57 protein-coding genes and 2 tRNA genes are annotated in these 54,833 nt (G+C 38.4%); 55 read left to right on the top strand and 4 right to left on the bottom strand.

Features of this window, described 5'->3' with window-relative positions; genetic code table 11:
• Nucleotides 1-1,173 precede the first annotated feature (1,173 nt).
• The 9 genes from tmk to rsmI all read left to right on the top strand — a co-directional run bounded on the left by tmk (nt 1,174) and on the right by rsmI (nt 6,862).
• On the top strand, nt 1,174-1,800 hold the full coding sequence (tmk, locus tag JFL43_RS19195; protein ID WP_200750262.1) for a dTMP kinase: 627 nt from the start codon (nt 1,174-1,176) through the stop codon (nt 1,798-1,800).
• Between the two features lie 72 nt (nt 1,801-1,872).
• Nucleotides 1,873-2,202 (top strand): cyclic-di-AMP receptor, encoded by a 330-nt coding sequence (locus JFL43_RS19190; protein ID WP_100795413.1) that lies wholly within the window; start codon nt 1,873-1,875, stop codon nt 2,200-2,202.
• A 20-nt stretch (nt 2,203-2,222) separates the two neighbouring features.
• A complete protein-coding gene (locus JFL43_RS19185) occupies nt 2,223-2,660 on the top strand; it encodes a YaaR family protein (RefSeq protein ID WP_200750261.1) in 438 nt (145 codons plus the stop codon).
• Nucleotides 2,661-2,727: 67 nt separating this feature from the next.
• On the top strand, nt 2,728-3,732 hold the full coding sequence (gene holB, locus JFL43_RS19180) for a DNA polymerase III subunit delta' (protein ID WP_200750264.1): 1,005 nt from the start codon (nt 2,728-2,730) through the stop codon (nt 3,730-3,732).
• A complete protein-coding gene (locus tag JFL43_RS19175; protein ID WP_100795416.1) occupies nt 3,725-4,543 on the top strand; it encodes a PSP1 domain-containing protein in 819 nt (272 codons plus the stop codon). The genes holB and JFL43_RS19175 overlap by 8 nt, the downstream gene beginning before the upstream one ends.
• A gap of 22 nt (nt 4,544-4,565) precedes the next feature.
• Nucleotides 4,566-4,931, top strand: a complete 366-nt coding sequence (gene yabA, locus JFL43_RS19170; protein WP_100795417.1) for a DNA replication initiation control protein YabA — start codon at nt 4,566-4,568, stop codon at nt 4,929-4,931.
• Between the two features lie 65 nt (nt 4,932-4,996).
• Nucleotides 4,997-5,746, top strand: coding sequence for a tRNA1(Val) (adenine(37)-N6)-methyltransferase (locus JFL43_RS19165; RefSeq protein WP_100795418.1), 750 nt, complete (start codon nt 4,997-4,999; stop codon nt 5,744-5,746).
• The gene (locus JFL43_RS19160) at nt 5,730-5,993 is read left to right on the top strand and encodes a GIY-YIG nuclease family protein (protein WP_100795419.1); all 264 of its coding nucleotides are present in this window, start codon (nt 5,730-5,732) and stop codon (nt 5,991-5,993) included. Before JFL43_RS19165 ends, JFL43_RS19160 begins: the two co-directional genes overlap by 17 nt.
• A complete protein-coding gene (gene rsmI / locus JFL43_RS19155) occupies nt 5,990-6,862 on the top strand; it encodes a 16S rRNA (cytidine(1402)-2'-O)-methyltransferase (RefSeq protein WP_200750260.1) in 873 nt (290 codons plus the stop codon). The genes JFL43_RS19160 and rsmI overlap by 4 nt, the downstream gene beginning before the upstream one ends.
• 147 nt (nt 6,863-7,009) lie before the next feature.
• Here the strand turns inward: rsmI and JFL43_RS19150 are convergent, their stop codons facing one another.
• Entirely contained in the window at nt 7,010-7,288 is a 279-nt protein-coding gene (locus JFL43_RS19150) for an AbrB/MazE/SpoVT family DNA-binding domain-containing protein (RefSeq protein WP_100795421.1), read from the bottom strand.
• Nucleotides 7,289-7,638: 350 nt separating this feature from the next.
• Between JFL43_RS19150 and metG the strand changes: the two genes are divergently transcribed.
• The 23 genes from metG (at nt 7,639) to spoVT (ending at nt 30,475) form a co-directional block, all read left to right on the top strand.
• Nucleotides 7,639-9,606 (top strand): methionine--tRNA ligase, encoded by a 1,968-nt coding sequence (metG, locus tag JFL43_RS19145; protein WP_200750259.1) that lies wholly within the window; start codon nt 7,639-7,641, stop codon nt 9,604-9,606.
• 341 nt (nt 9,607-9,947) lie between these two features.
• Nucleotides 9,948-10,718: a TatD family hydrolase gene (locus JFL43_RS19140; protein WP_200750258.1), complete on the top strand. Its 771-nt coding sequence runs from the start codon at nt 9,948-9,950 to the stop codon at nt 10,716-10,718.
• Between the two features lie 190 nt (nt 10,719-10,908).
• Entirely contained in the window at nt 10,909-11,895 is a 987-nt protein-coding gene (locus tag JFL43_RS19135; RefSeq protein ID WP_234447893.1) for a 3D domain-containing protein, read from the top strand.
• A gap of 184 nt (nt 11,896-12,079) precedes the next feature.
• Nucleotides 12,080-12,646, top strand: coding sequence for a ribonuclease M5 (gene rnmV, locus JFL43_RS19130; protein WP_200750257.1), 567 nt, complete (start codon nt 12,080-12,082; stop codon nt 12,644-12,646).
• Entirely contained in the window at nt 12,639-13,520 is an 882-nt protein-coding gene (rsmA, locus tag JFL43_RS19125) for a 16S rRNA (adenine(1518)-N(6)/adenine(1519)-N(6))-dimethyltransferase RsmA (protein ID WP_200750256.1), read from the top strand. Before rnmV ends, rsmA begins: the two co-directional genes overlap by 8 nt.
• Before the next feature lie 157 nt (nt 13,521-13,677).
• Nucleotides 13,678-13,941, top strand: coding sequence for a biofilm formation stimulator Veg (gene veg / locus JFL43_RS19120; protein ID WP_100795427.1), 264 nt, complete (start codon nt 13,678-13,680; stop codon nt 13,939-13,941).
• Nucleotides 13,942-14,071: 130 nt separating this feature from the next.
• The gene (locus JFL43_RS19115) at nt 14,072-14,254 is read left to right on the top strand and encodes a small, acid-soluble spore protein, alpha/beta type (RefSeq protein WP_100795428.1); all 183 of its coding nucleotides are present in this window, start codon (nt 14,072-14,074) and stop codon (nt 14,252-14,254) included.
• A 261-nt stretch (nt 14,255-14,515) separates the two neighbouring features.
• Complete coding sequence (gene ispE, locus JFL43_RS19110) at nt 14,516-15,382, top strand: 4-(cytidine 5'-diphospho)-2-C-methyl-D-erythritol kinase (RefSeq protein ID WP_100795429.1); 867 nt, start codon at nt 14,516-14,518, stop codon at nt 15,380-15,382.
• Between the two features lie 56 nt (nt 15,383-15,438).
• Nucleotides 15,439-16,272, top strand: coding sequence for a pur operon repressor (gene purR, locus JFL43_RS19105; protein ID WP_100795430.1), 834 nt, complete (start codon nt 15,439-15,441; stop codon nt 16,270-16,272).
• Nucleotides 16,269-16,643 carry a RidA family protein gene (locus tag JFL43_RS19100; RefSeq protein WP_200750255.1) on the top strand — a complete coding sequence of 125 codons (375 nt, stop codon included), beginning with the start codon at nt 16,269-16,271 and terminating at the stop codon, nt 16,641-16,643. Before purR ends, JFL43_RS19100 begins: the two co-directional genes overlap by 4 nt.
• Before the next feature lie 267 nt (nt 16,644-16,910).
• On the top strand, nt 16,911-17,210 hold the full coding sequence (gene spoVG / locus JFL43_RS19095; RefSeq protein ID WP_100795432.1) for a septation regulator SpoVG: 300 nt from the start codon (nt 16,911-16,913) through the stop codon (nt 17,208-17,210).
• Between the two features lie 399 nt (nt 17,211-17,609).
• A complete protein-coding gene (gene glmU / locus JFL43_RS19090) occupies nt 17,610-18,980 on the top strand; it encodes a bifunctional UDP-N-acetylglucosamine diphosphorylase/glucosamine-1-phosphate N-acetyltransferase GlmU (RefSeq protein WP_200750254.1) in 1,371 nt (456 codons plus the stop codon).
• 22 nt (nt 18,981-19,002) lie between these two features.
• Nucleotides 19,003-19,962 (top strand): ribose-phosphate diphosphokinase, encoded by a 960-nt coding sequence (locus tag JFL43_RS19085; protein ID WP_100795434.1) that lies wholly within the window; start codon nt 19,003-19,005, stop codon nt 19,960-19,962.
• 84 nt (nt 19,963-20,046) lie between these two features.
• Entirely contained in the window at nt 20,047-20,658 is a 612-nt protein-coding gene (locus JFL43_RS19080) for a 50S ribosomal protein L25/general stress protein Ctc (RefSeq protein ID WP_200750253.1), read from the top strand.
• A 232-nt stretch (nt 20,659-20,890) separates the two neighbouring features.
• Nucleotides 20,891-21,037 carry a teichoic acid D-Ala incorporation-associated protein DltX gene (gene dltX / locus JFL43_RS19075; RefSeq protein WP_100795436.1) on the top strand — a complete coding sequence of 49 codons (147 nt, stop codon included), beginning with the start codon at nt 20,891-20,893 and terminating at the stop codon, nt 21,035-21,037.
• A 17-nt stretch (nt 21,038-21,054) separates the two neighbouring features.
• The gene (gene dltA / locus JFL43_RS19070) at nt 21,055-22,575 is read left to right on the top strand and encodes a D-alanine--poly(phosphoribitol) ligase subunit DltA (protein WP_200750252.1); all 1,521 of its coding nucleotides are present in this window, start codon (nt 21,055-21,057) and stop codon (nt 22,573-22,575) included.
• The gene (gene dltB / locus JFL43_RS19065) at nt 22,572-23,741 is read left to right on the top strand and encodes a D-alanyl-lipoteichoic acid biosynthesis protein DltB (protein ID WP_100795438.1); all 1,170 of its coding nucleotides are present in this window, start codon (nt 22,572-22,574) and stop codon (nt 23,739-23,741) included. The genes dltA and dltB overlap by 4 nt, the downstream gene beginning before the upstream one ends.
• A gap of 18 nt (nt 23,742-23,759) precedes the next feature.
• Complete coding sequence (gene dltC, locus JFL43_RS19060; RefSeq protein WP_038179260.1) at nt 23,760-23,993, top strand: D-alanine--poly(phosphoribitol) ligase subunit 2; 234 nt, start codon at nt 23,760-23,762, stop codon at nt 23,991-23,993.
• Complete coding sequence (gene dltD, locus JFL43_RS19055) at nt 23,990-25,168, top strand: D-alanyl-lipoteichoic acid biosynthesis protein DltD (RefSeq protein WP_200750251.1); 1,179 nt, start codon at nt 23,990-23,992, stop codon at nt 25,166-25,168. Before dltC ends, dltD begins: the two co-directional genes overlap by 4 nt.
• A gap of 153 nt (nt 25,169-25,321) precedes the next feature.
• Complete coding sequence (pth, locus tag JFL43_RS19050) at nt 25,322-25,879, top strand: aminoacyl-tRNA hydrolase (RefSeq protein ID WP_100795441.1); 558 nt, start codon at nt 25,322-25,324, stop codon at nt 25,877-25,879.
• A gap of 61 nt (nt 25,880-25,940) precedes the next feature.
• Nucleotides 25,941-26,168 (top strand): anti-sigma-F factor Fin, encoded by a 228-nt coding sequence (locus tag JFL43_RS19045; protein WP_100795442.1) that lies wholly within the window; start codon nt 25,941-25,943, stop codon nt 26,166-26,168.
• Nucleotides 26,169-26,327: 159 nt separating this feature from the next.
• Nucleotides 26,328-29,855: a transcription-repair coupling factor gene (mfd, locus tag JFL43_RS19040; protein ID WP_200750250.1), complete on the top strand. Its 3,528-nt coding sequence runs from the start codon at nt 26,328-26,330 to the stop codon at nt 29,853-29,855.
• Nucleotides 29,856-29,938: 83 nt separating this feature from the next.
• On the top strand, nt 29,939-30,475 hold the full coding sequence (gene spoVT / locus JFL43_RS19035; protein ID WP_100795444.1) for a stage V sporulation protein T: 537 nt from the start codon (nt 29,939-29,941) through the stop codon (nt 30,473-30,475).
• A 42-nt stretch (nt 30,476-30,517) separates the two neighbouring features.
• Here spoVT and JFL43_RS19030 read toward each other — a convergent pair whose 3' ends face one another.
• Nucleotides 30,518-30,835: a hypothetical protein gene (locus JFL43_RS19030; RefSeq protein WP_200750249.1), complete on the bottom strand. Its 318-nt coding sequence runs from the start codon at nt 30,833-30,835 to the stop codon at nt 30,518-30,520.
• Between the two features lie 236 nt (nt 30,836-31,071).
• On the opposite strand from JFL43_RS19030, the gene JFL43_RS19025 reads away from it, so the two are divergent.
• The 7 genes from JFL43_RS19025 (at nt 31,072) to JFL43_RS18995 (ending at nt 36,400) form a co-directional block, all read left to right on the top strand.
• Nucleotides 31,072-32,679 carry a putative polysaccharide biosynthesis protein gene (locus tag JFL43_RS19025; RefSeq protein ID WP_200750248.1) on the top strand — a complete coding sequence of 536 codons (1,608 nt, stop codon included), beginning with the start codon at nt 31,072-31,074 and terminating at the stop codon, nt 32,677-32,679.
• 16 nt (nt 32,680-32,695) lie between these two features.
• On the top strand, nt 32,696-34,162 hold the full coding sequence (gene yabN, locus JFL43_RS19020) for a bifunctional methyltransferase/pyrophosphohydrolase YabN (protein ID WP_200750247.1): 1,467 nt from the start codon (nt 32,696-32,698) through the stop codon (nt 34,160-34,162).
• Between the two features lie 3 nt (nt 34,163-34,165).
• Entirely contained in the window at nt 34,166-34,456 is a 291-nt protein-coding gene (locus JFL43_RS19015) for an RNA-binding S4 domain-containing protein (RefSeq protein ID WP_200750246.1), read from the top strand.
• 126 nt (nt 34,457-34,582) lie between these two features.
• On the top strand, nt 34,583-34,882 hold the full coding sequence (gene yabP, locus JFL43_RS19010; RefSeq protein WP_100795449.1) for a sporulation protein YabP: 300 nt from the start codon (nt 34,583-34,585) through the stop codon (nt 34,880-34,882).
• Nucleotides 34,879-35,343 carry a spore cortex biosynthesis protein YabQ gene (gene yabQ / locus JFL43_RS23570; RefSeq protein ID WP_200750245.1) on the top strand — a complete coding sequence of 155 codons (465 nt, stop codon included), beginning with the start codon at nt 34,879-34,881 and terminating at the stop codon, nt 35,341-35,343. The genes yabP and yabQ overlap by 4 nt, the downstream gene beginning before the upstream one ends.
• Nucleotides 35,344-35,421: 78 nt before the next feature.
• The gene (locus JFL43_RS19000) at nt 35,422-35,844 is read left to right on the top strand and encodes an FtsB family cell division protein (RefSeq protein ID WP_100795451.1); all 423 of its coding nucleotides are present in this window, start codon (nt 35,422-35,424) and stop codon (nt 35,842-35,844) included.
• A 124-nt stretch (nt 35,845-35,968) separates the two neighbouring features.
• Complete coding sequence (locus JFL43_RS18995) at nt 35,969-36,400, top strand: S1 domain-containing RNA-binding protein (RefSeq protein ID WP_100795452.1); 432 nt, start codon at nt 35,969-35,971, stop codon at nt 36,398-36,400.
• 139 nt (nt 36,401-36,539) lie between these two features.
• On the opposite strand, the gene JFL43_RS18990 is transcribed toward JFL43_RS18995, so the two are convergent.
• Together JFL43_RS18990 and JFL43_RS18985 are read right to left on the bottom strand one after the other, a co-directional pair.
• A tRNA-Glu gene (locus JFL43_RS18990) sits at nt 36,540-36,611 on the bottom strand.
• Between the two features lie 39 nt (nt 36,612-36,650).
• A tRNA-Met gene (locus JFL43_RS18985) sits at nt 36,651-36,724 on the bottom strand.
• 183 nt (nt 36,725-36,907) lie between these two features.
• Here JFL43_RS18985 and JFL43_RS18980 point away from each other — a divergent pair.
• From JFL43_RS18980 to lysS, 16 genes are all read left to right on the top strand, one after another.
• Nucleotides 36,908-39,322, top strand: coding sequence for a SpoIIE family protein phosphatase (locus JFL43_RS18980; protein WP_200750244.1), 2,415 nt, complete (start codon nt 36,908-36,910; stop codon nt 39,320-39,322).
• Nucleotides 39,323-39,338: 16 nt separating this feature from the next.
• On the top strand, nt 39,339-40,751 hold the full coding sequence (tilS, locus tag JFL43_RS18975) for a tRNA lysidine(34) synthetase TilS (protein WP_200750243.1): 1,413 nt from the start codon (nt 39,339-39,341) through the stop codon (nt 40,749-40,751).
• A 29-nt stretch (nt 40,752-40,780) separates the two neighbouring features.
• Nucleotides 40,781-41,323, top strand: a complete 543-nt coding sequence (gene hpt / locus JFL43_RS18970) for a hypoxanthine phosphoribosyltransferase (protein ID WP_100795455.1) — start codon at nt 40,781-40,783, stop codon at nt 41,321-41,323.
• 129 nt (nt 41,324-41,452) lie between these two features.
• The gene (gene ftsH / locus JFL43_RS18965) at nt 41,453-43,474 is read left to right on the top strand and encodes an ATP-dependent zinc metalloprotease FtsH (RefSeq protein WP_200750242.1); all 2,022 of its coding nucleotides are present in this window, start codon (nt 41,453-41,455) and stop codon (nt 43,472-43,474) included.
• Between the two features lie 120 nt (nt 43,475-43,594).
• Nucleotides 43,595-44,359: a type III pantothenate kinase gene (locus JFL43_RS18960; protein WP_100795457.1), complete on the top strand. Its 765-nt coding sequence runs from the start codon at nt 43,595-43,597 to the stop codon at nt 44,357-44,359.
• Nucleotides 44,360-44,377: 18 nt separating this feature from the next.
• Complete coding sequence (hslO, locus tag JFL43_RS18955) at nt 44,378-45,259, top strand: Hsp33 family molecular chaperone HslO (RefSeq protein WP_200750241.1); 882 nt, start codon at nt 44,378-44,380, stop codon at nt 45,257-45,259.
• A 479-nt stretch (nt 45,260-45,738) separates the two neighbouring features.
• A complete protein-coding gene (cysK, locus tag JFL43_RS18950; protein ID WP_200750240.1) occupies nt 45,739-46,668 on the top strand; it encodes a cysteine synthase A in 930 nt (309 codons plus the stop codon).
• A gap of 219 nt (nt 46,669-46,887) precedes the next feature.
• Nucleotides 46,888-48,267 (top strand): anthranilate synthase component I family protein, encoded by a 1,380-nt coding sequence (locus JFL43_RS18945; protein WP_100798079.1) that lies wholly within the window; start codon nt 46,888-46,890, stop codon nt 48,265-48,267.
• Complete coding sequence (gene pabA, locus JFL43_RS18940; protein ID WP_100795460.1) at nt 48,264-48,857, top strand: aminodeoxychorismate/anthranilate synthase component II; 594 nt, start codon at nt 48,264-48,266, stop codon at nt 48,855-48,857. The genes JFL43_RS18945 and pabA overlap by 4 nt, the downstream gene beginning before the upstream one ends.
• Nucleotides 48,857-49,693, top strand: a complete 837-nt coding sequence (gene pabC / locus JFL43_RS18935; protein WP_200750239.1) for an aminodeoxychorismate lyase — start codon at nt 48,857-48,859, stop codon at nt 49,691-49,693. The genes pabA and pabC overlap by 1 nt, the downstream gene beginning before the upstream one ends.
• On the top strand, nt 49,693-50,547 hold the full coding sequence (folP, locus tag JFL43_RS18930) for a dihydropteroate synthase (protein WP_200750238.1): 855 nt from the start codon (nt 49,693-49,695) through the stop codon (nt 50,545-50,547). The genes pabC and folP overlap by 1 nt, the downstream gene beginning before the upstream one ends.
• A 62-nt stretch (nt 50,548-50,609) precedes the next feature.
• Nucleotides 50,610-50,978: a dihydroneopterin aldolase gene (folB, locus tag JFL43_RS18925; protein WP_100795463.1), complete on the top strand. Its 369-nt coding sequence runs from the start codon at nt 50,610-50,612 to the stop codon at nt 50,976-50,978.
• Nucleotides 50,975-51,496 (top strand): 2-amino-4-hydroxy-6-hydroxymethyldihydropteridine diphosphokinase, encoded by a 522-nt coding sequence (gene folK, locus JFL43_RS18920; RefSeq protein WP_100795464.1) that lies wholly within the window; start codon nt 50,975-50,977, stop codon nt 51,494-51,496. The genes folB and folK overlap by 4 nt, the downstream gene beginning before the upstream one ends.
• On the top strand, nt 51,448-51,654 hold the full coding sequence (locus JFL43_RS18915; protein ID WP_100798080.1) for a helix-turn-helix domain-containing protein: 207 nt from the start codon (nt 51,448-51,450) through the stop codon (nt 51,652-51,654). The genes folK and JFL43_RS18915 overlap by 49 nt, the downstream gene beginning before the upstream one ends.
• 29 nt (nt 51,655-51,683) lie before the next feature.
• A complete protein-coding gene (dusB, locus tag JFL43_RS18910) occupies nt 51,684-52,712 on the top strand; it encodes a tRNA dihydrouridine synthase DusB (protein ID WP_200750237.1) in 1,029 nt (342 codons plus the stop codon).
• A 206-nt stretch (nt 52,713-52,918) separates the two neighbouring features.
• The gene (gene lysS / locus JFL43_RS18905) at nt 52,919-54,412 is read left to right on the top strand and encodes a lysine--tRNA ligase (protein ID WP_200750236.1); all 1,494 of its coding nucleotides are present in this window, start codon (nt 52,919-52,921) and stop codon (nt 54,410-54,412) included.
• Nucleotides 54,413-54,833: the final 421 nt, after the last annotated feature.

The following is a 54,833-nucleotide window of genomic DNA, read 5'->3' as shown; positions in this document are numbered from 1 at the left end:
TTAAGTACAACTGATTTTATCAGTTGTACTTTTTTTGTTTGTCTAAAATGAACCATAAATATGAAGTTCGGTAAAAAGAATGTTAGAAGTATGGGGCTTTTGCTAGAAACCATTAATGATGTTTTAGAGGGGTATTGTATTTAAGGATCAATTAAAGGTACATATATAAATATTTTTTACAGCATTAAAGATGTTATTAATTACTTATTATCACATGTCATCTAAATCGGATAAGAAATTCTACAAACATCAGGATATATTGTTGAAAGTCACTATACCTAAATTTGAAGGAAAATAAAAAAATCGCCTAGGGAATTTATGGGTGATTTTTTGTTTTAAGCAGAAGGAATGTAATCTTTCCATCAATTTACTAACAGTATTACGAGGTAATAGATTGATAAAGGCGACTTCTAGTATTGCTTTGTAGGGAACATGTTGTTATTTACTATAGTCTATAATTTCATCATCGTAATCAAGTGATGACTAGCAAGCACAACAAATTGTTTTGACACACAGATGCTCCACATCTGATATTTCGAATGGATGAAATATCGGCATTAATGGTAGGCTACACTTTAAACATAACTGATCAGATTTTAAAGCCTCTTCATGAAGAATAGGAAAGTAAGCTAAATCTTTTACTGCGAAAGCTTGTAATTTAGTTGGGTTGTTTTCCATCTCTTTAAATGCTATGGAGGTAGCGTGCTTAGCTGCCTATTATTTGTGTATAGTGCATCATAAAAGATACACTGACAAAGCCAACATCCAATCTAGAATGGGCAAGGGCGATACCAATAGCGGGAGCAATTGCTTTATATAGAGTAAGCAATTGCCCCTTCATACTAAGTTTCAGCTGCTTGCAACTCTGTAGTTCCTGTTTTTCATTTTAAACAATTGATCACAAGGCCATTGCGTTGTTTTTCTTCCATTTGGTAGGGAGTTAAGTAGTGTCTATGAAAATACCTACAGAATTTTGACCCTTTACTTTTGTTGCTACAACTGAAGATTAATTTGACGGTGATACGCAAATGGTTTTTATATCGTCAGAAAATGTATAGATAGACTTTTGTTTGTGAAATAACGCATGAGAGACAGGTTTTAGGAATAGATATTGTATAATAGAGTTAATCGAAATTAATCGGAACTAATCCGTTACCGGAGGAACATATAATAATGAAGAAAAATTTATTTATAACATTTGAAGGACCAGAGGGAGCAGGTAAAACGACGGTCTTGAAACTAATTGTTGAAAGATTACAAAAAGAAGGTAAAGAATTTATAGCCACCCGTGAACCAGGTGGTAGTGAAATTGCAGAGAAGATTCGAGACATCATTTTAAACCCTGCTCATACAGCAATGGATGCACGTACAGAGGCTCTATTATATGCGGCTGCTCGTAGTCAGCACTTTGTAGAGAAAGTTGAGCCCGCGTTAGTTTTAGGTATACCAGTTTTATGCGACCGTTTTATCGATTCATCATTAGCCTATCAAGGACATGCAAGGGGGCTTGGTATGGAAGGGGTACGTTCCATTAATGAGTTTGCTATTGGTGATAGAATGCCGGATTTAACAATATTATTTGAATTAGAGCCAGAGGTTGGTCTAGCACGTATTAATGCGCATAGTGAACGTGAAGTTAATCGTTTAGACGTAGAGAGCTTGGCTTTTCATAAGAAGGTTCATGAAGCGTACACATTGCTAGCGAAACAAAGTCCAGAGCGTTTCTGCATTGTTGATGCAAGTAAAACTTTGGAAGAAGTAGTGGAAAATGTTTGGGAAATTTTGAAAAATGAATTATAAAGTAAATGAAGACACAAGCTGCTTTGTGTTATAATTGTTGAAAGAACCTATTCAATTAAGGGGTGAGTGCCGATGAAATTAGTTGTGGCAGTTGTACAAGATCAGGATAGTAACCGTCTTTCAAACGCTTTAACGAAGAATGAATTTCGTGCAACAAAATTGGCAAGTACGGGAGGATTTCTTCGTTCCGGGAATACCACATTTCTTATAGGTACTGATAATTCATTAGTTCCAAAAGCTTTAGATATCATTCGTGATAATTGCCGTGCCCGTGAGCAAATGGTGGCACCGATATCACCAATGGGTGGGAATGCAGATTCTTATATTCCCTATCCTGTAGAAGTTGAGGTTGGGGGAGCTACAGTTTTCGTATTACCGATTGAACAGTTCCACCATTTCTAAAAAATGGAGGCGACAGGTAATTGAAAATTAATCAAGATTTACGAACTGGGTTAGATCAATCACGCCAGACACTACCAAATCATCAACCGGCAACACGATTTGGTGATGTTGTAGTGAAGCAGGGCCAACGATTACAAACAGAGCAACTAACAAGACTATTAGGTGATATATCCACGGCAGGCGATCGTATCGCTAAATCGCGTAATTTACGTGATTTAGCTAAATTTAAGATGCTCGTGAAGCGCTTCTTAAAAGAGGCGGTTGACCATGGTATGGAGCTTAAACAATCGCATACATGGAATCGTTTTGGCGAAGGCCGTCGATTGAAGGTTGTAGCGACGATTGATGAAAAGCTGATTGAGTTAACAGAGGACCTTTTAGATCAGGAGAAAGACTCTGTGGATTTATTAAGTAAAATAGGCGAGATCAAAGGGTTGCTAATCAACCTATATACGTAAAGAAACCCCGTGTCTTTCGGAATCCCGGAACACGGGATTTTTTCAAACAATGAAAAGGTGATGAATGATGGTGCAGACAGCTGAAGAACTACTTAAATTGCAACCTGTAGTGATGAAGCAGCTCCAAACAATTTTCGATAAAAAAAGACTAGGTCACGCTTACATATTTGAAGGTGGAAAAGGTTCTGGAACCGAAGCTGTAATGCGTTTCTTCGTGCAATTAATGCTATGTGAGAATCCACACCAAAATGTTCCATGTGAAACATGTCGAAACTGTCAACGTATGAAATCAGGAAATCACCCAAATTTCCATCAATTGTATCCGGACGGGCAATTCATTAAAGTAGCGGCCGTTGAAGCTTTGTTACAGGAGATGAATAAAACCGGCTTAGAAGCAGGGCGGAAAGTGTATGTTGTGCACGAAGCGGGACGCCTTAATCCGCAATCTGCTAATAAATTATTGAAGTTTCTTGAAGAACCAGAAGGTATTGTGACAGCAATTTTTGTGACAGATAATATAAATGCGATGCTACCAACAATTCGCTCGCGTTGTCAGCATATTAAATTTCAAGGTATTTCGAGAGATATAATGATTAAAGAGCTTGTAGCAAAAGGGGCTACGGCTTCTATGGCAGCTACAGTGAGCATGGTGACAAGCAACTTAGAGGAAGCTTTTTCCCTGTCAAAAGCTGATGAGTTTGCGCAGGCTCGAAAAACAGTGTTAAAATTGGTTGAAGCATCCATTAATAATGTGCATGAAGCTTTGCTTTCTGTCCATGAAGATTGGCTGCCACTATTTAAAGAGAAAGAGCAAATGGAGTTAGCATTAGATTTACTGCTATTTGCATTTCGCGATATTGTAGCGATTAAAGCAAATCCCGAAGCAGTGTGTACGTATCCAGATTGGTTATCGTACTGGAAAAAAGTTGCATTGCACATGACTTACGCTCGTTTATCGACGCAGTTGCAGGCGATATTACAAGCTCGTCAGCAATTACAGCGCAACATGAACCGAACGCTGATGATGGAGCAGCTTATGCTGAATCTGCAGGAGGGAAAATCCTTTGTATAACGTAGTTGGTGTCCGCTTTAAAAAAGCGGGTAAAATATATTATTTTGACCCTGGAGAATTTTTATTAAATAAGGGTCAATATGTTATTGTTGAAACTGCACGTGGCATTGAATACGGCAAAGTAGTCGTTCCAATGAAACAAGTGGGTGAAAGCGATGTTGTATTACCGTTAAAACAAGTGGTACGACCCGCCGATGAACATGACCGTTTCCAGGTTGAAGAGAATGCTGTTGAATCTGGACGTGCTTTTGAATTGGCAACAGCCAAAATTGTAGATCATGAATTAGAAATGAAATTAGTTGATGTCGAATATACATTTGACCGCAACAAAATTATTTTCTATTTTACAGCGGAAGGTCGAGTTGATTTCCGTGAGTTAGTAAAAGACTTAGCTGCTATTTTCCGCACTCGGATCGAACTTCGCCAAATTGGTGTTCGAGATGAAGCGAAAATGCTTGGTGGCATAGGCCCTTGTGGAAGAATGTTATGCTGTTCTACATTTTTGGGCGATTTTGAGCCAGTATCTATTAAAATGGCAAAAGATCAAAATTTATCGCTTAACCCTTCTAAAATCTCAGGGTTATGTGGTCGTCTAATGTGTTGCTTGAAATATGAAAACGATGAATATGAGGAAGCTAGAGAGCAAATGCCTGATGTTGGTGCTATGATTGCAACACCGGATGGTACTGGAAAAGTTGTTGGCATGAATATTTTAGAACGAGTGCTACAAGTAGAGCTTTCAGAGCAACAACGTATTTTGGATTATACATTGGATGAAATTCTACAACATGAAAAAAGTTCCGTCCAATAGAGGAAATAAAGAGGTGGCTTGAGTGGAGGACCGTAATTTCTTAGATACTGTTATGGAGTTCGAACAACAGCTAGAATCGATGCAAAAACAATTTGAGGCACTGAAAAAATTCGTTGCGCTCATGATGGAAGAGCATCAAACACTCCAAATGGAGAATCATCATCTTCGTACTCGTCTAGAAGAAGTACTTTCCTCTAAACCAGAAGGAAAGGTTATTATAGACGTTTCTGCGAAAAAGAAAGAAATCATAGATGTTGGTGAAGGGTATGACAACTTGGCACGTCTTTATCATGAAGGTTACCACGTATGTCATGTCCATTTTGGAAGTTCACGTAAGGGCGAGGATTGTCTATTCTGCCTGTCATTTTTAAATAAACAAAACGGCTAAACAAAGACTGATTCCACTTTTTAAAGAAGTGGAGGTCAGTCTTTTGCTATGTTGGAGGTAAGAATATGGAACAGTGGTTGAAAGAGGATGAACGACTTGATTACCTTTTAGCGGAAGATTTACGTATTATTCAAAGTCCGTCGGTGTTTTCATTTTCTCTTGATGCAGTATTACTTGCAAAGTTTGTAAATGTGCCACGTCAAAAAGGGAAACTTGTTGATTTATGTGCCGGTAACGGGGCAATTCCATTGTTTTTGAGTGCTCGTACAAAAGGTCATATTACTGGAGTTGAATTGCAAGAGCGCCTTGTTGATATGGCGCAGAGAAGCGTTCGTTATAATGAATTAGAAGAACAAATTCATATTACGCAAGGTGATGTTAAGACAATTGCATCTATACTTGGCGTTGAAAAATATGATGTCGTGACATGTAATCCGCCCTATTTTCCTGCGCACGAGGCGAGCGATAAAAATTTGAAGGAGCATGTTGCAATTGCACGCCATGAAATCTATTTGACGCTAGATCAAATGATTTTTTCTGCAAGTAAATTGTTGAAGCAGGGTGGAAAAGCTGCATTTGTACATCGTCCGGGTCGTCTGCTTGATATTGTTACAGCGATGCGTGAAAATCGAATAGAGCCAAAACGCATTCGCTTCGTTTATCCGAAAGCAGGTAAGGAAGCGAACACTTTATTAATAGAAGGAATCAAAGACGGTAAGCCAGATTTAAAAATATTACCGCCACTTTATGTATATGGAGAAGATGGTGAATATACGGCTGAAGTAAGAGAGATGCTATATGGAAAAGAGCAATAAGCATCTCATGTATGTACTAGAATGCGTAGATGAAACCTACTATACAGGCTATACAAACAACTTAGAGCATCGCCTTACGGTGCATAACTCAGGTAAAGGTGCCAAGTATACGAGAGCGCGTCTACCCGTCCATTGCATTTACTTTGAAGAATATGACACAAAGCAAGAAGCGATGCGAGCTGAATATGCATTTAAACAATTAACACGTAAACAGAAAATTAACCGTATAAGGAGCGGAGAGCAGTGAAATCACAAAAAAGTACCATGCATGAAAAGGGTAGTTGCTTATATTTAGTCGCAACACCAATTGGTAATTTAGAAGATATGACGATGAGAGCCATTCGTATTTTAAAAGAAGCTGATGTTATTGCAGCGGAGGATACGCGTAATACGAAAAAGCTATGCAACTACTTCGAAATCGACACGCCGCTCGTTAGCTACCATGACCATAACAAGGAGTACGGCGGAGAAAAGCTACTTAGCTATTTACGTGAAGGTAAGACCGTTGCATTAGTAAGTGATGCAGGTCTTCCGTGCATTTCAGACCCAGGAGCAGATATCGCCACTAAAGCGATTGAAGAGGATTTTGCGGTAGTACCAGTACCAGGTGCTAATGCTGCTATTACAGCTTTAATCGCATCAGGTTTAATACCACAGCCATTTTTCTTCTATGGATTTTTGAGTCGTCAAAAAAAGGATCGTAAAGAAGCGTTAGAGAAATTAAGTAAACGTCATGAAACGGTTTTATTTTATGAAGCACCTCATCGTTTGAAAGATACATTAAAAGATATGCAAACGATTTTAGGTAATCGCCGTATTGTTTTAGCGCGAGAATTGACAAAGAAATTTGAAGAATTTTTAAGAGGTACAATTGATGAGGCGTTAGAATGGGCAAATGAAAGCGAAATTCGCGGGGAATTCTGTATTGTTTTAGAAGGTAATGTAAATGCTGATGAAGAAGAGGAAGTAGCTTGGTGGGATGAACTTCCTGTTATCGACCATGTCAGAAGATTAATGGAAGAACAACAACTATCGTCTAAAGATGCTATTAAAGAAGTGGCAAAAGTAAGAGGGCTCGCAAAGCGAGATGTATATCAGGTATATCATGTTGAATAATGATATATAGTAAATGAAAAAAAACATCCGAAATGGCGAATATTTCGGATGTTTTCTTTATATGAAATCACATTTGAAAAACAAGGTAAATAATAATTTAATTGTTATTGTATATCTTGTTGCTCGAATATAATTAAACCCTCTAAATTATTTGATTAATTTAGATTGGATTTCTTTCACAAGAATGTCAGCGCCTTCTGGGCTTAAGATTAAGCTACCACCAGCAAGACGGAAGTTATCATCAGACACTTCGCCCGTTACTGCGCAAGTCATATTAGGTAAGTATTTTTTTAAGATGATTTTATCATCATCAACGTAAATTTCAAGAGCGTCTTTTTCAGCGATGCCTAGAGTACGGCGAAGTTCGATAGGAATAACCACACGACCTAATTCATCAACTTTGCGGACAATACCAGTAGATTTCATGACAAGAATTCCTCCTATATTATTATTATTTTTCGTCAAATTTCGACATAGATTCTTTGTCTGTTGTCTATCATACCAACTACTTACATATACGTCAATTATTTTTGTTTGTAAAATGATATTTTTTTTCAAATTTATTCCGTTCTTCAAGTAACATTATCATATGAATTTGACTATTTCCTCGAAAAAGAAGAAAATACATGGTTTATTTGATATATTTAAGTATCTCGAATTCAATAAATAACATTCGACATTTTTCGCCAAAATGGCAATTGATAAACTATGATTGAAAGGTTTTTGGTACTTCGTTAGAATAGTAAGTATACTGTAGAGCACTGGAGGAAGTTTTCGTGGACAATAAAAAGAAAACATTCTATATAACAACACCTATTTATTACCCTAGTGGTAAGTTTCATATCGGAACTGCATATACAACTGTAGCTTCTGATACAATCGCACGCTATAAGCGTCTGCGCGGCTATGACGTACGCTTGCAAACAGGTATGGACGAGCATGGTCAAAAGATTCAAGAAAAAGCAACTGAAGCGAGTAAAGACCCACAACAGTATGTGAATGAAATTGCTGAATCAGCAAAAGCATTATGGAAATTGATGGATATCTCCTATGATGATTTTATCCAAACAACAGAAAAACGTCATAAAGATGCTGTTGAAAAGATTTTCCAAAAATTCTTAGACAACGGTGACATTTATAAAGGGGAGTATGAAGGCTGGTACTGTACTCCATGTGAATCATTCTTCACGGAGTCACAATTAGAAAATGGTAACTGTCCTGACTGTGGCCGCCCTGTGCATAAAGTTAAAGAAGAATCTTATTTCTTTAATATGAAGAAATACGCTGATCGTCTTTTGAAGTATTATGAAGAAAATGTTGAATTTATCGAACCAGAGTCTCGCAAAAACGAAATGATTAATAACTTTATTAAACCAGGTTTAGAAGATCTATCTGTTTCACGTACTTCATTTGACTGGGGTATTCGTGTTCCAGAAGATGCGAAACACGTTATTTACGTATGGGTCGATGCATTAACTAACTATATTACAACGCTTGGCTATATGTCTGATGACGATACGCTATTTAAAAAATACTGGCCAGCAGATGTGCATGTTGTTGGTAAGGATATCGTACGTTTCCATACAATTTACTGGCCAATCTTCTTAATGGCCCTAGATTTACCTTTACCTAAAAAAGTGTTTGCACACGGCTTTATTATGATGAAAGACGGTAAAATGTCAAAATCTAAAGGGAATGTTGTGTATCCTGAAATGTTAATCGAACGTTTTGGTTTAGATGCAACGCGTTACTTCCTATTGCGTGAATTGCCATTCGGCTCAGATGGTGTGTTCTCACCAGAATCATTTGTTGAACGAACAAACTTTGACCTTGCCAATGACCTTGGTAATTTACTGAACCGTACAGTTTCGATGATGAATAAATATTTCGATGGCCATATCCCAACAGAAAGTTTAGAGCCAACAGAATTTGATGCAGCATTAGTTGCTCAAGCAACAGATACAAAAGCGAAATATGAAGAAAATATGGAAAGAATGCAATTTAGTGTTGTTCTTTCAGACGTTTGGGCATTAGTTTCACGTACAAATAAATATATTGATGAAACAGCGCCATGGGTATTAGCAAAAGACGAAGCATTGACAGGTCAATTAGCAACTGTTATGGCTAATCTAGCAGAAAGTTTACGTCAAATTGCAGTTATGTTACAACCATTCATGACAAATGCACCAAAGCAAATTATGGAACAACTGGGGTTAAGTGAAGAACTATTAGCTTGGGAATCACTAAATACATTCGGTGCAATTCCAGCCGGCATAAAAGTAATTGAAAAGGGTGTGCCAATTTTCCCGCGTCTAGATACAGAAGTAGAAGTTGGTTATATCCGTGAACAAATGCAAAGTTCAGTAAAACCTGTCGAAGAACCGAAAAAAGAAGTATCAGCTACAAAAGAAGAGGACGCACCTGAAATCTCAATAGATGATTTCATGAAGGTGGATCTTCGAGTGGCTACAGTAACAGCATGCGATAAAATTCCAAAAGCAGATAAATTATTAAAACTACAATTGGATCTAGGTTATGAGCAACGTCAAGTTGTTTCAGGCATCGCAGAGTATTACAAACCAGAAGAGTTAGTTGGCCGAAAAGTAATTGTTGTTGCCAATTTAAAACCTGTAAAACTACGTGGGGAGCTTTCACAAGGTATGGTTTTAGCAGGAAGTAAAGATGGTATTCTAACTTTAGCGACGGTCGATGAAAAACTAGAAAACGGCGCAAAAGTTAAATAAGTAAATAGCTACGACTAAGGAATCAATTTGATATTGGTCTCGCAAAGGTAAGTTGCGTGTAATATCACTATTTTTCCGAAGTTGAAACCCAAACCAAGAGTCTACTGAATTCAACAGTAGGCTCTTGGTTCTATTTATAGACGCAATAAATTATAGTAACATTTAATCATTATTATTAAGTTTTGATAAAAAAACATTAAAATGGAATTGGATGCCTATACAATTACCTTAATATGGATTTTGAAACATTCCACATGCCCTTTGTAATCAAATTGTAATGTGAATGACAACTCTGAAATCTATTCTTTGTCTAAAATAAAACTACTGTGAGGAGAATGACAATGTTTATCGATACACATGTGCATTTAAATGCTGAGCAATACGAAGAAGATTTACAAGAAGTAATCCAACGCGCGTTAGACGCTGATGTAAAAGAGATGGTTGTTGTAGGATTTGACCGACCAACAATCGAGAAAGCGATGAAATTGATTGATGAATATCCGTTTTTGTATGCAGCAATCGGCTGGCACCCAGTAGATGCTATTGACTGTACAGAAGCGGATTTACAATGGATTGAGGAATTAGCAGCTCATCCAAAGGTAGTAGCAATCGGTGAAACGGGACTTGATTATTATTGGGACAAATCACCAAAGGATGTACAACAGGAATTATTACGTAAACAAATCCGTTTAGCTCAAAAATTAGATTTACCAATTGTCATTCACAATCGTGATGCAACAGAAGATTGTATTCGCATTTTGAAAGAGGAACAGGCAGAAATTACTGGCGGAGTTATGCATTGTTACAGTGGCAGCGTAGAAATTGCAAAAGAATGTGTCAAAATGAATTTCATGATCAGCTTAGGTGGCCCAGTTACGTTCAAAAATGCAAAAAAACCAAAAGAGGTCGCAACAGAAATTCCTCTTGAATATTTGATGATTGAAACAGATGCTCCGTACTTGGCTCCCCACCCATACCGTGGTAAAAGAAATGAGCCATCTCTAGTGCCGTTAGTAGCTGAAGAAATTGCACGCTTAAAGGAATTATCGGTAGAAGAAGTAGCTTCGGTAACCACTACCAATGCCCACCGTTTTTTCAAAATTAACAAGTAAAATGCAAGGTCGCCTTCTATACTTCGGACAGGAAAACTTGCTTTGTTGTCAAAATTAGGTAAAAGACTTAGGTGTTGACAGCTAAAAAGAAGGTCTATATAATCCAACGAGTGATAAGGAGGCGTTTTTCATTACAAAATTTTCCATGAAAAACCTGTTCTCAAGATCATTGAGGAGTAAGCAAGCAGTGATGATGACATTGTCAATCGCACTGTTAATTGCTTTCGTAGCTTCGAATTTATTCGAAAGTACAAACAAAGCCGTGGCAAACGGTGAGCACCAAGAAGTTACAGCACACACCAATATTGTCGGAACAAAAACATCCGACAATGATAAAATACAAACCTCAGTGAATACGAATATTGAAAATAATAAACCAAATTCGTATGAACAGGCATTAAATTTAACCATCCAAGGTGATGGAAGCAACAACAAGATAGCAGGAACCACTTCGACTACGGTCGCTGACTTTTTAAAGCAACCAATAGTTGAGTCAGGAGAACTAGGACGCGTTCAACAAAATAATAAGGCGCTAGCTATAACACCTAACGCAACTGCTTTAGACGTTCGAGTACAAAAAGTCACCGATGTGGTGGAAGGCTCTAAAGGTCCCACAACTGACGTTAATAAAAGGATTACAAGAGTTGCTAATGCCAAAACTTATAAAACTAAAGGTCGTCTAAACTTACGAAAAGGAGCAAGTACGAAATACAAAGTGCTTCTGACTGTTCCGAAGGGCAAAACAGTGACGTACAAAGGTAAAAAGGGTTCTTGGTATAAAGTAAAATATAAAGGCAAAACAGGTTATGTTTCGTCAAAATATTTAACATCAATTAAAAAAGTTTCAAAATCTAAGACACCATCCCGTTCAGACGAGCCGTCTGGTGGTCGAACTATGTACGTAACAGCTACAGCTTATACTGCTTTCTGTAATGGTTGTTCGGGTAAAACGGCTACGGGTATTAACTTAAGAAAAAATCCGAATTTAAAAGTAATTGCGGTCGACCCAAGTGTTATTAAGTTAGGTTCTAAAGTTTGGGTAGAAGATTACGGTTATGCTGTTGCTGGGGATACTGGTGGCGCAATCAAAGGAAACAAGATTGATGTCTTTATTCCAAATAAGCAATCTGTTTATAATTGGGGTCGTAAAAAAATTAAAATTAAAGTATTAAACTAATGCATGTAGTTTTTTAATTTAGTAATATCAAAAGCTTTCCTTGCTCTTGTGAGGGGAGCTTTTTTCGTGTAGGTAGAGTCCGTGCTTGGCCAAAACGAGCCATCTTGCTCTAGCTACTGTACAATATAAGTAACAAAGCAGTAAAATGGTCAAAGGAAGTTTTAGAAAAGAGGATATGATATCCGTGGAAATAAAAGAATTTATTGTTGTTGAAGGAAAAGATGATACGACAGCAATCAAGCGTGCTGTCCATGCAGATACAATCGAAACGAACGGTTCTGCTATCTCAGAGGAAGTTCTACGTCGAATTCAACATGCCCAAGATAAACGTGGAGTTATTGTTTTTACGGATCCTGATTATCCAGGAAGACGTATTCGTGCAATAATTGAACAACGAGTGCCTGATGTGAAGCATGCATTTTTACCGAAGAAGAAAACAATTGCTAAAAACGGTAAAGGTCTTGGCATTGAACATGCGAAGGACGAGGATATCTGCTATGCACTATCGAATGTCTATACACCTAGAGAGGCTACGGAGGATGTTCAGATCATCACGGTAGATGATCTAATCGTGGCCCAGCTATTATCACATAAAAACGCGAAAGCCCGTAGAGACCGTCTTGGTGAGTTACTAAATATTGGTTCAACAAACGGTAAGCAATTACACAAGCGATTACAAATGTTTCAAATAACTATAGAGCAATTCGGCGAAGCGATTGCACAGATTAATCGGGAGGCACAAGATGCATAAAGATATTGCGACACCTGTACGGACGCAAGAAATTTTAAAAAAATATGGTTTTTCATTCAAAAAGAGTTTAGGGCAAAACTTTTTAATCGACCCGAATATTCTTCGTAACATTGTCAGCTATGCTGATTTAACAGAGGATAGTGTGGCGATTGAAGTTGGTCCGGGCATTGGTGCCTTAACAGAGCATTTAGCACGTTCAGCAGGTCAGGTCGTTTCGTTTGAGATCGACCAACGTTTATTACCAGTTCTAGAAGATACACTAAGCTCATATGATAATGTGAAAATTGTACATTCAGATATTTTAAAAGCAGATGTAGCTAAAGAGCTGAACGAGGAGTTTGCGAAATTTAAAGACATTATGGTTGTAGCTAATTTGCCATATTATGTAACAACTCCTATTTTACTTAAATTATTAATGGAAAAATTACCGATACGCGGTATGGTTGTGATGATGCAAAAAGAAGTAGCAGATCGCATTTCAGCACGACCTGGAACGAAAGCGTACGGCTCACTATCGATTGCTATTCAATACTACATGAAAGCTGAAGTAGTGATGACAGTACCAAAAACCGTCTTCATGCCACAACCGAATGTAGACTCAGCTGTTATTCGTTTAACGCGCCATGCTGAGCCACCAGTACATGTAATAGACGAAGAGTTTCTATTTGAAGTATCTAGGGGTTCTTTTGCTCAACGCCGTAAAACCATACTAAATAACCTGCAATCACAATTGCCAGATGGTAAAGCTAAAAAAGAACAAATTTTAGCTGCCCTTGCTACATGTTCTATTGATCCAACACGCCGAGGGGAAACTTTGTCAATTATTGAATTTGGCCAATTGGCTGATGCACTATATCCTACCTTCCGTCAATAAGAGGTCCTGTTACAATCTATGTACATTTTCTGAAAAAATATAGGTTTTTGAATAAAAAACAATTGACATCACTATGAGGGATTGATAAAATAATTTATTTGACTTGACAATTTTATCAATCCCACTTATAATGGTTTATAGTGAGGTGTAAGCGAAAATGCCAAAAACTTTAGCCGACATTAAGAAGTCGTTAGATTGTCATTTGGGTAAACGTTTGCAATTAAAAGCAAACGGTGGTCGCAAGAAAACGATTGAGCGCGCTGGAATATTACGTGAAACATATCGCGCAGTATTTGTAGTTGATCTTGATCAAGATGAAAACGCTTTTGAGCGAGTTTCTTACAGCTACACAGATATACTAACAGAAGCAGTAGAGATTACATTTGATGATGACATCAGAGAGTTAGTCATCGCCAAATAAGTAAGTGCAATTATAATCGAATGTTTTTTTCGAACACTTGTAGCGTATTCTCCGCGTGAGAATATTTTACGAGTGTTTTTGTTTTTTTTGAGCATGCTATGATGGTCAGCCATCAAAGGAGGAATTTCTTATGCCTAGAAAACGTATCATGTCGGATCGTTTGAAAGAAGAGATCGCAAAAGACCTTGGATTTTACGATGTAGTAGAACGAGAAGGATGGGGCGGGATCAAATCACGAGATGCCGGTAATATGGTCAAGAGAGCAATTGAAATGGCGCAACAAGGATTAGCTGAACAAGCAAAGTCAAAGTAAATTGATGATTGCCCAATAATGATGTACTGACAATTGGCTGCCCCACAGCTTGAGCTTTCAACTGTGGGCGGCTTTTCATTTTTATAATAAAGATGAGAAAAAAGTATATAAAAGAGCGTTTGTATTAAAAAATCCCGCAATCGGTAGAGTCGGAGTTTATCTAACAAAGGTCTTCCTGTGGTAGAATAATAATCAGTGAAAAAAGCACGAATAATAGAATCACTTTTTTGAATATTAACCTGCTAGGAAGGAGGCAGCGCTATGCTTTACGTGAAAGCACCTGCCAAAATTAATTTAACTCTTGATGTGCTCTATAAACGTCCTGATGGTTACCATGAGGTCGAGATGATTATGACAACGGTTGATCTAGCCGATAGAGTAGGCCTTAGACTTAGAAAAGACGGGCTTATTAAAATTCATTCGACAGATCGCTTTGTACCGGACGATCAAAGAAACCTAGCTTATCAAGCAGCTAAATTATTAAAAGATACATACAACATAGAAAAAGGTGTATCGATTACAATTGATAAACACATTCCGGTAGCGGCTGGACTAGCTGGGGGTAGCAGTGATGCTGCTGCAACTTTGAAGGGCTTAAATACATTATGGAACTTAAATTTAACTATGGATGAAATTGCGGAATTAGGAGCTGAAATTGGCTCTGACGTGTCTTTCTGTGTTTACGGAGGTACTGCGCTTGCAACCGGCCGTGGAGAGCAGATAGAGGCAATCTCAGCGCCGCCAAGCTGCTGGGTAGTATTAGCGAAGCCGACGATTGGCGTCTCAACAGCGGCCGTTTATGGTGGTTTAAAAATGGAAGATGTCGTTCATCCGGATACAAAACAAATGATTCAAGCAATTGAAACAGACGATTATGATCTTCTTTGTAATACAGTTGGTAATGTATTAGAAACAGTTACATTGAAGTTACATCCAGAAGTAGCAATTATTAAAGAACAAATGAAACGTTTTGGAGCGGATGCCGTATTAATGAGCGGCAGCGGTCCAACTGTGTTTGGCCTTGTGCAAAATGAGGCACGTGTTAGTCGTATTTATAATGGGTTAAGAGGTTTCTGTGATGAAGTATATGCAATCCGTATGCTTGGTGACAGGGATTCTCTTGCTTAAATACGTATGTTTGTGGTATTTTTTGTATAAATCATTCGTGTTCAGGAGAGGATTTCATGAAATGGAAGCGTAGCGAACGTCTTGTAGACATGACGCATTATTTATTGGAGCATCCACAGCAGTTAATCCCTCTTACATTTTTCGCAGAATTGTATCAATCTGCTAAATCGTCTATCAGTGAGGATTTATCGATTGTTAAAGATACATTTGAGGAAAGAGGGATTGGCCTACTAGTTACCGTTCCAGGAGCTGCAGGAGGCGTCAAGTATATTCCTAAAATGCCAGAAGCGGCTGTTAGAGAAGTTATGCAAGAACTGTTGAAGGATTTAAGTCATTCGGATAGACTTTTGCCAGGTGGCTACTTGTTCATGACCGATTTACTTGGTAATCCCGAGTTGATGAATCGAGTTGGAAAAGTATTTGCTTCGGCATTTTGCGATAAAGAAATAGATGTTATTATGACCGTAGCAACAAAAGGTATTTCAATTGCCCATGCCATTGCAAGACATTTGAATGTACCCGTTGTTGTTGTACGTCGTGACAATAAAGTAACAGAAGGTTCCACTGTAAGTATTAACTATGTATCCGGATCATCCCGTCGTATTCAAACGATGGTGCTATCAAAACGTAGCATGCAGAGTGGCCAACGTGTACTTATTACAGACGACTTCATGAAAGTCGGAGGTACGATGAATGGCATGAAAAACTTGTTAGAAGAATTCGACTGCACATTAGCTGGTATCGCCGTGTTAGTGGAAGCAGAACATTTAGATGAGCGCTTAGTAGATGATTATTATTCTCTTGTAAAGTTACAAGAAGTGAATGAAAAGGATCGTACAATTGCTCTAAGTGAAGGAAACTATTTTTCGAAGGGTGGAAATGAAAGATGAATGAAGTAGCAACAAAAAATGCGCCAGCAGCAATTGGCCCATACGTACAAGGTATGATTGTAAATAATATTTTTTATAGCTCAGGTCAAATTCCTTTAACACCAGCTGGCGAGTTTGTAGATGGTGACATCACAGGGCAAACAAACCAAGTTTTCGAGAATCTTAAAGCAGTTCTTAAAGAAGCAGGTGCTTCTTTAGAAAAAGTAGTAAAAACAACTGTATTTATTGCGGATATGAATGACTTCGCAGCAATGAACGAAGTGTATGCAGAGCATTTTGGTGTGCATAAACCAGCTCGCACAACAGTTGAGGTAGCACGTCTACCAAAAGATGCAAAAGTAGAAATTGAGGTCATTGCAGTAATTAGCTAAGTATTATTTAGCTGAAAGAACGATGATATATTGAAAGACTATCAGTGAGCCTATCTGATAGTCTTTTTTGTATAATACCATTCTATTTTTGTAAATTAGGCTAATTAAATAACCAACTTAAGATGCCAAGGTTATTTAAGAAAAGCGTAATTATTAAAATTTCTAAATTGTTAAAAAATATATAAGGGAAAAGAAGGGATTTATAAATCTATATAGAATAAAGTAGATAGAGTTATTATAGCATCCTAGATGAGAGGTGGTGAGAGAATGGAAGTAACAGATGTAAGATTACGTCGTGTACAAACTGATGGCCGTATGCGTGCCATTGCTTCCATCACACTTGACAACGAATTTGTAGTGCATGATATTCGCGTCATTGATGGTAACGCAGGATTATTCGTAGCAATGCCGAGTAAACGTACACCAGATGGCGAGTTTCGTGATATTGCGCATCCGATTAATTCGGGTACTCGTACTAAAATTCAAGAAGCTGTACTTAAAGCTTATGAAGAGTCGAGTGACGAAGATGCGACGGTCTTTGAAGAAGAAGAACAACAAATTCAATAATTCGTGAATCGAGAGCCCTTCAATTATGAAGCAGGCTCTTTTTTTTGTAAAAATCCCCCTCGATGCAGCGAGGGGATATAACTAATTGTTATTTAATTGTATTTATAAGGAAAGTATCCAAGAGAATAGGGTATTAAATTAGCGAAGTCAAAAATGGGTTTTGGATGTAAGTGTTTATTTTGTAGGTTAATCTCATATGTTTTTAATGGGTATAAATAAATAGTTTTTAAAATCAATTTACTAAAAAAGTGAGGTTACTGGAATTTCTTTATAAAAAAAGAAAAGAATTAATATAATAAATTATTTTTCATAGTTTTGTCAAGTCCAGAAGCCTTGAAAATTAGCTACATTTGCTTTATAGTCAAAAGAGAAAATCAGCTAAAATGGAGGACTTGCGAAATGACGAATGTTTATGCCGTTATACTGGCTGCTGGCCAAGGTACGCGTATGAAGTCCAAATTATATAAAGTTCTTCATCCGGTTTGTGGGAAACCAATGGTTGAACATGTAGTTGATCATATTCAAACATTAGATGCAGAACGTATTGTGACTATCGTTGGTCATGGGGCTGAAAAGGTAAAGGACCAACTTGGTGAAAAAAGTGAGTATGTATTACAAGCTGAACAGCTTGGTACTGCACATGCCGTCCAACAAGTCGAACCAATCCTTGGAAAACTTGAAGGAACGACGATTGTTATTTGTGGGGACACACCTTTAATTCTCCCCGAAACAATGAAAGCGTTGTTTGAACATCATGAAGCAAATCATGCAAAAGCAACGATTTTAACTGCCATTGCTGAAGATCCAACTGGTTATGGCCGAATCCTTCGTTCTACAGAAAATCAGGTTGCTCAAATTGTTGAGCAAAAAGATGCAACAACTGAACAACAACAAGTAACAGAAATCAATACAGGTACTTACTGCTTTGATAACAAAGCGTTATTTGCTACGTTGAAACTTGTAAAGAATAATAATGCTCAAGGTGAATATTATTTACCGGATGTCATTGAAATTTTACAAAAGCAGGGTGAAGTAGTTACAGCATATGTAACTGAAAACTTCGCCGAAACACTTGGTGTAAACGACCGCTTTGCATTGTCTCAAGCAGAAGCAACAATGCGTGCACGTATCAACGAACAACATATGCGTAATGGGGTAACGATCATCAACCCAGCTAACACATATATTAGCGTTGATGCACAAATTGGTCGTGATACAGTAATTCAACCTGGTGTTATCATAGAAGGTGCTTCAAGCATTGGAGAAGATTGCATCATTGGTCCAAATAGCCATATTCAAAATAGCCGTATTGGTGATCGTACAACTGTGCATTCTTCAGTTGTGTGTGATAGTGTCATCGGTGAAGATACAGCTGTCGGTCCATTCGCACATATTCGACCAAACTCTGATCTGGGCAATCATGTGAAAATCGGCAACTTTGTTGAAGTGAAGAAAACAAAAATTGACGATGGTAGTAAAGTGTCTCACTTAACTTACTTAGGGGATGCGGAAGTAGGCTCTAAAGTCAATATTGGTTGCGGTACAATTACTGTCAATTATGATGGTAAAAACAAGTTTAAAACAGTAATTGAGGATAATGCTTTTGTAGGTTGTAACTCTAATTTAGTTGCACCCGTCACGGTAGGAAAAGGCTCATACGTAGCAGCTGGCTCAACAATTACAAAAGACATACCTGCTGATGCACTAGCTATTGCACGATCTAGACAAGAAAACAAAGAAAACTATGTTAACAAATTAGATTTAAAATAATTAAAATTAACAGGAGGCCATCATGCCGTATCAATATGCCAACTCAAAGTTAAAAATCTTTTCATTAAACTCAAACCGACCTTTAGCTGAAGAAATTGCTAAAGAAGTAGGTGTAGAGTTAGGAAAATGCTCTGTAAAACATTTCAGTGATGGAGAAATTCAAATTAATATTGAGGAAAGTATTCGTGGTTGTGACGTATTTATCGTGCAGTCTACTTCAGGTCCAGTAAACGAAAACTTAATGGAACTACTTATTATGGTTGATGCTGTGAAACGTGCTTCTGCGCGCACAGTAAACGTAGTATTACCTTACTATGGTTATGCTCGTCAAGATCGTAAAGCACGTGCACGTGAACCAATTACGGCTAAATTAGTGGCTAACTTACTTGAAACTGCAGGAGCAACTCGTGCAATCGTTCTTGACTTGCACGCTCCACAAATTCAAGGTTTCTTTGACATCTTAATGGATCACTTAATGGGTGTTCCATTGTTATCTGATCATTTCAAAGCAAAAGGCTTCAATTCAGAAGAAATCGTTATCGTATCACCTGACCACGGTGGTGTAACTCGTGCTCGTAAAATGGCAGATCGCTTAAAAGCACCAATTGCTATTATCGATAAACGTCGTCCACGTCCAAACGTTGCAGAAGTTATGAACATCGTTGGTAGCGTCGATGGTAAAGTAGCAATCTTAATCGATGATATTATTGATACGGCAGGTACAATTACAATCGGTGCTGAAGCATTAGTAAAAGCTGGTGCTAAAGAAGTTTACGCTTGCTGTACACACCCTGTATTATCAGGTCCAGCTATCGAACGTATTGATAACTCTGTTATTAAAGAATTAGTGATTACAAATTCTATCCAATTACCGGAAGAGAAAAAATCACCAAAAATTAAACAATTATCTGTTGCAACACTATTAGCAGACGCAATCGTACGTATTTATGAAAACAAATCTGTAAGTACTTTATTCGATTAATAAAGAGAAATGTTTGAATTCCTAGCTAAAAAGGTACATATATTAATATGGCTATGCTAGCTAGGAAGGGAGACATGTATCTATATGAGTACTGTAGTTCATGCAAAAAAACGTGAGGTCGGACATCGCTCTGTATTAACAGAACTTCGACAAGTTGGTTTTGTACCAGCTGTGGTGTATGGGTGTAAAACAGAGTCAACGCCTATTGCAATTAATGCGAGAGATTATGAGAAAACATTGCGTGAAGATGGTAAAAACTCCGTAGTAACATTAGAACTTGATGGCAAAAAAATAAATGCTGTATTAAATGCCGCTCAAAAATGCGCATTGAAGGGGACATTAGTTCACTTAGACTTTTTAGCGGTTAATATGTCAGATGCTTTAGAAGTGAGTGTACCAGTCAGTATTACTGGTGATTCAGTAGGGGTGAGAGAAGGCGGTGTCCTTCACCAACCAAACCGTGAAGTAATATTAAAGGTGAAACCATCAGATATTCCAGAATCAATAGAGATTGATATTTCAGCATTAGAAATTGGCGGCACATTAGCTGTTAGTGATATTCGTAGTGTATCAACATTTAAAATTCTAGATACAGATGATCTCCTTCTTGTTACCATATCGGCACCTATAGTTGAAGCTGAATCAGCAAAAGTTGATGAAGAAGCTTCAATAGAAGCAAATAATGCCGCAAAGTAAAATAAATTTCATAAAAAGACTTACCATATCCCAATAAGAATGGTAAGTCTTTTTATTCATTAGAGTTTCTAGTTATTTGAAAATATGTAGACATTACGGTTTGTTTATGACAAGGGTAAGGAACCAGTTTGATTATGTCACGTCTAACGTAATGGTAATGAAATAATATTGTAATAATACCGTAAATGGTGTATCGTAAGTGATTAAATTGTAGAAATGTGAGGTAAATAGAATGGAGAAAGTAAAAAAACTTTGGAATCATACTTTGACTTATGTAAGTGTGCGAACGATTTATTACTTAGCGATTCTAATTTTACTCGTTCTCTTATATGGGTTTCATGATATGAATGCGGGGCCATTTATATACACAGAATTTTAAAGTAAGGAGGGCTTCCGTTGAATATACTTTCGACTATTAAAAATATAGCTTTAGATAATGAAGATTCTATTGCATTTCAAAGTGGTGATGTAACATTATGTTATGGCGATTTATGGAAACAATCAGAATCACTAGCTACGTATTTAACAACTTTAAAACTCCCTAAGAAAGCGCCTATTATCGTGTATGGCCATATGTCACCGAAGATGGTCAGTTCTTTTTTAGGAGTAGTCAAATCGGGTCATCCTTATATTCCGGTGGATGTATCAATTCCGAAAGAACGCATTCAAAAAATTATAGAATGCTCAAATGCAGCATTTCTAATTGAAACAGAGGTTTTAGAAAGAGATTCTCTTCAGCAGGCTTCGATTCCTTCTATGTCAGAAGGGCAATTAGCAAATATATTAGCTGAACATACCGAAGGGCCAACTTCATCAACTTGGGTGAAAGGCCATGAAAACTTTTATATTATTTACACTTCTGGTAGCACTGGTAATCCTAAGGGCGTTCAGATTTCAGCACAAAATTTAGAGAGTTTTGTTAACTGGATGCATGTAGATTTTCCGATAACTAATGGCGGAGTATTTTTGAATCAAGCACCATTTTCTTTTGATTTATCTGTAATGGATCTCTATCCTGCATTGACTACGGGTGCTACATTATTTACCATCTCCAAAGAGATGATTGCAAGCCCACAAGCATTGTTTATGCAACTATCACAGTCAAAAATAGGCGTTTGGACATCCACTCCATCATTTGTACAAATGTGTTTGATGAATCCAGAATTCTCTAGTGAGATGCTGCCGTCATTAAAGACATTTTTATTTTGTGGAGAAGTATTAACGAGAGAAGTTGCAAGCAAATTATTGAAATTGTTCCCGAGTGCGCGCATTTTCAATACATATGGCCCAACTGAGGCAACCGTAGCTGTTTCAGCAGTAGAAGTAACGGCTGAACTATTAAATAACTACTTGTCTTTACCAATAGGTTATATAAAAAACGATACACAGATGCTTATTATAGATGACGAGGATCGTTTATTACCTGATGGTGAGAAGGGTGAAATGATTATTGTTGGTCCAAGTGTTAGTAAAGGTTATTTAGGTGAACCTAATTTAACTGAAAAGGCCTTTTTTGAATATGAAGGGCAGCAGGCGTACCGTACTGGAGATATTGGGTATCAGAAAGACGGTTTGCATTTTTATAGTGGTCGAGCGGATTTTCAGGTGAAGGTTCATGGCTATAGAATGGAACTTGAGGAAATTGAAAATCATTTATTACACTGCCAATATGTAGATTCATGTGTAGTCGTACCGGTTTTTAAAAACGAGGCTGTAGATCTTTTAGCTGCATATATCGTACCCGGAGAACATTCTTTCGAAAAAAATTATCAATTATCAAGCGCTATAAAAAAAGAATTAGCAAAAAAGTTACCAGCATATATGATTCCGAGAAAATTTAACTATTGTGAACAGTTACCAATGACTTCTAATGGTAAAATAAATCGAAAACAATTAGTTGCTGAGGTTATGGTATGATTCCATATGGCTCGTTTATATTTTTCTTTTTAATTGGTATTTTCCTTTTACCTACAATTATTCTTGGGTTGTTAGGTAAATCATCGAAAATTTATAATATGCTTGTGTCTATTGTTATATTGGCTGTTATTTTCGGGAACTCGAAGACCGGCGCAATATCTATTATTTTGTTTACAATTTTCCAAATTGCTTTAATTAAGGGCTACCACTATTATCGTAAAGACCGCAATAATACAGTTGTTTTTTGTACGATGGTACTAATGGCAATATTGCCATTAGTGCTTGTAAAAGTATTACCATTACTTGGATTGAATCATCTATTTGGCTTCCTTGGCGTTTCTTATATTACGTTTAAGGCCGTGCAGATGATTATTGAAACACGCGATGGCTTGATGAAGAAGCAGACGTTACCGATGGGTGAGCTCATTTATTTCTTACTATTCTTCCCGACTGTTTCATCAGGTCCAATCGATCGTTGGAAACGATTTGAGAAAGATGTTAATAAGACATTTTCAAAAGAGGAGTATAAGGAGCTTTTATACTTAGGGATTAATAGTATTTTCCGAGGATTCTTATACAAATTTATTTTTGCATTTTTAATTTACAATAAAATTCTTGTCTATTTACCTGACCATGCAACGTATATCCATTCACCATTCTGGGCTAATGTAGCATATATGTATGTTTACAGCGTATATCTATTCTTTGATTTTGCAGGCTATAGTGCATTTGCTATAGGAGTGAGTTACTTGATGGGCGTTAAGACACCAGAGAACTTTAACATGCCATTTATTAGCAAAAACATTAAAGACTTCTGGAATCGTTGGCATATGAGTCTATCATTCTGGTTTAGAGATTATGTATATATGCGTTTTGTATTTTGGATGACAAAGAAAAAGTGGATTAAAAATCGTTATACGGTGTCTAATATAGGTTATTTTCTATTATTCTTCATCATGGGTATTTGGCATGGGCTAGAATGGCATTTTGTTATTTATGGCTTGTACCATGCAGTTCTTATCGTTGGATATGATTACTTTGATCGTTGGAATCGAAAACATAAACTATGGCCAAAAAATAAATGGACACATGGTGTATCTGTGTTTATAACATTTAACTTTATTTGCTTTGGCTTTTATATTTTCTCAGGACAATTATTTAAATAATAAAGGAGTTTGATTATGATGGAAAAACAAAAAGTATATGAATTATTAGCAGAAGTTTGTCAGGAAGATGTCGTTGTAGAGCAACCAGATATCGATTTATTTGAAGAGGGTTTACTAGATTCATTTGGTATTATTACTTTTTTAGTTGAAGTTGAAGAGAAATTTGGTATTTCAGTTTCAATTACAGAGTTCACGCGCGAGGAGTGGAATACACCAAATCGTATCGCAGAGCAGCTAGCTGAGCGTGTATGAAAAAGTATGCCTTCTTACCGCTAATAATTGCGGTAATATTGTTTTTAGTATTTTTATTTATACCGAATAAATGGTTGGTTTTTTTGGTTTCAGATAAGGATGTCGAGGATGCGAAAACCGCATTGAATCCACTTATGTTCCAAGGGGAGTATATGCAAAATCGCTTATTACAAGAGCCGAATATGCTGCCGATTTACGGCTCATCTGAGTTGAATCGTTTTGACCCATTCCATCCGTATAACTATTTTAAAGCAAATGATGCGGGTTTTACGACGTATTTATACGGCCGTGGTGGTACGCAATCCATTCATCATTTCCTGAACTTTGCCGCTCAGGAAAAAAATTTAAAGGATAAGAAATTGGTATTCATTATTTCACCACAATGGTTCACAAAGACGGGTGTTGATGAATTTCATTTCTCACCAAACTATTCGATGCTACAGTCATATGATTTAGCGCTGAATGATGAACTAGATCCGGAGCTGAAGAAAAAAGCAATGGAGCGCCTTTTGGAATTTGAAACGGTGAAAAGGGACTTTATTTTATCAACAATCTATGAAAATGAAGTAACTGGCGGAGAAAAGTATCCGATTAAAGCAGCACTGGCAAAACCCGTTGCTTTCTTTAATAAAAAGCTGATGGAGAAAAAGGATTTGTACTACTCTGTAATGGGTACGCCACGCGAAAAATTGCATGCAAATCCAGAAATGGTTGAAGGGAAATCATTTGAACAGCTGACGAAACATGCAGATGAATACGGTAGCGAGCGTGTTACAACAAATGATTTATCTATTAACGACCGCTATTTTAAAAAGAAAATTGAGTTTAAGCTAAAGGAACTCAAGGAATTCCGTAAAGATGAAAGCTATACAGATTCTCCTGAATATGAAGATTTCCAAATGGTATTGGAAATACTAAAGGATGCAGGTGCGAAGCCTATGTTCGTATCAATCCCGGTGAACGGGAAATGGTATGACTATGCAGGCTTCCCACAGGAGCGTCGCGAGGAATATTACGCGAAGATTAATAAGCAAGTGCAGGGGGCAGGTTTCCCGCTTGTCGATTTTACTGCTTATGAGTACGAGCCGCATTTTATTAGTGATACAATTCATATTTCATGGAAAGGTTGGGTATATCTCGACCATGAAATGGCTAATTACTGGAAGCTACAATAGTCATATAAAGAAAATCGCCGGATCATTTAATAATGATTAGGCGATTTTTTTTGTGTAAGAAGGTCGAAAAACCACTAATAATTGCGATTTTTTATAATTTCCAACGGTATGTGATAAAATAGCATGGATTAGGCAGAAAAGGAAGATGCTATTATGAAACTAATAATTGGACTCGGCAATCCGGGAAAGACATATGAACATACACACCACAATGTCGGTTTCGATACAATCGACATATTAGCAGCAAAATGGGGCGTATCGTTAAATCAATCTAAATTTAATGGTATGTATGGAACAATTCATCGTCCAGAAGGTAAAGTAATGTTATTGAAGCCACTTACTTATATGAATATTTCTGGGGAATGTGTTGGCCCAATTATGGATTACTTTGATATTGATGTGGAAGATATCGTTGTTATTTATGATGATTTAGATTTAGATAAAGGCAAATTACGTCTGCGACAAAAAGGGAGTGCCGGTGGACATAACGGTATTAAATCGTTAATCCAGCATCTTGGTACTCAAAACTTCAACCGTATTCGTATCGGTATTAGCCGTCCACCTGCTGGCATGAAAGTATCTGATTATGTTCTTTCGAGATTTTCAAAAGAAGATCAGCCATTAATGCAAGATGCTTTCGATAAAGCAGCAGATGCTTGTGAATACTCGTTAGCCAAACCTTTCATAGATGTTATGAACCAATTTAATTAATGAAAGAGCATAAATTGCCATGTGACTGTCTATACTTTTTATAAAGGAGGGCATGTTGCATATGGCAATTCATTATCGCTGTCGGCACTGTGAAACTGAGGTTGGGCTACTGCCTTTCGATTCAGAGGAAAGTGTCCGCAGGCTCCATCAATTAAATGAAGCAGAGGCAAAGCAATATATTCACAAAGACCATAATGGAGATACAACGGTTGAGTGTATTTGTGAGCACTGTGAAGAATCTTTAAAGCAATTTCCAGATTATTATGCATTAAAAAAATGGCTACAATAAGGAAGAATGCTTTGGTGCGCTATGCGTCCAAGGCCTTTTTCTGTATACGAATGATAAGGAAAGATGAAATAGATAACTGAACTACTCGTAAAATAAAAATAGAGCGAGTGTTAGATGATCCAAACATGATGTAATTTTGATAGGAAGGAGGGCTTTTATTTGGAAATTTTACGTAAATTATTCTCTCAAGATATGCATATAACAAACTTATTGGAAGACTTGCAAAAAGGTAATGGCTCTCAGCTTATTACAGGCCTTTCTGGGAGTGCACGTCCAGCCTTTTTGGATACAATTTATGGGGCAATTGAAAAGCCGGTATATATTATTTCTCCGAATTTATTGCAGGCGCAGAAAATGTACGACGATCTAGTGAAGCTAATTGGCGAGGAACTAGTTCACTATTACCCAGCAGATGAATTTATCGCGGCTGATATGTCGATAGCGAGTCCGGAGTTAAGAGCACAACGAATCGAAACAATTGATCATATGCTACATGAGCAAAAGGGGATCTATATTATTCCTGTGGCTGGCTTACGTAAAATGATGTCACCGAGAGAGCAATGGCTCGATTTACGCCTTCGTACGGCTATTGGAGAAGAAATTGACGTAGAAGTTTGGTTGAATCAGCTTGTTGTGATGGGCTATACACGAGGGCAAATGGTGACAACACCTGGAGAATTTGCGCTACGTGGTGGTATTTTAGATATTTATCCACCATATATGGAAGTACCTATACGTATTGAGTTATTCGATACGGAAGTTGATTCGATCCGTACATTTTCGGCTGATGACCAGCGCTCAATCGATAAACTAAATGACGTGCGTATTTTACCAGCGGCAGAATTTGTTTTAACGAAAGAGCAGCGAGTGATATTGGCTGAGAAATTAGAAGATGCATTGGCAGAAAGTTTGCGTAAGGTAAAAGCGCAAGACGTCAAAGAAGCACTTTATCAAAATATCCAAGCTGATATCGAAATGCTAAGTCAAGGTAACTTACCTAACTACGCAAATAAATATGGCTCGCTGTTATATGATAAGCCATCTTATTTAGGTGATTATTTTGTTCGAAACGGCCTTGTTGTATTTGATGAGCTTGGCCGTGTACAGGAAGTAATGGAGGCATGGGAGAAGGAAGAAAAGGAATGGTTCTTATCTCTTCTTGAAGAAGGGAAAATGGTCCATGCGGTAAAGCCATCTTATTCGCTAAAGGAAATTTTAGCAATGCTGAATCAACCTAAACTCTATCTTGCCCTATTTACGCGTGCATTTTCTGGTGTGCAATTTAAGAAGACAACAAGCTTCTCATGTAAACCGATGCAGCATTTCCATGCACAAATGCCCTTATTGAAAAATGAAATCGAACGCTGGGAGCAAGGCAAATTCACCGTTCTTTTTGTAGCAGAAGGCCAAGAGCGTCTACGTAAAATGCAAACAGTATTAGATGATTACGATATTCATATACAACTAGGCGAGCCAAATGGTGCAGGTGTTTTTGCAATCGACGGTACATTGACAGCTGGTTTCGAGCTACCATTACAACGTTTAGCAATTGTCACGGAAGAGGAGTTATTTAAACAAAAACCGAAAAAGAAAACGCGCCCTCAGAAAATGACAAATGCCGAGCGTATAAAAAGCTATACCGAGATCAAACCTGGCGATTACGTTGTGCATATTCATCATGGTATTGGGAAATATATCGGTATTGAAACGTTAGAAGTGAAAGGCTCACATAAAGACTACTTACACATCCGGTACCGAGCAGATGATAAATTATTCGTGCCAGTCGACCAAATTGATTTAATCCAAAAATACGTTGCATCTGAAGACCGTGAACCGAAGCTACATAAGCTAGGCGGAGCAGAATGGAAGCGTGCAAAGAGCAAAGTATCTTCTGCTGTACAAGATATTGCAGATGATTTAATCAAGTTATATGCGAAACGTGAAGCTGAAGTTGGTTTTGCCTTTGCACCAGATGGCGATGAGCAACGCTCCTTTGAAGCTGTATTCCCTTATGAGGAAACAGATGATCAATTACGTTCAATTCGCGAAGTGAAGCATGACATGGAACGGCAGCGCCCAATGGACCGTCTTGTGTGTGGTGATGTTGGTTATGGTAAAACAGAGGTTGCTATTCGAGCTGCCTTTAAAGCCATTATGGACGGGAAGCAAGTAGCCTTCCTAGTTCCAACAACCATTTTAGCCCAACAGCATTTTGAAACGATGCAGGAACGCTTCCAAGAACAAGCGGTTTCAATCGGTCTACTAAGCCGTTTCCGTACGAAAAAGCAGCAAGCAGAAACACTCAAAGGGTTAAAGTCTGGCACCGTAGATATCGTCGTGGGTACTCATCGTTTGTTATCTAAAGACGTTGTTTATCGTGATTTAGGATTACTCGTCGTCGATGAAGAACAACGATTTGGCGTGACGCATAAAGAAAAAATTAAACAATTAAAAACAAATGTGGATGTTTTAACGTTAACCGCAACACCAATCCCTCGTACGCTTCATATGTCGATGGTAGGCGTCCGTGATTTATCAGTTATTGAAACACCACCTGCAAACCGTTTCCCAGTGCAGACATATGTTATGGAGCATAGCGGTGCACTTGTGCGTGAAGCGATTGAACGTGAAATGTCACGTGGTGGGCAAACGTTCTATTTATATAATCGTGTTGAAGATATGGCGAAAAAGGTACAGGAGATTCAAGAACTTGTGCCTGAAGCCCGTGTTGGTTTTGCCCATGGTCAGATGACAGAATCAGAACTAGAGTCTGTCATTTTAGGGTTTTTAGACGGGGACTATGATGTTTTGGTAACGACAACAATTATTGAAACAGGTATCGATATTCCAAATGTAAATACATTAATCGTATACAATGCAGATCGCATGGGTTTATCACAGCTTTATCAGCTGCGTGGACGTGTTGGGCGTTCAAATCGTGTAGCATATGCCTACTTTATGTATCAACGTGATAAAGTGCTGACAGAGGTAGCTGAACAACGTTTACAAGCAATTAAAGAATTTACCGAGCTTGGCTCAGGATTTAAAATTGCAATGCGCGATTTATCAATTCGAGGGGCAGGGAATTTACTAGGCTCACAGCAACATGGCTTTATTGATTCTGTCGGATTTGACTTGTACTCACAAATGCTTGAAGAAGCAATTGAAGAAAGACGCAGTGGTACGAAAAAAGAGGATATACTAGAAATTGAAATTATTTTACCTTATGATGCATATATTCCAGATCAATATATTCCAGACGGCTATCAAAAAATTCAAATGTATAAACGAGTTAAAGCGATGGAAGAAGAAGATGACTATGTAGAAATCATCGATGAACTACAAGATCGATTTGGCGATGTACCATTTGAAACGAAACGATTATTACGCATTGCACGAATGAAAGTTTGGGCGAAGCAGTCTGGTGTCGCTTCAATCAAAGAAAGTAATAAAATAATTACGATTCAAATTTCAGAGCAAGGTACAGCGAATATAGATGGGGCAAAAGTCGTCTCGGAATCATTGAAATTTGGGCGAGCAGTTGGTTTCAAAATGGATGGCCAACAACTATTATTAACAATTGATGAACGCAAAATGGATAAGCAATTACCATTCGATATATTAGAAGAAATCATGCAACTTTTGCCAGCTGCAAAAAGGGAAGAATCTGCACCTGTTGCTGAGTAATACCACTTTTTGCATAGATTGCCCATTTATGAACCATACTAGGACGAGTATAACTATATTTTGTCGAAAGTGAGGCAACACGAATGAAGGCAACTGGCATTGTACGACGTATTGATGATCTTGGTCGAGTCGTTATCCCAAAGGAAATTAGAAGGACTTTACGCATCCGTGAAGGAGATCCGTTAGAAATTTTCACGGATCGTGAAGGCGAAGTTATTTTGAAAAAATACTCGCCTATTAGTGAATTAGGTGACTTTGCAACTTCATATGTAGAAACGTTATTTGAAACACTTGGTACAGCAGCGTTAATTAGTGATCGTGATGAAATGATTGCTGTTGCCGGTGTATCGAAAAAAGATTATGTGAACCGACGACTCTCATCATTTGCTGAAGAAAGTATTATGCAACGTTCCATTTTAGTCGAGAAGCATGAAAGTTCTGTAGAGTTAGTACCCGGTCAAGTAGAACAAATTAAATCCTATTGCGTGGCACCTATTATCGTGTCAGGAGACCCAATTGGCGCTGTTTATATATTGTCGAAGGTCCATTTTATCGGCGATGCAGAGCAAAAAGTGGCTGAAACAGCCGCACATTTTCTTGCAAAGCAAATGCTCGATTAAAATAAAAAATGTCCTCCTCATCATTGATGAGGAGGACATTTTTTATTTTACGGCTTTAATCGTCGGGGGACTTACTCCTGTAGAATAGTTGAGTAAATCCATTAAATTATTGGCATTGGATTCATTTTGAGTAGGTGATGATTGCACGACATCATCACGCATTTCAGAAATGAGTATTTTAGTACCGTCTTCTTTGACTAGATACTGACGAATATAACCGTTTACCTTTTCTATAATGATACGCGATTTTTCATCCTTAGTTTTCTGAACTTCATTTACATATGCACTTTGTAGGAAATATGGTCGATTAAATTTCGCTGTATTTTGAAATGTTTTGATGTTTGTAATGTTCATTCTCAATTGAACCCCTCCTCTATGCTCATTAGTTAATATTGATATCGGAATATTTAGATAAATATGAATCAAAAATCCCCTTTTTACTGTTATTTTTTAAACTAAAGAAATTTTCATTAAGATATATAGTTCTTTTTGTTTATGTATAGCATTTTTTTAAGGAAGGACATCAATATGCTATACTGATGACATTTAGATTAATGAAGGTTTTGATTGATGTTGTAGAGGAATGAGGATTTAAAATGCCTGAAAAGTGGGGAATGAAGGTATATGTGAAGGGAGTAGCGTTATTAACGCTCGCTGCTTTATTCGTCAAAATATTGAGTATGCTATATCGAGTCCCTTTTCAAAATTTAGTTGGGGACCAAGGTTTTTATATTTACCAGCAAGTGTACCCATTTGTAGCTATTTTCGTTGTATGGACGTCGAGTGGTTTTGCCGTAGCCATTTCTAAAATGCTTGCAGAAGCTGAAGAGCGTGATGGCGAAGCACAGCGTCATGAATTATTACGAGTGACATTTTATTATTTAAGTATATTGTCAATACTGTTCTTCGCCATTTTATTTGGTGGGGCAGATTTATTTGCTAAATGGATGGGCGACCCAGCATTAGCATTACTTTTACGTACGGGTTCGTTCGTTACACTATGCATGCCGGCAATTGCAGTATATAAAGGGTTATTTCAAGCACGTGGCATTATGACGCCTGTCGCTTATGCCCAAGTGATTGAACAAACTGTCCGAGTACTTGTCATCTTAGGTGGTACCTGGATTGTGATGGCGACGACTTCTTCCCTATATCAAGCTGGACAAATAGCAATGGCTGGAACGGTTGTCGGCGAATTGGCTGGTATCATTTTACTGTGGTTATATTTTAAAAAATATAAGCAAAAGAAATCGGTAGTTGTACGAAAAAAAATAGCTATCTTCCCGGTTATTAAGGAATTGACGATTTTAAGTATTGCAGTCAGTATGAGTGGGCTTTTACTGCTATTCTTCCAACTTGTTGATTCATTTACCGTTTTTGAAACACTTGTGAAAGGTGGTATACCAATAGTAGAGGCTATGGAAACGAAGGGCATTTATGATAGGGGGCAACCGCTTGTGCAGGTAGGTCTAGTAATTGCGACATCGTTATCACTCGCCATTGTACCCCTTGTTGCACATGCCTCGAAAAAGCATGGTGGGCGGGATGCTGAACGCTTTATCCAGCTCACCTATCGCACAGCTTTGTTATTTGGTTTTGCTGCGACGCTTGGTTTAATGCTCGTCATGCCTTATGTCAATGAGATGTTGTTTGAAACGCGTGAATTATCTAATGTACTTATTATTTTTGTGATACAAATTGTATGGCTGTCACTTATTTTACCGTTGACGGCAATGCTTCAAGGATTAGGTAAATTAAAAGTACCGGCCTTGTTATTAACGGCAGGTTTTTTGGTGAAAGTGGTTTGTAATGAACCTTTTATTGCCAAATGGGGCATTATAGGAGCGGCGTATGCAGGGAATTTAGGTTTAATTTTTTCGGCTTTTGGGTTGATTTATTATTTTAAAAAAATACGCCCAATAAGGTTGGCGCCAATGCATTTTTATATGGGCACATCGCTTGCTTCGCTTGCGATGATAGGAAGTGTTCTGTTTTGGATTTATTGCGCGGAGCAGTGGTTCTCTTCTTCCTTGCCATCCCGATTGCAAGCAGCGGTGACTGGTAGCTCGGCGGCAGCGATAGGGGCTTTTGTATTTTTGACATTCATTGCAAAGTTAGGTGTTTTATCAAGTCGAGATTGGTTTTTACTGCCGTTTGGACGTAGAATGGCTAGCTATCAACTATGGCTACAACGAAAGAAATAAGGATAGGTGAAAAATTATGCATCAATTAACAGTAATCGGCCTTGGCGCTGGTGACTTTGAACAATTGCAAATGGGCGTATATCGCAAACTACAACAGGCGAAGAAAATATATGTACGTACAATGGACCACCCAGTGCTACATGAATTAGTAGCTGAGGGTATCCAACTGGAAAGCTTCGACAATATTTATGAAAAACATGATGATTTCCGTCCGGTTTATGAAGAAATTGTGGCAACGCTTTTAGATTATGTGGAGCAGGAAGACATTATGTACGCAGTTCCTGGCCATCCACTTGTAGCAGAACTAACTATTCAACTTTTAATAGAAGCCGAAAAAGAAGGTAAAGTGAATTTGAAAATTGAAGGTGGCCAAAGTTTCTTAGACCCAATTTTCGGTGCATTACGCATTGACCCAATCGATGGCTTCCAACTAGTAGATGGTACAACTTTCTCAGCGCATGAAGTGAATATGCATCATCATTTATTAATCGCACAGGTGTACGACACGTTCAGCGCTTCTGAAGTAAAACTAACATTGATGGAAAAATACCGTGAGGATTATCCAGTCACAATCGTCACTGCAGCAGGCTCAGTAGGCGAGAAGTTACGCACGGTTCCTTTATATGAATTAGATCGTGCAGCTGAAATTGATAACTTAACAACGGTCTACGTGCCTCCTGTAGCTAATCGTGACGAAGCACTTCGTGAATGGTCAACATTCCGTGAGATTATTTCAACATTGCGCGGCCCTAATGGTTGTCCTTGGGATCAAAAGCAAACTCATGAAAGTTTGAAAAGGTATATACTTGAGGAAGTGCACGAGTTCCTACAAACAATCGATGAGCAAGATGATGAGCATATGATTGAAGAGCTTGGTGACGTTTTACTACAAGTATTTTTACACGCACAGATCGGTGAGGATGAAGGCTTCTTTAACTTAGAAGATATTCTAGAAGCAGTGAGCGCGAAAATGATCCGCCGTCATCCACATGTATTTGGTGATATTACTGTAGAAAATGTGGAAGAAGTAAATGCCAACTGGGAGAAAATTAAAAATGAAGAGCAGGCAATTGATGACACGACAAAGCCTCTATTAAATGGTGAATACCGTGCAGCGTCTTCACTGCAAACTTCTTATAACTACCAAAGAAGAGCTGCAAAAGTAGGCTTTGACTGGCCAACAACAGATGGCGTATGGGGAAAATTCGTCGAAGAGTGGCAGGAATTCCGTGTAGAAGTGACGAATGGTACGAATGAAACCCGTTTAGATGAATTTGGTGATGTGCTCTTTACATTAGTGAATATCGCACGTGTTTATAAAATTTCAGCAGAAGACGCTATGCTTCATGCAAATAGAAAATTTGCTCGACGCTTCGCGTATGTAGAAGAACAAGTCATGGCAGGCAACAAGGATTTCAAAGCTTACACATTCGAAGAGTTAGATGCTTTTTGGAATGAAGCGAAAAACCAAGAAGGGGAATAATATATGAGATTAGATAAGTTTTTGAAAGTATCACGTTTAATTAAACGCCGTACATTAGCAAAAGAAGTAGCTGATCAAGGTCGTATTACTATCAACAGTAAAGTAGCTAAAGCAAGCTCGGCTGTGAAAGTAAATGATGAATTAGCTATTCGCTTCGGGCAAAAAGTGGTTACTGCACGTATTGAAGAAATTAAAGATATTGTAAAAAAAGATGAAGCTGTAAGAATGTTCACAGTTTTAAAAGAAGAGAAATTAGAAAAAGTAGAACCACAGTTTATTGATGATGAAGATTGAGTTTTAAATCTACTTACTAAGTTATAGTGATATGAATTTCTTTTGGACAAGTCATCTTAGTATTTAGTCATATATTTATCCCGCCCTGCATACAATCTAAAGAACGGGACAAGGGAGGGGAAAACATTGACGTTTCAGCCTGATAACGCAACGTACACAATTCCAACGGGGGATCATTTACTAACGGTCAGAAATCGCAAACGAATGGATGTCACTTCGGTAAAATCGATTGAGCGCTTTGATCAGGAAGAGTTTTATGTACACACTTCACAAGGACATCTACTCATCCGTGGTGAGGAATTACGTATTGTCCATTTGGATGTAGACAAAGGTTTATTGACACTTGAAGGAACAGTGAAAACGCTACAGTATGATGACGAAGAAAACGGCTTGTCTAAAAGCTTCCTTCATAAACTATTTGGATGACCGTAACAGCACAATTTCTCAGCCTTCTCGTCATGATTGCTAGTGGAATTGTAGGAGCAGCATGCATTGATATAGTGCGCACGATTAAATATTATGCACCTCCACGTTCATTTAGAAGAAAAGGCTATGTTACACTAGAGCTTACAACGTGGCTTTTGCTCGGTATAGCTAGCTTTTATTTATTATTAAAGGTGCGGGCTGGCGAATGGCGCCTCGTCGATCCAATTGCGCAGCTCGCAGGATTTTATTGCTACCAGTTATACTTCCAATCGGTTTTTCGGTTTGGAGGCCGACTTATATACAGAATGTTACTTAGGCCATTGTGGTTAATTTTCGATTTTTTTGTTTCGATCATAAGGTGGTTAATCCGCGCCCTATTGCGTGTTGTAAGGCTCCTGCTGTTACCCTTTTTAAAATTGGGTAAAAAAACTAAAGGTTTAAGACTTAAAAAAGTAAGGTAAATTCGTTATAATGGATAACACACATACAAAAACAACTAAGAAGCTTGAAGAATTATCATTTGGGGAGGGATAACGAGGATGAAGAATTATAACAAAAAAGCTGGTGGAGAAAATTCAGTTGCTGCCATTCGTCGAGAATACATCGAGTCCATGGAACGGCAGCAAAGGAAGAAAAGAGGCGTGAAAATACGCCTTTATCGAAGACTAGCTCTTTTTGCTACTATATTTGCCCTCGTTATGGGATCCCTAGTGTTCACATTAATAAATCAAAAGCAGACGCTCGCTAAAAAGGAACAACAGAAAATCGAGCTTACGCAACAACTTTCAGACACTCAAGACCAGCAAGAGGAATTGAAAATTCAAATTGCGAAGCTAAACGACGATGATTACATCGCCAAATTAGCACGTAAAGAACTTTTTCTTTCTGAAGATGGTGAAATCATTTTCTCAATTCCAAAAAATACCGAAAAAAGTGAGAAAAATGGATATTCGAAAGAGTAGTCTTATTGACACTCTTTTTTTGTTGGCTATAATTAGAAGTGAGAATCTAACCGAGTTTTAAGATTCATAAAATGATTACATGACTTTCAAAGTCGCTTAATTTTTAAGGAGGAGCATTTTTTTTATGTCAATTGAAGTAGGCAGCAAGGTACAGGGTAAGGTAACAGGTATCACAAATTTTGGAGCATTCGTCGAGCTGCCAAATGGCTCAACAGGTCTGGTGCACATTAGTGAGGTTGCAGACAATTATGTAAAAGACATCAACGAGCATTTGAAAGTTGGAGAAATGGTTGAGGTTAAAGTAATGAATGTCGAAGCGGACGGTAAGATTGGTTTATCTATCCGTAAAGCAAAACCTCAAGCAGAACGACCAGAGCGTCCTCAACGCCCACGTAATAATAATCGTTCAAATGATCGTAATGATAATCGTCATCAACCGAAAGAGAATTTTGAACAAAAAATGGCACGTTTCTTAAAAGACAGTGAAGATCGTCTTGCTACATTAAAACGTGCTACAGAATCTAAACGTGGTGGCCGTGGCGCAAGAAGAGGATAACTTGCTTGCTATTTTAATCGTAGAAAAAGTGTGAAATCGATTTTTGAGCAATCCATGTATGCCGTGGATTGCTTTTTTAGTGTCTATTTTCAAATAAAAAAGCAGCTTCCTCATAAAGAGAAAGCTGCTTTTTATATGATGACCCCTACGGGATTCGAACCCGTGTTACCGCCGTGAAAGGGCGGTGTCTTAACCGCTTGACCAAGGGGCCAGAAAAATACTGGCACAATTGGCCTGGATGTAAAAATTATGGCGGCAGAGGGGATCGAACCCCCGACCTCACGGGTATGAACCGTACGCTCTAGCCAGCTGAGCTACGCCGCCGTTTTAAACAACATAATAAATAATACAAGATGAACTATGTAAGTGTCAAGCTGTTTTATGAAAATATTTTCTTTTAAAAAGCAATATCTCGTCGAAAAGTTTTTTTCCTCAAAAACACAAAGAGACAAACTTTACGGAATATTCCATCTATAATGATGACAATGTTCTGAAGGAGGTTGTTTTATGAAAATGTGGCATGAAGGAATAGCACAAAATCAAGCAATCAAGAATACATGGGCAAGTGTAGCTAAACGAAAATACCGTATTTGGTTAACTATTTTGTTTTTATTTTGTTCCTTTTATTTATCCAAGGCCGTGTTATTTGAAGCAACGGTACCATTCTTTCTGCCGATTGCGGCCATTGCATTTACTAGGTATCCGAGGTGGATGAGTTGGGCGTTACTGGGGGGATTATTTGGAAGCCTTACATTGGGGCTTGGGCAGACAGCAATTCATATACTAGAATTACTATTTTTATTATTCCTTTTAAAAACGCCTTTGAAACGATGGCCGCTCCCTATAATGGTCGGCTTTAGCATATTAACGGTACAAACTGTGTGGCAATATATTGCGCATAGTGGGCATCCCCCAACACTTGTGTGGTTATATATTGGATATGAGGGTGCCCTCTCTATTTTCATGACGCTCTTTTTGAGTCTACTCTTTTTACCAATGCATCAATTGATGACAGCGAAATGGTCTTTTGAGCGACTCGGTGCAGCACTAATCGTAGGTGCTATGATCCTAACAGCAATGGATGGTGTCATACTTAGCTTTTTATCAATACCACGTATTGCCATGCATCTACTAGTACTCGTTTCTGCTTTAGTTGGAGGCGTCACGTTAGCAACAGCTGTCGCGGTGTTAACAGGTATGATTCTTAGCTTATCCCAACTGTCTTTTAGTGGTATGATGGCGGTTTACGCAGTGACCGGGTTATTTGCAGGGGTATGTAAAAATATCGGTAGACTATGGATTGCTATAGGGGGCATAATGGCGAGCGTCTTTTTTGCGCTTTATGATGCGACGCTCCCGCTCGATTACACATTCTTTATGTCCATTGCGTTTGCGACTTTATTATTTTTTATCTTTCCACAGAAGTGGGTTGTTTATTGGCAGAATCAGCTTTATCCAAATCGAGATGAAGTGCTTTTGGAGAGACAGAAATGGCTAACTGAAAGATTGACGACGAAGCTTGTAGATTTTCATCACTTTGTAGATTTCATGAAAGAACTTGTACATGATCGTTTCGGGGCAATGAATAGACCAGTATCTGAGGAGGTCCAAGAACGGCCGCTTGCGCTTTGTCAATCTTGCTTCAAGTACGATAAATGTTGGGGTAATCGTAAAAGCGAGATGCCAGATTTAATGCAAAAGTGGCTTGATGCAAGTGCTACTGCGAATGCAGCAACGAGGTTACAGCTTGATGAGAAAATTCGCTATAAATGTGTGAAGCCTGGAGCGTTTTTATCTGCTCTTGAAGAGAAGGTTTCAAAGAAGCAACTGAGTGGTCAGTTTTACCACGGGCGAAAGATGATTGCTTTGCAATTACGAGATATGTGTCAGCATATTGATATGGTGATGAATGATATGACGGGGGAGGCAGTGTCTTTCCAACACAAAGAGGACGAGTTATCGGATGAGTTAAAACTTGCGGGTATTGAACATTTTCAAGTGGATATTTTATCGAATGAGGCGGGTAATCGAAAAATAGTTTGTTGTTTACCAGAGAAAAAGGCCTTGTGGGAAACAGATCAAACGTTAGCGGAACGCTTAGTGCTACCCATTTTACAAAGTGTGTTTAATGAGCCGTTTGAAATTGGTCGTACGGCAATGAAGGAGAGCCCGTACCCACATTTGCAGATGACGTTCCAATCGTCAGTTCGCTTCCATATGTCTTATGATGTATATACATCTTCAAAGCAAAATACGATCTACTCAGGTGATTCACATGCGGTTTTTCCGCTTCATCAAGGACTTACTGCTGTTATGTTATCGGACGGGATGGGGCATAGTAAAAAGGCACACCAAGAAAGCAGGCGCTTAATCCGGTTAATGCGTGAATGTATGCATCATCAAATGGCACCAGAAACAGCCATGCATACATTGCATTACGTGATGTCGTTGAAAAATGACAGTGATATGTATGCGACGATGGATTTTGCACTCGTGGATTTGCAAGTCGGTACATTATGGTCTTGGAAAGCTGGTAGTATGGCAACTTATTTAGTACGAGGTGAAAAATGTATCAGACTAGAGAGTAAAAGTGAGCCAGTAGGGTTTTTGACATCTTTTTCAGTGGAGGCTGATCAAGTATCGCTAAAAGCTGGAGATATTATTTTCATGTGCACGGATGGCTTGTTTTTCGAGGAGCAACCATGGGAGGAGCAGGAAGAACGGTTAATTCGCCATTTGCGTGAGTTAGAGAATAGCCCAACTGAGGAAATGTGTGCATCCATTTTACGTGCTTTCCGAGGTCCTGATGTGCCAAATGATGATTGTACACTCGTTGCGATCAGAATTGAGCATAAAATATCAAATTGGTCGTTATTTAAACCATCTTCAGCGGCTATTTCTGAGCAAAAAATGTTAAAATAGTTAATGAGGTGAGAAGATGGAACAACTCGAACAAAAAGCTTATCAATACATGAAGCAATATCATTTATGTAATGAAGGTGACCGTCTTCTCGTAGCTTGTTCAGGGGGTGTCGATTCAATGGCACTTCTACATTTTTTGTATAAAGAAAAAGAACGACTTGGTGTCACAGTTGCAGCGGTTCACGTCAATCATATGTTACGCGGCGTTGATGCCGTTGGAGATCGTCAATTTGTTGAAGCTTTTTGCAGCGAGCACGAAATTCCTATCTATGCTGCAGATATACCGATTCCTCAGATTTTACAGGTGGAGAAGGGGAATTTGCAGGCTATATGCCGTAGAGAGCGTTATCAGTATTTTGAGCAGGTCATGCTAGAAAGTAAAAGTACGCATCTTGTCGTTGCTCATCATGCGGATGATCAAATAGAGAGCGTCGTAATGGCGCTTACTCGAGGTTCGAATGCTTCTGGTATCGCAGGTATTAAGAGAGAGCGCCCATTTGCAAACGGGCACCTCATCCGTCCGTTTTTAGCCGTGACAAAAAAAGACATTCACACTTATTTACAACGAAATGAACAAACTTATCGAGAAGATTCTAGTAATAAAAAGGATTCTTACACGCGTAATCGTATTCGCCATCATGTTGTGCCGTTACTGGAGGAAGAAAATCCACGTGTCGCCGATGCTGTTCGCCATTATACGGAAAAAGTACAGGCTGATGAAGAGTTATTGCAAAGTTTGGCAAAAGATGCTTTTCATGACATTGTGACGAAAAACAATGATGATTCATGGAAACTTTGCATAAAAACATTCCAAAGTAAACCACTCGCTTTACAAAGAAGAATCATTCTACTACTATTAAAATATCTATATAAAGATACAATCATTGTACAAAGTTATACACTTTGGAATTCCATTCTTGAACAGACGGCATTAACGGCAGGAAATGCGATATTGCATTTACCAAAAGATGTAGTAGCAATTCGTCAATATGATGAGCTAATTATCAAGAAAAAACAAATGCCACGTGTAGAAAAGTTACCTAAAATGGTTATTCTTAATACATGGACGAATTTGACGAACAATTTGCGTGTATACATAGGAAAGCTATCTGATGAAAGGCCATCTGATGCTCCCCCGTCCGCAAAGACGTATTTTTTTCAAATCGAACTGCTCTCATTGCCGTTATCTATCCGAACTAGACAGAATGGAGATCGTATCAATTTATTGGGTTTGAATCACCATAAGCGTTTGTCACGTCTCTTTATAGACGAGAAGATTCCGATGGCACTTAGAGATGAATGGCCTGTAATTGTTACGCAAGAAGACGAGGTCATTGCGCTTCCGGGCCTTCGTGTAAGTAGTTATTTTTCAAATAACGAACGTTCTACGGATGATGCGTTTTTCATCGTAGATCAACAAACTTTGTAGTGTCTATATACAATTAAGGAGGAACTGTGATGCTTCAAAAAGACATCGAACAAGTATTAATTTCAGAGGAAGAATTACAAGCTAAAATTCTTGAGCTGGGGAAAGAATTGACTACCGAGTATCAGGAGAAGTTTCCATTAATGATTGGTGTCCTTAAAGGTGCAATGCCATTCATGGCCGATTTAATGAAACGAATCGACACGTACATTGAAGTGGATTTTATGGATGTAACTAGCTATGGTAATGCAACGGTATCTTCTGGAGAAGTGAAAATTGTTAAAGACTTAAACACAAGTGTTGAAGGTCGCGACATTTTGATCATTGAAGATATAATTGATAGCGGTCTAACATTAAGCTACTTAGTTGACCTTTTCAAATACCGCAAAGCAAAATCAATTAAAATTGTTACATTATTAGATAAACCGACTGGTCGCAAAGTAAATTTAAAAGCTGACTATGTATGTTTTGATGTTCCAGATGCATTTGTTGTAGGATATGGTTTAGACTACGCAGAAAAATATCGTAACTTACCATACATTGGTGTATTAAAGAAAGAAGTGTATTCATTTTAATAACATTGTTAAAATTTCGACAATTTTAAAATGAAACTTTTTTTGCGAAATGCTTTTCGTTGTACGCTCTAATGTTCATATGTTAAGATTTACTATAGTTTTTCTGTTTACCTTGTGAGGAGGCTGGGGATGAATCGAATATTTCGATACACCATATTATATTTATTAATTTTCCTCGTGATCATTGGGATCTTTGGTACGTTTAATAACAAGAACCAACCGACGAAAGAGATCCAATATCACGAGTTCATAACGGCATTAGAAAGTGGCAAAGTAACGAAAGCGGAGTTACAGCCAGACAAATTGGTTTATGTCGTTAAAGGTGAGTTAGAAGGTTATAAAAAAGGTGAAACCTTCGTAACAAACGTACCTCGCGATGACCAAGAGTTAATGAACAAAATCTATGCTGCTGCAAAAGACAACTCGAAAATAAACTTTTTAACGGCTCCTGAAACGAGCGGATGGATTCAATTCTTCACCGGAATTATCCCATTCATCATCATCTTTATCCTGTTCTTCTTCTTGTTGAACCAGGCGCAAGGTGGCGGTAATCGTGTAATGAGCTTCGGTAAAAGTAAGGCTAAGCTGTATGACGACCAAAAGAAAAAAGTTCGTTTTACAGATGTAGCTGGTGCAGACGAAGAGAAAGCGGAGCTTATTGAAGTAGTAGACTTCTTAAAAGATCCTACTAAATTCAATGATATTGGGGCACGTATTCCTAAAGGGATCCTCCTTGTGGGACCTCCTGGTACTGGTAAAACTTTACTAGCACGTGCAGTAGCTGGTGAAGCCGGTGTACCATTCTTCTCGATTAGTGGTTCTGACTTCGTTGAAATGTTTGTTGGTGTTGGTGCTTCACGTGTTCGTGATTTATTTGAGAACGCGAAGAAAAATGCACCGTGTATTATCTTCATCGATGAGATAGATGCAGTTGGTCGTCAACGTGGCGCAGGCCTAGGTGGCGGTCATGATGAACGTGAACAAACATTAAACCAATTACTTGTTGAAATGGATGGTTTCGGTGAAAACGAAGGTATTATTATCGTCGCTGCAACTAACCGCCCAGACATTCTAGATCCTGCATTATTACGTCCAGGTCGTTTTGACCGTCAAATTACAGTTGGACGTCCGGATGTAAAAGGCCGTGAAGCGGTACTTAAAGTACATGCTCGCAAAAAACCTTTAGATGAATCAGTGGACTTAAAAGCTATCGCTCAACGTACACCTGGTTTCTCTGGTGCAGATTTAGAAAACTTATTGAACGAAGCTGCTCTTGTAGCTGCTCGTACGAATAAGAAAAAAATCGACATGGGAGATATCGATGAAGCAACAGACCGTGTAATTGCTGGTGTTGCTAAAACGAGTCGTGTGATTTCAGAAAAAGAACGTAATATTGTTGCGTTCCATGAAGCAGGTCACGTTGTTGTAGGCTTAACATTAGACCAAGCTGAAAAAGTGCATAAAGTAACAATTGTTCCTCGTGGTCAAGCTGGCGGTTACGCTGTTATGCTTCCGAAAGAGGATCGTTACTTCATGACAAAACCGGAGCTTCTAGATAAGGTTGCTGGTTTACTAGGTGGACGTGTTGCTGAAGATATCGTCTTTGGCGAAGTTTCAACAGGTGCTCATAATGACTTCCAACGTGTAACAAGTATTGTTCGCTCGATGGTTACCGAATACGGTATGAGTGATAAACTTGGTCAATTACAATTTGGTTCAAGTCAAGGAGGCAATGTCTTCCTGGGCCGAGACATAAATTCTGAACAAAACTATTCAGATCGAATTGCTTATGAAATTGATCAAGAAATGCAAAGTATGGTAAAAGACCAATATGACCGTACAAAACAAATTCTTACTGAAAACCGTGAGCTTCTAAATTTAATTGCTACAACTTTACTTGAAGTAGAAACATTAGATGCAGAACAAATTCAACATCTAAAAGACCACGGTACATTACCGGTCAGATCTTATAACAACAAAAGTGATAAGGAAGCTGATCTAGTACTTGCAAGTAATGAATCTGAAAAAGTAACATTGGTTAAAGAAGAAAAGGTTGATGTATTAGGAACTGCTGATCCAACGGCAAGTGACCTACCTAAAGAAAACCAAGATAGATCATCAAATAATGGTATTCAAGAAGAACGAAAATAATAGCAAGTAAATTAGAAGCTGATTGACCTTTGCACTCGCATAAGGCAATCAGCTTCTTTTATTAGTAGTGAATATGGTATGATTCTTTCAGAAAACTGTATGTAAGTGAGGCTATACTCGATGATTTTAGTAATGGATACAGGGAATACGAATATTTCCTTCGGTATATATAACGAAGACAAACTTCTTCATCATTGGCGTATGGGAACAGATCCGCATAAGACGGAAGATGAATATGCAATGCAAGTGAAGTCGCTGTTTGCGCATGTAGCTTTAGCTTTTGAGGATGTTGATGGTATTATTATTTCTTCAGTAGTACCGCCGATTATGTATTCACTAGAGGCAATGTGTCGTAAGTATTTTTCTCTAGAGCCATTGATTGTTGGACCTGGTGTAAAAACAGGGCTAAATATTAAATATGAAAATCCGAGAGAAGTAGGTGCTGACCGTATTGTAAATGCTGTAGCAGCAATTCATGAATACGATTCACCACTTATTATCGTAGATTTTGGCACAGCAACAACCTATTGTTATATGAATGATAAAGGTGATTATATGGGTGGAGCAATTGCACCTGGCATTAATATTTCAACAGAAGCATTATTTGCCCGCGCTTCTAAGTTACCACGTGTTGAAATTATGCGGCCAAATAATGTTGTTGGAAAAAATACCGTGTCGGCTATGCAAGCGGGTATCGTTTATGGCTATGTTGGGCAAGTAGAAGGTATTGTTAGTCGTATGAAAGCACAGAGTAATAAGGAACCGCTTGTTATTGCGACGGGTGGGCTTGCTTCGCTAATCGCGGAAGAATCAACAATTATCGATATCGTTGATCCTTTTTTAACGTTAAAAGGATTGTATTTAATATATAAGAGAAATCAATAAGAAAAGAGGAAGATTAGAGTGGGAGATTATTTAGTAAGAGCATTAGGTTTTAACAATAGTGTGCGCGCATTTGCGGTAAGCACAACTGAAACTATTGGAGAAGCACAACGCCGTCATGATACTTGGCCAACGACTTCTGCAGCACTTGGTCGTACGATGACTGCTTCAGTGATGATGGGTGCTATGCTAAAAGGTGAAGATAAAATCACTGTCAAAGTAGAAGGTAATGGTCCAGTAGGTCCGATAATCGTAGACGCTAATGCGAAAGGTGAAGTACGCGGTTATGTAACAAATCCACATGTGGAATTTGAATTAAACCCACAAGGAAAATTAGATGTGCGTCGTGCAGTAGGTGCTGAAGGTACATTAACAGTAGTCAAAGATTTAGGGTTACGCGATTTCTTCTCAGGACAAGTACCAATCGTTTCTGGTGAAATCGCTGAAGACTTCACATACTTCTTTGCGACTTCTGAACAGGTTCCCTCATCAGTTGGCCTGGGCGTTTTAGTAAATACAGATGACTCGATCTTAGCTGCAGGCGGATTTATTATTCAACTTATGCCTGGTGTAGAAGATGAAACAATTACAGAAATCGAAAAGCATTTATCAAATATCGAACCTGTCTCTAAAATGATTGAAAAAGGATACACGCCTGAAGAAATATTAGAAGCGGTATTAGGTAAAGAAAATGTTCAAATGTTAGATACAATGCCCGTCAAATTTGAATGTAACTGCTCAAAAGAACGTTTTGGTGCAGCTATTATCAGCCTTGGCGAAAGCGAAATTCGTGACATGATTGAAGAAGACGGTAAAGCAGAAGCACAATGCCACTTCTGCCAAGAAAAATATCAATACTCAAAAGAAGAATTAGAAGGATTTATTGATGAGATAAATACGTAAGGTGCTCGTTTAACAGCGACAAGCGTTGTGCAAAGGAGCGCAGTCTAGGGACGAACGCCACATCGTGCGTGCCTTAATCAAAGTTGTCTTTATAGACTTTGACCGAGAAAACGGAAACGACCTCGAGCCGTTAGTGCCTGAAGCTGGATATACCCGTTAACTATTTAATTCGTTTCTGTATCTAGACTACTCCACATCTAAAAGGTGTAGAGTGGTCTTTTTATCTGAGCCGACTTACTACACCGGGCATTTGTCCAAGAAATAAAATCTAAACTTATCTAACTCAAACAACATCTTTAATACCAACTCTATAAGCTATAATATTTGATGTATCCCTATACAATAAACAACCTAGCGAAGGGTAGTTTACGTTCTTCTTAATATAAATTGTTTTTAATTGACAAACGTATTCGATAGGTTGTAAAATTAAGATAATTTAAAACCTATAAAACTACTAGGAATTAGGAGTGAATAAAAAGATGAGTAAATTAGCTAATTCAGTAACAGAATTAATTGGTAACACTCCGATCGTGAAATTGAATAATGCAACAGGACCTAATGAAGGTAATGTATATGTAAAACTTGAATACTCTAACCCGGGCAGTAGTGTAAAGGACCGTATCGCATTAGCGATGGTAGAAGCAGCTGAAAAAGCCGGTAAATTAAAAGAAGGAAGCACAATAATTGAGCCTACAAGTGGTAACACAGGGATTGGTCTGGCAATGGTAGCAGCTGCAAAAGGATACAAAGCAGTTCTAGTAATGCCTGATACAATGAGTTTGGAACGTCGTAATTTACTGCGTGCTTACGGTGCAGACCTTGTTTTAACACCTGGAGCTGAAGGTATGAAAGGCGCAATAGCAAAAGCAAATGAGCTTTCTGAACAAAACGGCTGGTTCGTTCCGCAACAATTCGAAAACTCAGCGAACGCTGAAATTCACCGTTTAACAACGGGTCCAGAAATCGTTGAAGCATTTGACGGTTTAAATCTGGACGCATTCATCGCCGGTGTTGGTACTGGTGGTACTATAACGGGCGCTGGTGAGGTTTTAAAATCTAAATATCCTGAAATTGAAATTATCGCTGTAGAGCCAAAAGATTCTCAAGTTTTAGCGGGATCTCAACCAGGTCCCCACAAAATCCAAGGAATCGGTGCAGGCTTCGTACCAAAAGTATTAAACACAGAAGTTTATACTTCAATTTTCCCGGTGGAAAATGACGCTGCATTCGATACAGCTCGTAAAATTGCTAAAGAAGAAGGTATATTAGGTGGTATTTCATCCGGTGCAGCTATTTTTGCAGCGATCGAAACTGCAAAACGTCTTGGTAAAGGTAAAAACGTTTTAGCGGTTCTTCCATCAAACGGAGAACGTTACTTAAGTACGCCTTTATACCACTTTGACGACTAATACAACATCAGCAAACTTTTAAGCGAGACATTTGGATGTCTCGCTTTTTATTTTGTCTAAATTTTAACTAGAACTTTGCTCTATCACTGTCATTTTCATATACTGTATGAGTTAGTGTGATTTTAATAAAAACAAAATTAACAGAATGAAAAATATAAATCCAATTAATAGGAGGAAGAGTTCTTGAGCTTATCATTAATCAACTATCCATCGTTTTCAATGGACAAGCAGTCGTTCTTTTATGCGTTTAAGGAACTTGTGAAAGATGAAACGAATCATTTGTTATTAGAAAGTGGCCGCGGTGGTCAGCAGTCGTTAGCAGGTTGGAACCCAATGGCAGTGGTGCGCTCGACTGAAGAAGGCTTACATATTTCCTGGCGTGATGGGAAAGAAGAAATACGAATGGGAGAGTCGCTGTATTTATTAGAAGCGTTGATAGGGGAGTATAAGTTAGCTGTTAATACAGATTTGCCCGATTTCCAGGGCGGTGCAGCTGGTTTTATTTCATATGATTATGCACGGAAAATTGAGAAATTGCCAAACTTAACGGAAGATGATCTGCAAATACCTGACTTGTATTTCTATTTATTCGATGAATGGGCAGTTTTTGATGTTAAGGCTGGGCAAATGCACTTGATGAAACTTTCCTCTAGTAATCTTGACCTGGAGCAGCGTGCGTGTGATTGGCAACTGGCAGGTGAGTGCGGTTTGCAATCGCAAAATTTTGCAGAGGGAACAGCGATGGATGTTGTGCATGATGCAACGAAGCTACAAGTATCGCTATCGGGTGATGTTTTTGAAGAGGCTGTGCGTAAAGTACAAAATTATATTGCGCAAGGTGATGTGTTCCAAGTGAATTTGTCAGTTAGACAAGCGAAGGAACTTGGTGCGGAGCCGATGCAAGTGTATGAGGCGTTACGTTCATTTAACCCATCTCCGTATATGGCGTTTATTCATTCTCCGGAATTTGCTGTTGTATCTGGTTCTCCTGAATTACTTGTAAAAAAGAAAGGGCAGGAACTTTCGACTCGCCCAATTGCAGGAACCCGTCCGCGTGGCAAAAATACAGTTGAAGATGAACGTTTGGCACAAGAATTGATTGATAATGAAAAAGAACGTGCTGAACATGTCATGCTTGTTGATTTAGAACGTAATGATTTAGGGCGTGTTTCAAAATATGGCACCGTTGAAGTAAATGAATTCATGGTGATTGAGAGATATTCGCATGTCATGCATATCGTTTCGAACGTGCGAGGCATTGTCGATGAAAAATGTTCAAATGCAGATGTCGTGAGAGCGCTATTCCCGGGTGGCACAATAACAGGTGCGCCGAAAATTCGTACGATGGAAATCATTGAAGAGCTTGAGACAGTACGACGCGGATTATATACAGGATCGATCGGTTGGTTAGGCTACAATGGTGATTTAGAATTAAATATTGTTATTCGTACAGCCTTTATAAAAGATAGTATGGCTTATATTCAAGCGGGTGCAGGTATTGTGATTGATTCGGTCCCTAAAAACGAATATATTGAATCGCTGAACAAGGCAAAGGCACTATGGCAAGCAAAGGCGATGGCAGAGGAGTGTAATGTATGATTTTAATGATTGATAATTATGATTCATTTACGTATAATCTCGTACAATATTTCGGTGAATTTGGCCAAGAGCTTATAGTGAAACGAAATAATGAGTTAACAGTGCAAGATATCGAGAAGTTAGCACCAGCTATGATTGTTATTTCTCCTGGGCCTTGTAGTCCCAATGAAGCGGGCAGAAGTTTAGAAATTATTGAGCATTTTGCGGGAGTTGTTCCGATTTTTGGTGTATGTCTCGGTCATCAGGCGATTGCACAAGTGTTTGGGGGGAAGGTTATTCGTGCTGAACGTTTAATGCATGGTAAGACTTCTCCAGTACAGCATGATAGTAAAGGTGTAAATAGTAAGCTACCAAATCCGTTCCAAGCGACTCGTTATCATTCGTTAATCGTTGAACGTGAATCTTTACCAGACTGTCTAGAGATTACTTCATGGACCGAAGAAGGTGAAATTATGGGTATTCGCCATAAGGAATATCCAATAGAGGGAGTACAATATCATCCGGAGTCTATTATGACAGAGAAAGGTAAGAAGATTTTGCGTAACTTTATCGATTGTTATTGTGTGGCTAGTGAAGGGCGGAGTAACTAATGTGGTGTTGGATGAACGGAGAGTATGTTCAAAGTGAGGATTTGAGAATATCTCCATTTGATCATGGTTTCTTATATGGACTAGGCTTTTTTGAAACATTTCGCACGTATGGTGAGGATGTTTTTCTTTGGGAAGAGCATTGTAAGAGACTACAACATGCATTAGATGATTATCATATAGTTTTACCGTATAGCTTTGTGGAACTTTTGACTGTTATTCGTGAGTTGGATGAGCGTTCGGATGGGGAGGATGGTTATTTCAGATTGAATGTTTCAGCTGGACCGCATGATATTGGGTTGAAACCGACAAGTTATACGGAGCCGACTGTTATTATATTCCGCAAATCTTTGCCGAAGATGATAAGAGGTCAAGAAAAATCGGCAGTATGGCTTAATACGAAGCGTAATTCGCCTGAGCAAGCAATCCGTCATAAATCACACCACTATGCGAATAATGTATTAGCTCGATTTGAAATGCCCTCGTTAGTTGAGCAAGAAGGTTTTTTTGTTAATGCAGAAGGTTTTGTGGCAGAAGGTATTACATCGAATATATTTTGGGTGAAGGATGGGGAAATTTACACACCTTCTATTGAAACGGGAATATTACCCGGTATTACGCGCCAGCAAGTGATGCAACAGGTGGCGGTGGTAGAGGGGTTTTACACACCTGAGCAATTAGAGAGTGCAGATGAATGTTTTATCACAACCTCGATTCAAGAGCTCATCCCTATTCGTTTATTGCAAGGGAAAAATTTCCTGGGAAATACCGGGCCGGTTTACAAAGCGCTTCATGAGCAGTATGTTAAAAGCATAAATGATATGAAGGGAAGATCCTGATGAACCTAGACAAATACACAACACCATTAACAATCGATGGTCATATCCTCGACTTCCATAAAGAAACACTTGTGATGGGCATTTTAAATGTAACGCCAGATTCTTTTTCAGATGGTGGTAAATATAATGAGCCCGTAGCAGCAATTGCGCAAGCGAAGCAAATGGTTGCAGATGGTGCGAAAATTATTGATATCGGTGGCGAATCCACACGCCCTGGACATACTCAAATTTCAGTAGAAGAGGAACTATCTCGTATTACACCTGTTATTAAAGCACTTCGTAAAGAAGTAAATGTGTTAATTTCGGTAGATACGTATAAAGCGGATGTGGCAAGACAGGCTGTTTTAGCTGGTGCACATATTATTAATGATATTTGGGGTGCGAAATACGATTCTGAAATTGTTAACGTTGCAGCTGAGCTAAATGTGCCGATTATTTTAATGCATAACCGTGATAATGAGGAATACGGAGAACATTTCTGGGTATCAGCAAAAGCTGATTTAGAAGAAAGTGTGCAAATTGCAAAATCAGCTGGCGTTCCTGATGCTCATATTTGGTTAGATCCAGGTATTGGTTTTGCGAAATCGCATCATGAAAACGTGTTAATGATGCAAGCGTTACCTCAATTAGTAGAGATGGGTTATCCGGTACTACTTGCAACATCCCGCAAAAGAATGATTGGTAACATTTTAGATCTTCCCGTTACAGAACGAACAGAGGGTACGGGTGCTACAGTTTGTTTTGGTATAGATAAAGGTTGCCATATGATGCGTGTACATGACGTTAAGGAAATTACTCGTATGACACGTATGATGGATGTTTTAGTAGGCAAGTGTCTGGATGTAGAACTATGAAAATTATTCCTAAATATTTTTTATTAAAATAATAAAGCCTGTCATTAAGAGGAGTGTTAACTATGGATTATATCCATGTGAAAGATATGGAATTTTACGGCTATCACGGTGTATTAGCTGCTGAAACAGAAATTGGTCAACGTTTTAGAGTATCGCTATCTTTAGCTGTAGATCTACAGCAGGCTAGTGAAACAGATGAGCTTGAATATACAGTAAACTATGCGGAAGTTTATATGATTTGCAAAGAAATTGTTGAAGGTAAGCCTTATAAGTTAATCGAAGCTGTTGCTGGACAAATTGCGAAGCGTATTTTGACTATATATGAAGGACAAGTAAAAGGACTGCTTGTAGAAATGATTAAACCAGATCCGCCGATTCCTGGTCATTACCGTGAAGTATCTGTTGAGCTGACAAGAGGAGAGTTCCGATGAACGACGTATATATTTCTTTAGGGTCTAATATAGGTGACCGCCTGCAAACTTTGCAACATGCGGTGAAGCTACTAACGGAACAAAATGAAGTAGAAGTTGTAAAGTTATCTTCAATATATGAAACGGATCCAGTTGGTTTTACTGATCAAGATGCTTTTCTTAATATGGTTGCGCATATTCGCACTGCACTGGCACCTGAAAAAACACTTAAAATGTGCCAAGCAATTGAAAATGAATTAAAGCGAGTACGCGTTATTCGTTGGGGTCCGAGAACAATAGACCTTGACATTTTGCTCTATAATCACGACAATATTGAAACAGAGACACTAACCGTTCCGCATCCTCGCATGCATGAACGTGCTTTTGTACTAGTGCCATTATTGGAAATTGATCCAAAGCTCATCGACCCTAAAACAAACGCAGCATTACAAACGGTGCTATCCAGTGTTGGGAAAGAAGGCGTACGACAATGGAAAACGATCGCTGGGGTAGGAGAATTCGTGCATTCCGAAAACTAAAAAGAATTCAGCAGGTCGAATTTGCAAAAAAGGTTGGTATGTCTACATCTATTTTAGGTAAAATTGAACGTGGAGACCGTTTACCAACAGAAGAACAGTTACAAATCATAGCGACAGTGCTTGATATAAATATGGACGAATTAAAAGGTGAAGAGTGATCTTCAATTATTAAAGGAGGGGACACAGCATGACACTAACAAATGATAAGCCGTTCAAAATTGGCGATATCGTAATGGATAACCGAGTGGTACTTGCGCCCATGGCAGGTATATGTAACTCCGCTTTCCGCTTAACAGTAAAAGAGTTTGGCGCAGGTTTAGTATATGCTGAAATGATTTCAGATAAAGGGATTGTTTATCGTAACGAAAAAACGATGAATATGCTTTATATCGACGAACGTGAAAACCCACTATCTTTACAAATTTTTGGTGGAGATAAAGAGACACTTGTAGAAGCGGCTAAATACGTTGATCAAAATACATCAGCAGACATTATCGATATTAATATGGGATGTCCAGTAAACAAAATTATTAAATGTGAAGCGGGGGCAAAATTGCTTCTAGATCCATATAAAGTATACGAAATGGTAGCTGCAGTAGTAGATAATGTGAAAAAACCCGTCAGCGTGAAAATGCGTATTGGTTGGGATGATGCACATGTCTTTGCGGTAGACAATGCCAAAGCTGTAGAACGTGCGGGTGCATCGGCGGTTGCTATTCACGGTCGTACACGCGTTCAAATGTATGAAGGCCACGCAAACTGGGATATCATTCGCCAAGTAAAAGAAAGTGTGAATATTCCTGTTATCGGTAACGGTGATGTGGAAACTCCGCAAGATGCACAGCGTATGCTTGAGCAAACGGGAGTAGATGGTGTGATGATCGGCCGTGCAGCACTTGGTAACCCGTGGATGATGTATCGGACGGTGGAATATTTAAAATCAGGTAAGTTAATCGAGGAACCTAGCGTTCGCGAAAAAATCGACGTATGTCTATTACACTTTGAGCGCCTAATGGCATTAAAAGGTGAAGTTGTAGCTGTTCGTGAAATGCGCAAACATGCATCGTGGTACTTAAAAGGTATCCGTGGTAACGGTAAAGCTCGTAATGCCATTAATCAAACAGAAACAGCATTAGAATTAAGAACGTTATTAAATGGCTTAGTAGCTGAATTCGAAGAACTTGAAGCAACAGAAAATGCCATTCACATTATCTAATAATAGAGTATGATTATATGAGGCACTAAGAACTGTTGCTGAACTATAACAATAAGCCGCCGCCTCTAAAGTGGTGGCTTTTTACTTTATGTGACAGTGAATTATAGTGTAATCACTATTAAATGAGGATAAAGACGTGAATCGTCAAGCGAAATTGTGTACAATAAGTACATTATGGACTGCTTAGCGGAACAAAGAAATGAGGAGTGAATAACGTGTCTGAAGAATTAAATGACCAAATTTTGGTGAGACGCCAAAAGATGGCTTCTATTAGAGAGAACGGTTTAGATCCATTCGGTGGCCGTTTTGAACGTACGCATTTATCAAACGAAATCCTAGCGCAATATGAGGGCTTCACTAAAGAACAGCTAGAAGAAGATTTGCATGAAGTTGTAATAGCGGGGCGTATTATGACAAAACGTGGTAAAGGTAAAGCTGGCTTCGCACATATTCAAGATCTTGGTGGACAAGTTCAAATTTACGTACGTAAAGATGCTATCGGAGAAGAAGCATACGAATTATTCAATCAAGCAGATCTTGGTGATATCGTAGGTGTCCGTGGTAACGTATTCCGTACAAATGTTGGAGAGCTTTCTGTTAAAGCAACAGAATTCACATTCTTAACGAAAACACTACGTCCAATGCCGGAAAAATTCCATGGTTTAAAAGATGTAGAGCAACGTTATCGTCAGCGCTACTTAGATTTAATGACAAGTGAAGAAAGTAAACAAACTTTCATTGCGCGTTCTAAAATTATTCAAGCAATCCGTCGTTACTTAGATGGAAATGGCTATCTAGAAGTAGAAACGCCAATGCTACATGCAATTGCGGGTGGAGCAGCGGCACGTCCGTTCATTACACACCACAATTCATTAGATATTGATTTATATATGCGTATTGCAATTGAGCTTCACCTAAAACGTTTAATCGTGGGTGGACTTGAAAAAGTGTACGAAATTGGCCGCGTATTCCGTAATGAAGGTATGTCAACGCGCCATAACCCGGAATTCACAATGATTGAGTTATATGAAGCGTATGCAGACTACCGCGACATTATGGCGCTTACAGAGAACTTAATCTCTCATGTAGCACAAGAAGTATTAGGTACAACTGATGTGCAATATGGTGAAGATGTTATTAACCTAGCGCCAGGTTGGACTCGTTTACACATGGTAGATGCAGTTAAAGAAGCAACAGGTGTAGACTTCTGGGTACCGATGTCTAAAGAGGAAGCGCAAGCCCTTGCAAAAGAACACGGCGTCGAAATTAAAAACTCAATGGAAGTAGGTCATATCATTAATGAATTCTTCGAACAAAAAATAGAAGAATCATTAGTACAACCTACATTCATTTATGGTCACCCGGTAGAAATCTCTCCATTAGCTAAGAAGAATCCTGAAGACGAGCGCTTCACGGATCGTTTCGAGCTGTTCATCGTTCGTCGTGAACATGCAAATGCCTTCACTGAGTTAAATGACCCAATCGATCAACGTGAACGCTTTGAAGCGCAGATTGTTGAAAAAGAAGCGGGTAATGACGAAGCGCATGAAATGGATGAGGACTTCATCGAAGCGTTAGAATACGGTATGCCTCCAACAGGTGGACTAGGTATCGGTATCGATCGCTTAATTATGTTATTAACAAACTCACAAACTATACGCGATGTATTGTTATTCCCGACAATGCGTCCACGCGACTAATTAATAAGCATGTGTCGTAAAACGGCTCTAGTAATTTCTAGAGTCGTTTTATTTTGTTTCTATTAGAATGTTAAAGCTTTATTTGTAAATGACTAAGATATTCATTACAATGGAAAACAAATCATTTTAAGCATGTGCAATTAAAAGTAACTTTTAATTAAAATTCAACTTTTTTAAAAAAGGGGTTGCACATCAATTGGTATGGTGGTATATTAATTAAGTTGCTAATTTAGTTAACGCAACAACTTAAAAAACAACTTTAAAAGTTGTTGACACTGAGAAGTGAAGTTGATATAATATGAAAGTTGCTAATTAAGCAGCGGTAACATGATAGAGAAAATGACTTAAAAAGAAATTTAAAAAGTTGTTGACAACGAAATGTTATTACGATATAATATTGAATGTCGCTAACGAAGTGGCG

This window comes from Viridibacillus soli (assembly GCF_016612995.1).
GTDB classification, from domain to species: Bacteria; Bacillota; Bacilli; order Bacillales_A; family Planococcaceae; genus Viridibacillus; species Viridibacillus soli.
The sequence above is the reverse complement of the archived record's forward strand: the minus strand, read 5'-3'. Positions and strand labels throughout refer to the sequence as shown.

Coding starts and splice junctions, on each gene's coding strand:
- tmk (WP_200750262.1), top strand. CDS start 1,174: ATGAAGAAAAATTTATTTATAACATTTGAAGGACCAGAGGGAGCAGGT.
- JFL43_RS19190 (WP_100795413.1), top strand. CDS start 1,873: ATGAAATTAGTTGTGGCAGTTGTACAAGATCAGGATAGTAACCGTCTT.
- holB (WP_200750264.1), top strand. CDS start 2,728: ATGGTGCAGACAGCTGAAGAACTACTTAAATTGCAACCTGTAGTGATG.
- JFL43_RS19165 (WP_100795418.1), top strand. CDS start 4,997: ATGGAACAGTGGTTGAAAGAGGATGAACGACTTGATTACCTTTTAGCG.
- JFL43_RS19160 (WP_100795419.1), top strand. CDS start 5,730: ATGGAAAAGAGCAATAAGCATCTCATGTATGTACTAGAATGCGTAGAT.
- JFL43_RS19150 (WP_100795421.1), bottom strand. CDS start 7,288: ATGAAATCTACTGGTATTGTCCGCAAAGTTGATGAATTAGGTCGTGTG.
- JFL43_RS19140 (WP_200750258.1), top strand. CDS start 9,948: ATGTTTATCGATACACATGTGCATTTAAATGCTGAGCAATACGAAGAA.
- JFL43_RS19135 (WP_234447893.1), top strand. CDS start 10,909: ATGATGACATTGTCAATCGCACTGTTAATTGCTTTCGTAGCTTCGAAT.
- rsmA (WP_200750256.1), top strand. CDS start 12,639: ATGCATAAAGATATTGCGACACCTGTACGGACGCAAGAAATTTTAAAA.
- veg (WP_100795427.1), top strand. CDS start 13,678: ATGCCAAAAACTTTAGCCGACATTAAGAAGTCGTTAGATTGTCATTTG.
- JFL43_RS19115 (WP_100795428.1), top strand. CDS start 14,072: ATGCCTAGAAAACGTATCATGTCGGATCGTTTGAAAGAAGAGATCGCA.
- ispE (WP_100795429.1), top strand. CDS start 14,516: ATGCTTTACGTGAAAGCACCTGCCAAAATTAATTTAACTCTTGATGTG.
- purR (WP_100795430.1), top strand. CDS start 15,439: ATGAAATGGAAGCGTAGCGAACGTCTTGTAGACATGACGCATTATTTA.
- JFL43_RS19100 (WP_200750255.1), top strand. CDS start 16,269: ATGAATGAAGTAGCAACAAAAAATGCGCCAGCAGCAATTGGCCCATAC.
- spoVG (WP_100795432.1), top strand. CDS start 16,911: ATGGAAGTAACAGATGTAAGATTACGTCGTGTACAAACTGATGGCCGT.
- glmU (WP_200750254.1), top strand. CDS start 17,610: ATGACGAATGTTTATGCCGTTATACTGGCTGCTGGCCAAGGTACGCGT.
- JFL43_RS19085 (WP_100795434.1), top strand. CDS start 19,003: ATGCCGTATCAATATGCCAACTCAAAGTTAAAAATCTTTTCATTAAAC.
- JFL43_RS19080 (WP_200750253.1), top strand. CDS start 20,047: ATGAGTACTGTAGTTCATGCAAAAAAACGTGAGGTCGGACATCGCTCT.
- dltX (WP_100795436.1), top strand. CDS start 20,891: ATGGAGAAAGTAAAAAAACTTTGGAATCATACTTTGACTTATGTAAGT.
- dltB (WP_100795438.1), top strand. CDS start 22,572: ATGATTCCATATGGCTCGTTTATATTTTTCTTTTTAATTGGTATTTTC.
- dltC (WP_038179260.1), top strand. CDS start 23,760: ATGGAAAAACAAAAAGTATATGAATTATTAGCAGAAGTTTGTCAGGAA.
- dltD (WP_200750251.1), top strand. CDS start 23,990: ATGAAAAAGTATGCCTTCTTACCGCTAATAATTGCGGTAATATTGTTT.
- pth (WP_100795441.1), top strand. CDS start 25,322: ATGAAACTAATAATTGGACTCGGCAATCCGGGAAAGACATATGAACAT.
- JFL43_RS19045 (WP_100795442.1), top strand. CDS start 25,941: ATGGCAATTCATTATCGCTGTCGGCACTGTGAAACTGAGGTTGGGCTA.
- spoVT (WP_100795444.1), top strand. CDS start 29,939: ATGAAGGCAACTGGCATTGTACGACGTATTGATGATCTTGGTCGAGTC.
- JFL43_RS19025 (WP_200750248.1), top strand. CDS start 31,072: ATGCCTGAAAAGTGGGGAATGAAGGTATATGTGAAGGGAGTAGCGTTA.
- yabN (WP_200750247.1), top strand. CDS start 32,696: ATGCATCAATTAACAGTAATCGGCCTTGGCGCTGGTGACTTTGAACAA.
- JFL43_RS19015 (WP_200750246.1), top strand. CDS start 34,166: ATGAGATTAGATAAGTTTTTGAAAGTATCACGTTTAATTAAACGCCGT.
- yabQ (WP_200750245.1), top strand. CDS start 34,879: ATGACCGTAACAGCACAATTTCTCAGCCTTCTCGTCATGATTGCTAGT.
- JFL43_RS19000 (WP_100795451.1), top strand. CDS start 35,422: ATGAAGAATTATAACAAAAAAGCTGGTGGAGAAAATTCAGTTGCTGCC.
- JFL43_RS18995 (WP_100795452.1), top strand. CDS start 35,969: ATGTCAATTGAAGTAGGCAGCAAGGTACAGGGTAAGGTAACAGGTATC.
- JFL43_RS18980 (WP_200750244.1), top strand. CDS start 36,908: ATGAAAATGTGGCATGAAGGAATAGCACAAAATCAAGCAATCAAGAAT.
- tilS (WP_200750243.1), top strand. CDS start 39,339: ATGGAACAACTCGAACAAAAAGCTTATCAATACATGAAGCAATATCAT.
- hpt (WP_100795455.1), top strand. CDS start 40,781: ATGCTTCAAAAAGACATCGAACAAGTATTAATTTCAGAGGAAGAATTA.
- ftsH (WP_200750242.1), top strand. CDS start 41,453: ATGAATCGAATATTTCGATACACCATATTATATTTATTAATTTTCCTC.
- JFL43_RS18960 (WP_100795457.1), top strand. CDS start 43,595: ATGATTTTAGTAATGGATACAGGGAATACGAATATTTCCTTCGGTATA.
- cysK (WP_200750240.1), top strand. CDS start 45,739: ATGAGTAAATTAGCTAATTCAGTAACAGAATTAATTGGTAACACTCCG.
- JFL43_RS18945 (WP_100798079.1), top strand. CDS start 46,888: ATGGACAAGCAGTCGTTCTTTTATGCGTTTAAGGAACTTGTGAAAGAT.
- pabA (WP_100795460.1), top strand. CDS start 48,264: ATGATTTTAATGATTGATAATTATGATTCATTTACGTATAATCTCGTA.
- pabC (WP_200750239.1), top strand. CDS start 48,857: ATGTGGTGTTGGATGAACGGAGAGTATGTTCAAAGTGAGGATTTGAGA.
- folP (WP_200750238.1), top strand. CDS start 49,693: ATGAACCTAGACAAATACACAACACCATTAACAATCGATGGTCATATC.
- folB (WP_100795463.1), top strand. CDS start 50,610: ATGGATTATATCCATGTGAAAGATATGGAATTTTACGGCTATCACGGT.
- folK (WP_100795464.1), top strand. CDS start 50,975: ATGAACGACGTATATATTTCTTTAGGGTCTAATATAGGTGACCGCCTG.
- JFL43_RS18915 (WP_100798080.1), top strand. CDS start 51,448: ATGGAAAACGATCGCTGGGGTAGGAGAATTCGTGCATTCCGAAAACTA.
- dusB (WP_200750237.1), top strand. CDS start 51,684: ATGACACTAACAAATGATAAGCCGTTCAAAATTGGCGATATCGTAATG.